The sequence below is a fragment of the Mesorhizobium sp. M0276 genome (assembly GCF_040321755.1).
Classification (GTDB): domain Bacteria; phylum Pseudomonadota; class Alphaproteobacteria; order Rhizobiales; family Rhizobiaceae; genus Mesorhizobium.
Genome location: NZ_JAMYSC010000047.1, coordinates 1 through 46,171 on the forward strand (window position 1 = coordinate 1; position 46,171 = coordinate 46,171).

The window sequence follows — 46,171 nt, forward strand, 5'->3', positions numbered from 1 at the left end:
CCCACCCCCGGGGGCGCCGCCCAACCCCCCCGCCCACCCAAACCCGGCTGGGCCAAAAAAAAAAAATATTCCAACCCCCCCCCCCCCCCCCCCCCCGGCCCCCGCGCCTTTCTTTGTCAAATGCCGGGCACGCCATTCGCGCTCGTTTGGTGCCGCCCCTCATTGCCCTGCCAGGCATTTCTCCCCGTATGGTGACAGGAGAAAGTAGCTGCACGCAACGCCGGCGCCATCCTGGCAACGCAGGTGATTGGCGAAATCGCCGGAAGGCGGCGCCCTTCTCCCCGTCACTATACGAGAGAAGATGCCGGCAGGCAGATGAGGGGCAGCGCCGGCCTGGCCCGCTCTCAACAAAGCCTCCAAACTAAGACGCCGCGGACCATGCCGCGGCGTCTCTAAATCATCTCTTGTCGAACTCAGCTTGACGGCTGCGGTTCCATTCCGCCTTCGGGCTCGGGGCCTTTCTTGCGCCGGCCGCCGGACTTCGGCACGGCCGAGCCACGGCTCGGCGGCGTGTCGTCGCCGAGGTCGCGTGAAGGCTTCTGTCCGGCGATCAATTGCTTGATCTCGTCGCCGGACAGCGTCTCGTACTCGAGCAGCCCTTGCGCCAGCGCGATCCATTCCTTCTTCTTCTTGGTCAGGATGGATTTCGCCGTGGAATAGGCCTCGTCGATCAGGCGGCGCACTTCGGCGTCGATGATCTGCGCGGTCTCTTCCGAGACGTTCTGCGTGCGCGCCACCGAATGGCCAAGGAACACTTCCTCCTGGTTGTCGCCATAGGCGACATGGCCGAGCTTGTCGGAAAAGCCCCAGCGCGTGACCATGGCTCGCGCCAGCTTGGTCGCCTGCTCGATGTCGGAGGAGGCGCCCGAGGTGATGTTTTCCTTGCCGAACTTGAACTCCTCGGCGACACGGCCGCCCATCATGATGGCAAGGCGCGAGATCATGTATTTGTAGCTCATCGAATAGCGGTCACCCTCCGGCAACTGCATGACCATGCCGAGCGCGCGGCCGCGTGGGATGATGGTGGCCTTGTGCAGCGGATCGGCCGACGGCACGTTGAGCGCCAGGATGGCGTGGCCGGCCTCGTGATAGGCCGTCAGTTCCTTCTCGGCCTGGGTCATCGCCGACGAGCGGCGCTCGGCGCCCATCATGATCTTGTCCTTGGCGTCCTCGAACTCGGCCATGGTGACAAGGCGCTTGTTGCGCCGCGCCGCCATCAGGGCCGATTCGTTGACGAGGTTCATCAGATCGGCGCCGGAGAAGCCCGGCGTGCCGCGCGCGACGACTTTGAGATCGACATTGGGCGCCAGCGGCACGTTGCGCACATGCACCTTCAGGATCTTTTCGCGGCCGACGATGTCGGGATTCGGCACCACGACCTGGCGGTCGAAGCGGCCCGGCCTGAGCAGCGCCGGATCGAGCACGTCGGGCCGGTTGGTGGCGGCGATCAGGATGATGCTTTCGTTGGATTCGAAACCATCCATCTCGACCAGCAGCTGGTTCAGCGTCTGCTCGCGTTCGTCATTGCCGCCACCGAGACCGGCACCGCGATGGCGGCCGACGGCATCGATTTCGTCGATGAAGATGATGCAGGGCGCGTTCTTCTTGGCCTGGTCGAACATGTCGCGCACGCGGCTCGCGCCGACGCCGACGAACATCTCGACGAAGTCCGAACCGGAAATGGTGAAGAATGGCACATTGGCTTCGCCGGCAACCGAACGGGCGAGCAGCGTCTTGCCGGTTCCTGGAGGGCCGACGAGCAGCACGCCGCGCGGGATCTTGCCGCCGAGCCGCTGGAACTTCTGCGGATCGCGCAGGAATTCGACGATCTCTTCCAGATCTTCCTTGGCTTCATCGACGCCGGCGACATCCTGGAAGGTGACCCGGCCATGCGCCTCGGTGAGCAGCTTGGCCTTCGACTTGCCGAAGCCCATGGCGCGCCCGGACCCGGACTGCATCTGGCGCATGAAGAATATCCAGACGCCGAGGATGAGGATCATCGGCAGCCATGAGATCAGGTAGCCGAACAGCGAATTGGAACCGTCACTCTCAGGCCGCGCGTTGATGGTGACGTTCTTGTCCTGCAGTCGCGAGACCAGCGATGGATCGCCGGGCGAATAGGTCTGGAAGCCGCTGGAATTGTCGGTGTAAGTGCCGCTGATACGAGCACCGGCGATGGTCACCGTCTTGACCCGGCCCGACGCGACATCCTGCAGGAACTGCGAATAAGGTACATCGCTGGAAGCCCCTCGCGTCTGCGGCGTCTGGAACAGATTGAACAGCGCTATGAGCAGGACCGCTATGATCGCCCAAAGCGCGAGGTTGCGATAGTTCGGATTCATCAATTGTCCCGTTGGCATCCGCAGGGCGGACACACGTCGTGAGAGGAAACTTGCGCCTAACATAGGGAGAGCGCCTCCCCTTGCCAAGCATAACAGCATGTCTGGGTTAAGCTTTCGCCTTATCATCAACCGGCACTGTGGCCGCTGAAAGGCAGGGCGGGCAGCTTCGGCGCGCCAATCAGCCCGGCAACGGCACGCGCCGGCGCCAGATCGAAGGACGGCAGGAAGCGGGCAAAGGGTGCAACGACGGGCCGCACTTCAACCATCGCGGATACCGTTCTATGTTCAGACAAATCAAGGCATTCACCGGCCTGCCACAACGCCGGCTCGGCGGCGAGCGCGGCGCGCATCAGGCTCGGCGGGGCCTTTCCTTCCCCAATGGCCAGCCGCTTCGCCGCTGCTGCGCCGAACGGGGCAATCAACAATGTGCCGCTGCCGTCGTTTAATGTGATATGCCGCCGGCCATCCCAGAGGGTTTCGTTGCTGGCGGCGGTGGCAGCGGGCAAGCCGCGCGCCTCGCGGCGCAGGAAGATGCCTGCGCGCCGGAAATCGACAACCGTCCGCGACAATGTGGCGCAAAAAAATCCCGCTTTCAGCCGACCCAACAGTGCCTCGCTACGCGTCTGATCCGGCAGGAAGTCCATCCCGCCGATGGTGGCCAAGAGAATGCGGAGCGCATAAACGGCTGCCCGATCGTCGGCTGCGCTCAACAAGTGAGGATCAAGACGGATGAGGCCAGTGACCGGGTGGGTCGCGAAATCGTGGATCAGTATTGCGGCGGCGAGGCCGAGTTGACTGCGCGCACGGCCCTCATGCGCGGCCAATGCCAGTGCGTCGTCCACGCGCCACGCGCCGTTGCCGTCGGCAAGGGCTGCACGCATCCGTGGCCGCTCGAAGGCCTTGTCGGCATTGGTCGGGTCGTCGGCCCAGCCGATATTTTGACGCCGCAGGACGTCGCGCAATGCCGCGCGCCGCAACCCGAGGAGCGGCCGCACGATCCAACTGCGCCAGTCATACAAGGTGGCCGGCGCCATGCCGGCAAGCCCGCGGCCCGCGTCTTGGGCCAACCCTTCCTGGCGCGCTTGCCGCATAAGCACCGTCTCCGCCTGATCGTCGGCGGTATGGCCGGTGAGGATTAGGCCGAGGCCTTCCGCTTGTGCCGCCTCGGCCAGCAGCCGGTAGCGCGCCTCACGCGCCGCCGCAGGCAGACCGGTCGAGGGCTTGGGACCCGACCAGGTCAGGATGCGGTGTGAAATTCCGTATGTCGCGCACAGCTTCGCCACCGCTTGCGCTTCCGCCGCTGAACCGGCCCGCAAATCGTGGTCGATCGTCACCGCCAGCAGCTTCGTCGCCGGCGCCGTGCGGTCGAGATGATGTTTGAGAAGGAGGAGCAGGGCGGTCGAGTCGCTGCCGCCGGACACGGCCGCAATAGCGCCGCTGGTAAAATCGATATGCGAAAAGATTCTGGTCGAAAGATCAGGCTCGGTGTCGAGCATCAATGCATGTCACCTTAGGGTTGGTCCCGGTTCCGGGGCAACGACATGCGTGAAAGGGATCAGCACGCAGCCAGAGCTTTCTCCTGCTTGATGCGTTCTTTGAGCGCACCGGAAACGTCGGGGTAGCGCTTGCCTATTTCGCTGAAGGTGGCACAGGCCACGTCATGCTGCTTGAGGCCGACCAGCGACACACCGAGCTTCAGCAGCATGTCGGGAGCCTTCTTGGCCTTGGGGTAGTCCTTGCTGGCGGCAAGGAAAGTCTCCGCAGCGTCACGGTATTTCTGCTGGCCGAGCAGCGACTCGCCCAGCCAGTAATGCGCGTCCGCCGCCTTCGCATCCCTGGGGAAACGGGCGATGTGGTCGCGAAAACCCTGTTCGGCGGTGCCATAATCGCCCGAGAGGATGAACTGGTAGGAGTTGCGGTAGAGCTCCTCAGGGTCGTTGGTGGCGGGCAATGCCGCGATCACCGTATTGGATTTGCCGGTCTTGGCCGGCGCGCCGGTGGCCGGCGCGGTATCCTGCACGGGCGCGGTCGACTGAGTGTTGCCGTCGGCATCGACGACATTGCCGTTCTTGTCGACGGTGATGGTTCCGAAGGTCTTTTCAGGCGCTCCCGTACCGGGAATAACCTTGCCGGGGTCGCCATCGGGAGACTCGACGATGACGTCCTCGACCGTTTTGCCACCTGCTGACTGGTTGTTGCCGGGCGCGGCAGGCGGCTGCGTTGCCGGGGCCGCTGCCACGTTGGTGTCGCTGCCGGTGGTGGCATCGGATTTCTTCTGTGCCGGCGGCTGGCCGCCTTGCGTGCCGCCACCTTCAAGCTGCTGGAAGCGGAATTCGTTGTCTTCCTGCTGCTTGCGGATCTGCTCCTGCATTTGCAGGACCTGGAAATTGAGTTCCTCGATCTTGCCGTTCATCTGCCGCAGCTGCTCTTCCACGCTGGTGACGGCGGCAGGATCGGACTGCACCATCTGAACCTGGTCCGGCTTTTTCTTTTGACCGAAAATGCCGGGCAGTTCGATGCTGGGCAGGTGGAAGGAAAAGCCGCTTTCGCTGGATTGCCCTGAGCCGTTCGCCCCGGGGCCGCTACCCGAGGCGGTGACGCCTGATAGAAGCAGCAGCGCAAGCGTGCCGCTCAAAACCGATCTCAAATGCATGTGCCTCTCGCCGTGATTTCGTTAGCTTGTTCGCGCCTTCCAATCAGAATGGGACCAGCCAAGCGCCTTCGGCTCATAGCAGGAGCCGAGACTTCGGCCAAATTTTGTTTCCGACATCCGGATATGAAAAAGGCGGCCCGGAGGCCGCCTTTCGCATAGGTATGTTGCATTTTTACCGCTGTACGCCGCGCATTCTTTTGACGCGCGACCGGCTGCACGCCGCCTCAGGAACCGGTGCCGCTGAGCGTGGTGACCGCACGGCGGTTCTGCGACCAGCAGGAGATGTCGTCGCACACCGCGACCGGGCGTTCCTTGCCGTAGGAAATGGTCTTCAGACGGCTGGCCGAGACGCCCTTGGCGACGAGGAAGTCGCGGGTGGCGGCAGCGCGGCGGGCGCCGAGCGCCAGATTGTATTCACGCGTGCCGCGTTCGTCGGCATGGCCTTCGATGACGATAGCATACTGCTTGTACTGGTTAAGCCACTGTGCCTGGCGAGCCAGCGTCGTTTGCGCATCGGCACGGATCGAGGTCGAATCCGTATCGAAGAAGATGCGGTCGCCGATATTGACGGTGAAGTCCTGCGCCGATCCGGGGGTTGCCGCGCCGGCGCCGTTGAGGCCAAGATCAGCCGCGTTGTTCGGCGTCTTCTTCGAGGCGCAACCGGCGATGGCGAGCATCGCCACCAGCGCGATCATGACAGGGTTTCTGGTAAGTGCTGCGATACGGCCCATGCCGCCTCTCCTTCGTATTTCGAGTGATTTCGTTGATCACCCAGTAACCACGTTTGGGTTAACCGGCATTCAAGAAACACGGTTAAAATTTGGTTTAGGCTGCCGTCCGCAACCTCTTTGTCCGTGGTCACAGTTGGCGCGGACCCTAGGCGGAAATGCGGCCAAAACGCGACGAGGTGATGGAAAAAAGGGGAATTGAAGAGCTGAGGAATTGATGAAATGACGAACCCCGTCGGGACAATTCACTTCAGCTTTTCTCTCAGATTGATCAGCATGCCGTGGACATGCGCATACGCTTGCAGCCACTCGTCTCATTGCGCTCGGCTGATGTATTCCAGATCGAACGCGTAAGATATCCACGTCTCCGCTTCGCTGCGAATTCCGGTCTGGAGTGTGTCTGCTTGGCAAATCCCTCAGCCAGGTTGGCGCAGATTCCCTTGCCGGAACGACGCAACTGATCGGCCAAAGCGTATTGCTCAATCTTCGGGAAAGCGAGCGTAGCTTTATGTACGTCAAGAGAAACCGCATAAGCGCGCTTATAAACTTCTAGATCCTTCGCACGCTTAATATAATTCGCCGGTTTCTCCATCTTCGATTCTTCAATTCGTCATTTCTCCAATTCGCCTCTTACTCGAGCAGCGGCGACCAGGCTGGGTCCGAAGCGAAGTTCGTGGTCGGGATCGACTGCTCGTTGCGGCCGGTAAGATCGACCGACACAAGCTTGGGCCCGCCGGCGGAGTCGCGGAAGAACATCAGCACGCGGCCGTTCGGCGCCCAGGTCGGTCCCTCCTGCTGGAAGCCGGAGGACAGGATGCGCTCGCCGGAGCCATCGGTCTTCATGACGCCGATCTGGAATTCGCCACCGGTCTGCTTGGTAAAGGCGATGAGATCGCCGCGCGGCGACCATACAGGCGTCGAATAGACGCCGTCGCCAAACGAGATGCGGTTCTGGCCCGAGCCATCGGCGCCCATCACGTAGATCTGTGCACGGCCGCCGCGATCGGAGGTGAACACCACCTGGCTGCCGTCCGGCGAATAGGAGGGGGAGGTGTCGATGGCGGTCGAATTGGTCAACCGAGTCGTCGAGCGGCTGCGCAGATCCATGGCGAAGATGTTGGAATTGCCGTCGTCGCGCAGCAGGCTCATGATCACCTTCTGGCCGTCGGGCGAAAAGCGCGGCGCAAAAGTCATGCCGGGGAAATTTCCGACCAGTTCGCGCTGGCCGGTCTCGATCTGCAGCAGGTAGACCCGCGGCTGGCCGCTCTCATAGGACATGTAGGTGATTTCCTGCCGGTTCGGCGAGAAACGCGGCGTCAGCACGATCGACTTGCCATCCGAGAGATAGCGGATGTTGGCGCCGTCCTGGTCCATGATGGCGAGGCGCTTCTTGCGCGCGTTCTTGGCGCCGGATTCGTCGATGAAGACAACGCGTGTGTCGAAATAGCCTTTTTCGCCGGTCAGCCGCTCATAGATAGCGTCGGCGATGATGTGGGCCACACGCCGCTGATTGGCATCATTGGCGAAGAACTGCTCGCCGGACATCTGCTGGCCGGCAAAGGTGTCCCAAAGCCGGTATTGGGCACGGATACGGCCGTCGGCTTCCTTGCTGACGCTGCCGGTGACCAGCGCCTGCGCGTTGATGACCTTCCAGTCATCGAAGCGCGGCGCTGCATCCGGGTTGGTAATCTTCTCGATAAAGGCGCTCTTGTCGATCGGCGCAAACAGCCCCGAGCGCTTCAGGTCGGCGGTGACGATCTGCGAGATCTGCGCGCCAAGCGCATCGCCGCCCTGGAAGTCAGTGATGGCGATCGGCAGCGGCTCGACATTGCCCTTGTTGACGTTGAGCTCGACGAGCGCCAGCGCCGGCAACGTGCCCGCCGCGGTCATGCCCATCGCCATTGCTGCGACCATCAGGAGCGGCTTGAGGATTGATTTCATGTCTTCTCGCTTCTCGTACTGATTTTCGGATACTCGGGCCCTAGAGACCCAGCATCTCCCTAGGATCGAAGGTGACGCGGACGTCCGCCCAGATGTCCTGCTTGCCCGCGGGAACCTGCAGGCCGGTGACATCGCATTTTTGCACCGCGCGGACGGCGCTTTCGTCGAACTGACGACTTCCGCTCGACTTTTCGACGGCCGGTCGTCCGTCCAGCTTGCCGGAGGCATCCAGGTTGAACCGCACCACGACGACGAAATTCTCGGAACCTTCAAGGCCCGCGGGAAGGGTCCAGCAGCCGCCGAGCTGGCTTTCCAGGGCGCCCATTTCCGACCTGGAAAGCTTCTGGCCCTGATCCTTGTCGCCGCCGAGCGACGCCTGCTGCGTCGAGCGCTTGGCGCCGCCGCCGGATGGCTTCTGCTTGTCGAGGAGAGCGGAAATCTCGTCGGCGTTGAATTGCTTGTCGTCGGACTTCGGCTTCGACGAGGCTTCCTTGACCGGCTTGTCGGCATCCTTGCGGTCCGGCGCCTTGGCGCTTTCGGCCTGTGCCGGTTGCGGCTTCGGCCGGGCCTCCGGCGCGGGCGCCGAGTCGGGCAGTTGCGTCGCCTCGGCGGGCGGCTCCTGCGCTATGGCTTCAGCGACGGCATCCGGCTTGACCTCGGGCTTCGGATCTATGGCCGCGGTCTTGTCCTGCGGCGGCGGGGTCGGCGCCGGCTTGGCCGGCGTTGGCTTGGGATCGACTTGCTTGACCGGCTCGGGCTTGACCTCTTCCTTGGGCGTCGGCGCCGGCGCCACTTCCGTTGCCGGCGTAGGCTTGGGCTTTTCCTGCGGCTTCGGCACGTCCTCGGGCTTCGGCTTCTCGATCGGGGTCGGCGCCGGCGGCGGAGCCGAGGTCATGTCGACGGGCTTGGGCTTGGCTTCCGGCGTTATCGGCTTGTCGGTATCGACACTGTTCTCGCCCACCTTCTGCGCATCGGGAACGACGTCCGGGCGCTGTGTCGGCACCGGTGCCGGCTTTTCATGCATCACGGCCTTCTTGTCGCCCTGCAGCGTCTGCGCGATGGCTTCCATCGGCACGATATCGACCGCGACCGACTCGACATCGGAGGACGGGAGTGCGGCCGGCGCTGTCAGCGTGAACAGGCCGAAGGTCAGCGCCACCGCATGCAAGATCACCGATGTGGTGAGGCCGGTCTTCATCTTCTTGTCTACTGATCCTGTTCCTGCAGCGAAACGAGGCCGATATTCTTGTAACCGGCAGCCGAAATGCGGGCCATCACCTTCATCGCCGTGCCGTAGTCGGTGGACTTGTCGCCACGGATGAAGATGCGCTCTTCATAGCCGGTCTTCGAGATCGCCTGCAGCTTGGCCACCAGTTCCTTGATCGGAATTTCGGTTTCCTGGAGGAATATCTGGCCGGCGGCGTTGATCGAGACGGTGATCGGCTGCGTGTCGGCATTCATCGCCTTGGCTTGCGTGTCCGGCAGGTCGATCGGCACGCCGACCGTCAGCATCGGTGCGGCGACCATGAAGATGATCAGCAGCACCAGCATCACGTCGACCATCGGCGTGACGTTGATCTCGGACATCAGTGCATGGTGACGGCCGCGCCGCCTGTGGCCGCGCCCGCCGCGCCCTCCCATGCCCATGGACATACCCATCTGCTACTCCTCAGGCCTTGGGGGCCACTTTTTCATCGATTTGGCGCGAGAGTATGGCGGAGAACTCGTCGGAGAACCCTTCCATGCGCACCGCTATCTTGCTCGCGTCCGACGACAGCTTGTTGTAGGCAATGACGGCGGGGATGGCGGCGAGCAGGCCAATGGCTGTCGCTAGCAGCGCTTCGGCAATGCCGGGCGCAACCACCGCGAGACTGGTGTTCTTGGAGCCGGCAATTGCCTGGAACGATGTCATGATGCCGATGACGGTCCCGAACAGGCCGATAAAGGGTGCCGCCGAGCCGGTGGTGGCGAGGAAGCCGAGGCGGCCCTCCAGCTTTTCCATTTCGCGCGTCAGCGCCAGATCCATCGCCTTGTCGATGCGGGTCTGCAGCCCGAGTGGCGTCTTCGCGCCCTTCTCGAAGCTCTTCTTCCACTCGCGCATCGCTGCCACGAAAATGGCGCCCATGCCGGTGGTCTTGCGGTCGGCAAGCGTCCGGTAAAGCTCTTCCAGCGATTGCCCCGACCAGAACACCTGCTCGAACCGGTTGAGCGCCAGCCGCATGCGGGCGTAGGAAACCAGCTTGTCGACGATGATCGCCCAGGTCCAGACCGAAGCGCAGAGCAAGCCGATCATGACCAGCTTAACCACCCAGCTGGCCTGGCTGAACAGCGCCCAAATCGACAATTGCGCGCCCGGGTCGGCGAGTGCGATATTTTCCATCGTTACGTCCTTAAGATTTCCGGGCGAAGCTGGTGGCTGGCCCCTGGCATCCCTTGTGGTCGGTTCGCACGAAGCTACCGGAACAACCCCAATCTGTGCCGTTAGCGGCCTTTTCGGGGCAAATATTGGTGAAAGGAAGGCGCACGATCACGCCAATCTTCACCAATCTCTTCATGAACCGTTATGGTTAAGGATGGGTTAGTACATAAGGCGCGGCGCATTGCCACGCCCAGGGGGCAACCCGCAAGCCGTGCCAAATTTGATCGCAATTAGGCTAGTCGGCAGCGGCCTTGGGCATGAACGCCGCCACCCATTCCCTGGGAAAGCGTCTTGGCCGGCCATTCTCGCCAATGATCGCCGCCTCGACCTTGGCCTCCACCAGCACCTCGTCGCCGCGCTTGAGCTGCTGCGCCATGAAGATGCGCGCGCCGGAAATGTCCTCGGTGCTTGTGTCGACCGTCAGGATGTCGTCGATGCGGGCGGGGCCGCGAAAATCGATCTCCATGCGCCGCACCACCCAGACAATTCTTTCGCCATGCTTGCCGTCGGCAAGCTCGGTGTGATGCACGCCGGTGAGTCTCAGATAGTCGGAGCGGCCGCGTTCGAAGAATTCGAGATAGCGCGCATGATAGACGACACCCGAGAAATCGGTGTCGGCATAATAAACCCGCGCCATCAGCCGGTGGCCGAACGTCGTCAGCGCACCAGAAAGTCCTGCCAGCAGCGGAGCCGAATCACCATGATCGCCCATTGCGCTTCCTTTTTCAGTCCCGACGAGGCACCGGTTCCTCGCGGGACATAGCATCGGATGGCACTGTTGACGGCGATGATCAAGACCTTGTCGGCGGCGTTGCTAGTGCTGGTGGCTTCGGTGCCGTCGGGCTAGGGCGACCGTCTCGGGAAAACTACTCTTCCTGGAACAGGTTGATCTGCTGCTGCGCCAGGTCCTTCGGCGCATCCAGGCCGAGATGACGCCAGGCATTGGCCGTCAGCATTCGGCCGCGCGGCGTGCGCTGGATGAAACCCTGCTGGATCAGATAGGGCTCGATGATGTCCTCGATGGCGTCGCGCGGCTCGGACAGGCCGGCGGCGATCGTCTCGATGCCGACCGGCCCGCCACCGAAATTGCGGGCGATCATCGATAGATAGCGGCGGTCGAGCGCATCTAGGCCGAGCGCGTCGACTTCCAGCCGGGTCAACGCCTCGTCGGCGATCTGCCGGTTGACATGACCATCGCCGGCGACCGAGGCGAAATCGCGCACGCGGCGCAGCAGCCTCCCGGCGATGCGTGGCGTGCCGCGCGCGCGCCGCGCGATCTCCAGCGCGCCATCGTCGCCGAGCGCCATCTGCAGGATGCGGGCGCCGCGACGCACGATCTGCTCCAGCTCCTCGACGGTGTAGAAATTGAGCCGCACCGGAATGCCGAAACGATCGCGCAGCGGATTGGTGAGCAGGCCGAGCCGCGTGGTGGCGGCGACCAGGGTGAAGCGGGCGAGGTCGATCTTGACCGAGCGCGCCGCCGGTCCTTCGCCGATGATCAGGTCGAGCTGGAAATCCTCCATCGCCGGGTAGAGGATCTCCTCCACCGCCGGGCTTAGCCGATGGATTTCGTCGATGAACAGCACATCGCCTTCTTCGAGATTGGTCAGCAATGCCGCGAGATCGCCGGCCTTGGCGATGACCGGGCCGGAGGTCGAGCGGAAATTGACGCCGAGTTCGCGTGCCATGATCTGCGCCAGCGTCGTCTTGCCAAGGCCCGGCGGCCCGACGAACAGCACATGGTCGAGCGCTTCGTTGCGGCCCTTGGCGGCCTCGACGAACACCTTCAGATTGGCCCGCACCGCTGCCTGGCCGACGAAATCGTCGAGCGTCTGCGGCCGCAAGGTCTGCTCGGCATCCTCGCCGCGTTTTTCGGGCGCAATCAGTCGGGGCGACAGGCTCATGCGAGCAGTTCCATACTGGCAATGGATTTGGCGGCCCGCTGATCGAACGTGACTGTATGCGAGCAACCCAGATTTCGATTGTGCTCGGCGATCAATGCATCGGCAAAGTCCACCTGCGGCGAATTCGATCTTTCGAGCGCAACCACGATGGCATCGAAATCTTCGAACAACAGTGTCTTGATCTTCAACAGTCTCTGGATTGCCGCCTGCATCTGCTCTTTCGGTAGCCTATAGCGCGAAATCAACGACCAGCTGAATTCCACCAGCACGATCAAACTGACGAAGCCGGGAGCATCGGCGCTGAGGCCTTCGCCGAATGCGAGGGCCTTCACCCGCTGCTCTGCATCATCGTTCAGCACCATTCGAAGCAGAACGTTCGTATCAATGCCGATCGACGTCACTCGTCGCCCTCTCGTCCGCCTTGCGACCCGCCGCCGACAACATGCCTGCCAACGGCATCCCGCACCGCGAGGTCGATTTCTTCTAGTGACGCCGGACCGCCGGGCGGATCGCCCAGAAATCCGGCGAGGTCTGCAAAGTCGAGATTGCGCGGCGTTCCAATCAGATAGCCATCCATGACCGTCCAGGCGATCATGTCACCCGTTTTGAGTGACAACGCGTCCCGGACATCTTTTGGAATTGTAAGCTGACCCTTCGAGGTCAGACTGGCGTAAGCGCCCATTTTCTTACTTTCTAAGAAATTTCTTACCAATCATATGATAGCCGGATTTTTCTTTTCCACAACCATGTCACCGCGCCAGTTCCTTCAGCCCGAAACGGATTAGCTTCGGCGCATCGGCATGCTCGCCCGCCGTCTTCAGCGCCGCCGCGACCGCATTGGCTGCGATGTCGCGCGAATAGCCGAGATTGACCAGTGCCGAGACGGCGTCGGCAATCGGCGCGGATGCCACGCCGTCGCCGAGCTCCTGCTTCAGGCCGATGGTCCCCGAAGCGGTCCCGGCATAGGCCGGCGCCTTGTTCTTCAACTCGGTGACGATGCGCTCGGCCACCTTCTTGCCGACGCCCGGCGCGCGAGAAACCATGGCGATGTCGCGCAGAGCAATCGCATTGGCGAGATCCGCCGGCGCCAGCGTCGACAAGATGGCCAGTGCCACCTTGGCGCCGACGCCCGGTACATTGTTCATCAAGAGCCGGAACCATTCCCGCTCCAGCACCGACTGGAAGCCGTAGAGCCGCAGCATATCCTCGCGCACATAGGTTTCGATGAACAGCACCACAGCTTCGCCGGGCGAAGGCAGCGCGGCCAGCGTGCGCGCCGAGCAATAGGCGACGTAGCCGACGCCATGGATGTCGACGAGGCAATGATCCTCATCGATCTCGTCCAGCGTGCCCTTGAGCTTGCCGATCATGCCAGATCTTTCATGGTAGATGGGCCCCTCTTGGGTGCGTTTCCGGAGAGATGATGTCGAGGTCGGGAAAGTAACTGCGATAACGAGCCGCGTCGCGTGTCAAAAGACGGTGTCCGGCAACGGTCGCATGGGCGCCAATGAAGAAATCAGGCGAGGTTCTTTCCCGAACGCCGCCGGCCCGGCGATAGCGGGAATGCGTGACGCCCGCAAGGAAAGCCGCATCCCAAGGCAGGAACTCGCGATCCATCTCGAGCATGTCGACTGCTTTTCGAAGTGCCGTCTCCGTCGCGATCAGCGGCGCGAGCTCGGACCAGACGATCGTGTTGACCACCAAGGCTCCGTCGCGGCGGCAGGAAGCAATCGCCCACGCCGACCATCTTTTCAGCGGTCCGGCCGGTCCCCAGACGTCGATCAAGACATTGGTGTCAATCAACGTCGAGATCTTCACGCGGCCCCCTTAACAAATCCATGTATTGATCGGTGGTCATGCCTCCCAGGTCCAACGTCCCCTCCATCCGGTCAAGGACATCGCTGAACCTGCGCAATTTCTCCTCTTCGGAGATATTCTCGTTGACGGCAACCAGCCGAACGTCCCCATCGGTGGCCACGAATTCCACCTCGGAGCCCGGGCCGATGCCCAGATAGTCCCTTATCGGCTTGGGGATCGTAACTTGCCCCTTGGTGGTCACACGCATGGTAATACCTCGTGGTATTACTTATCCGCACAGCGTGAACAAGTCAAGAACACACCTGGCCGGCAAGCGCCATCCGGTACGCGATACTTTGTCGGTGATGCGCATGGCAGATGGCAATGGCCAGCGCATCCGCGGCATGTTCGGTATCGAAGGTGGCTTTCGGCAACAGCACCTTCACCATCATGTGGATCTGCTTCTTGTCGCCATGGCCAACGCCGATCACCGCCTTCTTGACGGCGTTGGGCGCATATTCGGCAACGACGAGTCCCGCACGCGCCGGCACCAGCATGGCGATGCCGCGCGCCTGGCCGAGCTTCAGCGTCGCCACGGCGTCCTTGTTGACGAAGGTCTGTTCCACGGCCGCCTCATGCGGCATCGCGCTGTGCAGGATTTCGGCGAGGCCGTCATGCAATTGGCAGAGCCGCGTCGCCAGAGCCGCCTTGTCGTCGGACTTCACGGTGCCGGAAGCAATGAAGCGCAGCGAATTGCCAAGGCTTTCGACCATGCCCCAGCCGGTGCGCCGAAGCCCCGGATCGATACCGATAATGCGAATCGCTTCCCCCATGCGCCCACTCTACCTCCGATGGACAGCGATGCCAGCGAAATGTGAACAAACCGGAAACAGAGGAGTGCCCGAGGTCTAAAGCGCGTCGCGTTTGAACGGATTCAGGCGACGCGCTTTAGGTTTTTGATTCGATGCATGTCGTTCTCCCAAAACCGGGGCCCACTTTTGGGCGACATGCATTAGCCTCTGGCGAAAGCTGTGTTGAGCAGGCTGATCTGGTCGGAAACCGGATTGGGGCGGCGAGCCGCTGGCTGCATGTCGGCCACTGCGCCGGAGCCATAGATCTCCTCGTCCATGCGACGGACCAGTGCCTGCAGGCGCAGCGAGCGGGTGACGAGGTCGAGGAAATCCTCGGGCAGTTCGGCCCAGCCGGCGGCTTCGTCACGGGCGGAAGCGGTGTCGAGGCGCACCTTGGATTTTTCTGACGCGACCTGGTCGCGGGTCATCTCGCCGGAGTTGGCGGCGCGCTGCAAAAGCAGCCACGACGCAACCTGCATAAGCCTGGTGGTCAGCCGCATCGATTCGGCCGCGTAGAGGGTGGCCGCCAGCCTGGATAGTTTCTTCGCCTCGGCCCGGCCCTTGCCGTCGAGGTATTCGGCCGCCTGTTCGACGAGGCCCATACCTTCCTGGTAAAGCGGCTTGAAGGATTGCGAGAAAACCCGGCGTTCCGCCAGCTTGACGGTTTTCGCACTGCCCTTCGAAAGCTCGTTCATTGATACGCCCCTGCACTTGCAACCGGCTGATTCGGCTCCCTGCCGATACACCCGGAAACCCGTCTGACTGAAGCTTGAAAATGCGCTTCGTCACCGGTGAAGGCAAGCACATGTTTAACAGAAGGTTAACGTCGGTCCACTGGCCCCTGCCCCGAAAATGCGGACAAAAAAAGAGCCGCGGATAAGGCGGCTCTCAGGAGTTTAACAGGGAGGCGTCAAACAAAGTGGCTCCAACCACTCGGTAAGAATCCAGATCACTGGATGCACATAGTAAACGCCTGTAAAGCTTAATGAAGCCTTAACGGCGCGGATGTTTTTTGACCGAACGCCGCAATCCTGTGCCGTAACAGTACAGCCTCACTGCCTCTGGTTCAGCTCAGGCCGTCTTCCAGACCGCCGGCAAAGCGATGAAGGCAAACAGCAATATGCCCGCATAGAACGCGATCGAGGAAATCCCGAGCAGCGGTTCTATCCCCGGATTGCCGGCGAGCAGGATGTAAAGGCCGATCATGAGCCCGATACCGCTGATGGCAGTCAGCCAGAAATGAACCTTGGCCAGGACCTTTTGCCCGACGGCCGGAAACAGATGGTAGAAAAAGGCGAAGACCGACGACATCAGCCATCCGGCGACCATCGTGTGGGCATGGGTTGGCATCTGGCCATGGTCTTCGCTGATCGCCATGTGGATGCCGAGCGCCATGCCGAACAACGCATAGATGATGGCCAGCGTGAAGAAATTCCGTGCTACCCCTTGCATGATGTCCCCTCGAAATGTCTTTCCCGTTTGCGGGAGTGGATTGATCGTCAAGCGACTGTTGTCGCCGCGGACTCCCGATGCTAGCGCACTATCAAGCATCGGCAATATTTCCGGACGATATCGCGCCGACTCCCTCCCGACAATGCGTATATTAGCAGGAAATCAGATAGCGCGTTCACTATCTCAGCCGCTTCTTCATTGCGCTGAAACAAAGCCGGGCTTTACGCGACATCGTTCCGAAACAGGCGCCGCGCTAAAGGCCCGCTCCTCTGACGGCCGGCGCAAATCACGCCGCCGCAAATCCGACCAGAACACTGCAGGAGCACATCATGGACTGGTATTCGATCGTCAAATTCCTTCACGTCATCTCGGCCGTTCTGTGGGTTGGTGGTGGCTTCGTGCTGTTCCTTCTCGGAGCGCTTGCCGAGCGGGCGGGCAACATCGAGGACAAGCTGCAGGCGATGCGCGCCAGCGGTCAGTTGGGCGGCAGGTTCTTTGCGCCGATGTCGATGCTGACGCTGATCTTCGGGCTCATCATGTGCAGCTTCTGGGTCGGCTTCTCCGACCTGTGGATACTGATCGGCCTTGCCGGCTACGCCACGACCTTTTCGATCGGCATGCTCATCTTCAAGCCGACCGGCGAGCGCATCGGCGAGATGATCGCCAAGGAGGGCGTAACACCGGCTGTCCTTGCCATAGGTGACCGCATGATGCGCGCGGCACGCTTCGACTATGCGGTGATGCTGGTGATCATTGCCGACATGGTACTCAAGCCGACTGCGCGTGACATCGGCATCCTCGCCGGCATGGTGCTGGTCATCCTGGTTGGCGCGGCACTGGCCTTCGGCGGCAACCGTCGCCTCGTACCCAGCGCCGCCTGATCCCAGATAGCGAGGACGGCAGCCGCCTCACCTATTTACATCAGGCCAACAATGCCGTCCCACAGCAGCTTCAGCGCCACGACCGCGACGGTTGCGTAGGTGAAGGGATAGAAGATCTCTGGGCGCATCCGCCGCACCAGCCATGCCCCGGCGATGGTCGACAGCGGCGCCAGCGGCATCAGTACCGCCGACGCCGTCAAATTGGCGGTGTCGAACTGGCCGAGCGCGAAATAGGGCACCAGCTTCAGCGCATTGGTGGCGGCAAAGAAGATCGCCGCCGTGCCCGACAGGACCTTGGGATCGAGGCGGATCGGCAAGGCATAGACCTGGAAGGGCGGGCCGCCGACATGGGCAACGAAGCTGGTGAAGCCGGCGACCGTACCCCAGACGGCCGCAGCCACGCGGTTGGGGGCGGCCGCGTGACCGGCGCCATGGCGAAACTGCAGATAGAGCCAGCGCAGGACGAAGATGATGGCGACGGCACCGACGATCAGCCGCACTGCCCCTTCGGTGACCAATGCCGCCGTCAGCCAGCCGAGGCCGATGCCGATGACGGCTCCCGGCATCATGTCGACCAGCATCTTCCGGTCAAAGACACCCCACCATGTCCACACCGACACTATGTCCATCAGACACAGGATCGGCAGCAGGATAGCGGCCGCCTGCACCGGCGGCATGGTCAGCGCCATCAGCGGCACGCCAACGAAACCGACGGCGCCGCCAAACCCGCCCTTGGACAGGCCGACCAGAATGACCGCCGGAATGGCAGCCGCATAGAACCACGGATCGAAAAGCAGGCCTGACATGGGAGGGAACTGGTCTGGAGGGAAAGCGTGTCGGTGCTTGAATAACCCAGAATCCCGAGCTGAGCGACAGCAAATATCGGCATGGCTCGTGCACGCTGCCAATGGCAGGCGCTGCCTATCGACGGGCCGAAACCAGCAGGAACATTGGCCGCTTGAGGCGACGACACTCCGAACTGGGCGGCCAACTCCTTCAGCGAGGTCCGCGCATCCTTGACCAGGATTTCGGCGTCCGGCGGGCCCACATCGCTATCCCGGCTGCCCGCCTGTTCAAAGCGGGCACTTTGCTCTATGCCGCAATCCAACCATCTTCGCCCGGCATAGGCGAAACGCGGGATCCGAAGAACCATGAATGACGCAACGCCCCCCAACCGCTGTCGCATCGTGCTGATCGCGCCGCCCGGCGTGCCGGCCGCCCGTATCGCCGCGGCATTCGAAGGCGGCGACGTCGCGTCGCTGATCCTGCCCGAGAACGGCATGGACGAGGCCTCCTTCCAGGCTTTCGCCGAACAGGTCGTGCCCGCGGCGCAAGCCGCCGGTGCGGCGGTGATCATTGCCGGCGACACCCGTATAGCCGGCCGCGTCCAGGCCGACGGTATCCATGTCGAGGTCTCCAAGGCCGAACTCGCCGAGACGATCGAGCATTTCCAGGCAAAGATGATGGTCGGCACCGGCGGCGCCAAGACGCGTGACGACGCGCTTGAGCTTGGCGAAACACGGCCCGATTACATCTTCTTCGGCCGCTTCGGTTACGACAACAAGCCAGAGCCGCACCCGCGCAACCTGTCACTTGGCAAATGGTGGGCGGATATGATCCAGATCCCGTGCATCGTCATGGCCGGATCCGACATTGCCTCGGTCGAAGCGGTGGGCGCCACAGGTGCCGAGTTCGTGGCGCTGTCGAGCGCCGTATTCGCGGACGGCACCGATCCCAAGACAGCCGTCGCCAGTGCCAACGCGCTGCTCGACGAAACCGCGCCGCGCTTCGAGGACTGACGTGCCCTGGGCGAGGCTCCCCCTCCAGGCTCTGCTTGCGGCGCTGATGGTTCAGGCAGCGGCCGCCGAGACCATCCTGCTGCCGCAGCCCAAACCCGATGTCGGCGCACACGCGAACAAGCCGATCGAACAGCCGCTGCCGCAGCCGGCCACCACGGCCGAACCGACGCCGCTGCCCTCCGCCGACGCTGTCAACCCCGACCGCTTCGGCGCAAAACCCGCCGATGCGGCCTATGGCGCCTTCCAGCGCGGGCTCTACAAGACGGCCTACAATCTGGCACTGGTCCGGGCGCAAAACGGCGATCCGGCGGCGCAGACCCTGGTCGCCGAGATCCTGTCGCGCGGGCTTGGTGTGCCGCTCAATTCGGGGGAGGCGGCGAAATGGTACGCGTTGGCCGCCGAGCAGGGTGTACCCGAAGCGCAGTTCCAGTACGCCCTGATGCTGCTCGACGGCCGCTACGTCAAGAAGGACGAAAAGGAGGCCTATGCGTTGATGCAGGCCGCCGCGGAAGCCGGCAACCGGCTGGCGCAGTTCAATTTCGCGCAGATGCTGGTCCAGCAGGACCCCGGCGACGCCGGCATGGCGAAGGCGGTCTCCTACTATGAGCGCGCCGCCGCTACGGGCCTTGCCGACGCGCAGTATGCGATGTCGCAGATCTACGCCAATGGCGTCGGCGGCAGGCCGCGTGACGATGTGCAGGCAAGGCGCCTGCTGGCGCAGGCGGCACAACAGAACTACGACACCGCGCAGATCGACCTCGCCGCCTGGATGATCGAAGGCCGCGGCGGTGCGCGCGACCTGAAATCCGCCTTCGGCTGGACGAAGCAGGCGGCGGAAGGCGGCAATGTCGCCGCTCAGAATCGCCTGGCCAAGCTCTATATGCAAGGCATCGGCACCGATCCGGATCTCGTCCTTGCCGGCGCCTGGTACATCGTCGCCCGCCGCGCCGGCCTCATCGATCCGCAGATGGACGATTTCCTGCAGGGGCTGAGCGACGGCGAGACCAAGCAGGCCCTGCAGAAGGCGAACCGCCTGCCGTAGCGGCCTCTCCAACCCGACCCCGACTTGGCGCTCCCTTGCCTCTTCTGGCATTTTGTGGTCTTGGGAGCCCGAAATCGCTTTCGCAGCGACCATCCCATACCACGGCCTGGCCGTTGGTAGCATCCCGGATCACCTCATTATGGCCAAGATCAATGGCAACGAAATCCGTCCCGGCTATGTCATCGAGCATGATGGCGGCCTTTGGGTGGCGGTCAGGACCAACACGGTCAAGCCCGGCAAGGGCGGCGCCTACAACCAGGTCGAACTGAAGAACCTCATCAACGGCACCAAGCTCAATGAGCGCTTCCGCTCGGCCGAGACGGTCGAGCAGATCCGGCTCGACCTGAAGGACTTTTCCTTCCTCTACGCGCAGGAAGACGCGCTGGTGTTCATGGACACCCAAAGTTACGAGCAGCTCGAACTGAACAAGGACTTCGTCGGCGATCGCGCCGCCTTCCTGCAGGACGGCATGATGGTGACGGTCCAGCTCTACGAAGAGCGGCCGATCGGCATTTCGCTGCCCGACTATGTGACGCTGACCATCACCGAGGCGGACCCGGTGGTGAAGGGTCAGACGGCGGCCTCATCCTACAAGCCCGCGATCCTGGATAACGGTATCCGCGTGCTGGTGCCGCCATTCATCGGCGCCGGCGAGCGCATCATCGTCGACACCAACGAAATCACTTACGTGCGCCGCGCCGACTGATGCATGTCGCGCAGGTGGCCCCGGTTTTGGGTCACCGACATGCATCAAGACAGTGTCTAAAGCGAAGCACCAGGAAGAACCACTATGGCACGCTCAGCCCTCCTCAACGTCATGGTCCAGGCCGCAATGAAGGCCGGCCGCTCGCTATCGCGCGACTTCGGCGAGGTGCAGAACCTGCAGGTCTCGATGAAAGGCCCCGGCGACTATGTCAGTCAGGCCGACCGTAAGGCCGAGGACATCGTCTTTGCCGAACTGTCCAAGGCAAGGCCGGGCTATGCCTTCCTGATGGAAGAGCGTGGCGCGGTCGAGGGTGACGACAGCCAGCATCGCTGGATCGTCGACCCGCTCGACGGCACCACCAATTTCCTGCACGGCATCCCGCTCTTTGCCGTTTCGATCGCGTTGGAACGCCAGGGACAGATCGTTGCCGGCGTCATCTACAATCCGGCGATGGACGAGCTCTACACCTGCGAACGCGGCGGCGGCGCTTTCATGAACGACCGCCGCTTGCGCGTCGCCGGACGCATCAAACTGGTCGACACGGTGATCGGCTGCGGCATGCCGCATCTCGGCCGTGGCCATCACGGCAATTTCCTCGTCGAGCTGCGCAATGTCATGGCCGAAGTCTCCGGCGTCCGCCGCATGGGATCCGCCTCGCTCGACCTTGCCTATGTCGCCGCCGGCCGCATGGACGGGTTCTGGGAGACAGGCCTGTCCGCCTGGGACATCGCCGCCGGGCTGCTTTTGATCCGCGAGGCGGGCGGCTTCGTCTCCGACATGGATGGCGGCCAGGACATGCTCGACAACGGCTCGGTTGTCGCCGGCAACGAGGTCATCCAGCGAGCCCTGCTGAAGGCCGTGAAGAAGCCGCTCTCCCCTCGTTGATACTAGGCCAAGGCATGCCGTGCTGAAGCGCCGCAGTCGTAAAATCGCAAACAAGACTTGAAATACTGCCCTGCGAGCGTCCAAATTGGAGTGCTCGGCGCAGGAAACCGGCAGTGAACGACATCGATCCCACCCCCGACATCCCATTCGTTGGACGCTGGCACTATTCGCGCGCCGAGATGATCGCTGACGGCATCGTCCACGCGGTCGGCATCGTGCTGGCGATATCAGTCGGTTCGGCTTTGCTGGCGCTGTCGGCCTTTCGTGTCGGGCCGGGCGAATACATTGCCGCCGCCTTCTATGTGGTCTCGCTGCTCACCGTGCTGTCGGTGTCGATGACCTACAATCTGTGGCCAGTGTCGTCGCCGGCGAAATGGGTCTTGCGGCGTTTCGATCACGCCGCGATCTATCTGCTGATCGCGGCGACCTACACGCCTTTCCTGGCCCAACTCGAAGGCTCGCCATTGGCGAGCTGGATGATTGTCCTGGTCTGGACCGCGGCGGTGCTGGGCATTGCCATCAAGGTGTTTTTTCCCGGCCGTTTCGACCGGCTGGCCGTCGGCTTCTATCTCGCCATCGGCTGGAGCGGCATCATCCTGGTCAAGCCGCTTGTCCAGACGCTGCCGACGATGTCGATCGCCCTCATCGTCGCCGGCGGCATCGTCTACTCCTGCGGTGTCGTCTTCTTTGCCTGGAAGGGGCTGCGCTTCCACAATGCGCTGTGGCATGGTTTCGTCGTCACCGGCGCCGGCCTGCATCTGGCCGCCATGGTCGACTGTCTGGTCATCAATCGGCTCTGACACAGACGTCGACGCGGCAATCTTGCCAAGCGCCATTCAATTTGGTCACAATTCCGTTTAGAGTCGCGCTTTACGTGATCGCGGCGGCATCGGAAACGGGGCACGGATGGCTTTTCTCAAATCCTTCGGCATGGGCAGGCGCTCTGATGTCCTAATCTACGACCCGCACAAACTCTCAAGCCCGCAGGTCTTTTTGCTGACCATGGTGATCTTCCTGGCCATCGTCGCCTTCATCGCCGCCATCCTGACCCGGCAGATCTCGACCGCCTTCAGCAGCAATCCCGGCCTCAACGGGCTGATCGTGGGCGTGCTGGTGGTCGGCATCCTCTTGGCCTTCGCCCAAGTCGGACGGCTGTTTCGCGAAGTTCGTTGGGTCAACTCCTTCCGAGCCGGCTCGGAGACCACCGAACCGGTGCTGCTGGCGCCGATGAAGGCGATGATCGGCCGCTCCTCGGCCACGGCTTTCTCGACCAGCTCGATGCGCACCATGCTCGACTCCATCGCCACGCGCCTCGACGAAAGCCGCGACACCTCGCGCTACCTCGTCGGCCTGCTGGTATTCCTCGGCCTGCTCGGCACCTTCTGGGGCCTGTTGAACACCATCGGCTCGATCCGCGAGACGATTGAATCGCTCGATCCGGGCACCGGTGACGCCGCGGCTGTGCTCGATTCGCTCAAGCAAGGGCTTTCCGCGCCGCTGGCCGGTATGGGCACGGCCTTCTCGTCCTCGCTCTTCGGCCTGTCCGGCTCGCTGGTGCTCGGTTTCCTCGACCTGCAGGCCGGCCGCGCCCAAACGCGCTTCTACACCGAGCTGGAAAACTGGCTGTCCTCGGTTACCGACCTGTCGTCCGACATCGTCGTCTCCGACCCGGCCAAGGCCGAATCCTCGGACGAGATCCGGGTCCTGTCGGAAAGATTGCGCAGCATGCAGGAGAATGGCGGCGGCTCCAATCCGCGCGTCGCCACCGCCATGGCCAATCTCGCCGACGGCATTTCCGGCCTGGTCAAGAACATGCGTTCGGAACAGCAGATCATGCGCGACTGGGTCGAGGCCCAGTCCGACGAACAGAAGGCGATGCGCAACACGCTGGAAAAGATCGCCGATGCCCTGAAGAAGCCTGGGGTGCATTGACGTGGCACTCGCCAGGGGCCGGCGCACCGATCGCCGCATCGACTATTGGCCGGGCTTCGTCGACGCGCTGTCGACGCTGTTGCTGGCCATCATGTTCCTGCTCACCGTCTTCGTTCTGGCGCAGTTCCTGCTCGGTCGCGAAATTTCCGGCAAGGATACGGCACTCACGCGCCTCAACTCGCAAATCAACGAATTGACCCAGCTTCTGGCGTTGGAGCGCTCATCAACGCAGGACAAGGATGACTCGCTGGCCAATCTGCAGGCATCGCTGTCGGCGGCCGAAGCGGAAAAGAGCCGGCTCGAACAATTGCTGGCGCAAGGCGCGGGCGCCGGTGACGCCGCCAACCAACGCGCCGCGGCACTGGGCGGCGAACTCGATAACCAGCGCCAGATCAGTCAGCAGGCGCTGAGCCAGGTCGAGATCCTCAACCAGCAGATCGCGGCCTTGCGCAAGCAGATCGGCGCGCTCGAGGATGCGCTCAACGTCTCCGAAACCCGCGACCGCGATTCCAACACCAAGATCGCCGATCTCGGCCGCCGCCTGAACGTCGCGTTGGCGCAGCGCGTGCAGGAACTGAACCGCTACCGCTCCGACTTCTTCGGCCGCTTGCGCGAAATCCTCGCCGACCGCGAGAATATCCGCATCGTCGGCGACCGCTTCGTCTTCCAGTCGGAAGTGCTGTTCCCGACCGGCTCCGAGGTGATCAACGATGCCGGCAAGGTCGAGATGAAGAAACTCGCCGACGCCATCATCGAGTTGCAGAAGGAAATCCCGCCCGAAATCAACTGGGTGCTGCGCGTCGACGGCCATACCGATAACAAGCCGCTCTCCGGCACCGGCCGCTATCGCGACAATTGGGAGTTGTCGACGGCGCGTTCGACCTCGGTGGTGAAATTTCTGATCGAGAACGGCGTGCCGGCCAACCGGCTCGTCGCCGCCGGCTTCGGTGAGTTTCAGCCGCTCGATGCCGCCGACACAGAAGAGGCGCGGAACAAGAACCGCCGTATTGAACTGAAGCTCACCGAACGTTGATCTCTCATCACGCGAGCTCACGCGAATTTGTTCGTCGGCTCAACTCTAGGGCGTGGACTGACGCCGGCAAGACCTGAAAAGATTATCTTTTTTTAATTACACATTGTCGCAGGGCGGTCCTAGCTTCCCGCCCGGGCTGAGAACCGCCGGCGATGAGTCTCCCGCATCGCGACACGACGGAACCGGACGGCCCAAAGGCCAGAAGGCAGGCGGAACAACCGCCGCCTTCCTCTACAAGAGGAGACGCGTGATGCGCTCTTTCACTCCCAGGACACCGCTTAGAACTGCAACACTCGCGGCGTTTCTCATCGCCGTTCCGCTTGCCGGCGCCTATGCCGCCGGCCATCACAAGGGTGCTCTCGACGCAACCGACCCGACCGATTTCACGGGGCCCCGGATCGACAGTGTCATCCAACAGGTCCAGGGCGTTCGCCAAGGCATAGTCGACGCCAAGCGGGCCAACAACATCACCCTGGCCGTGGCGCAGCGGCTGGAAATGCGCACCGCGCACATTACCCAGGCAGCTGAGAAAATCGCGGCGTCGGATCATGGCAGGATACCGGCCGCGCAATACCATGACCTGCTACGCCGCCTCGACAATGTCGACCAACGGCTGAGGCTCAATACCGGCAGTGGCTTCCTGATGGGCGACGGCGCCGACGGCGGCAACTACCCGAACGGCTGAAGCCGTAGCCCCTGACGGTCCAAGAGGAAGGGCCGCCCGACGCCCTCGGGACTCAATTCCGCGGGCGTCCTTTTACCAGCCCAGCCAGACCGCGATCAGGGAGGCAATCGCCGGCACGGTCTGGATGAACAGGATTTTGCGGCCGACCGTCGCCGCACCATAGAGGCCGGCAATGGCGACGCACAACAGGAAGAAAACCTTGACCTGGAAACCGGCAGCACCGAGGTAAAGCCCCCAGATGAGGCCGGCGGCGAGGAAACCGTTGTAGAGCCCCTGGTTGGCGGCGAGTACTTTCGAGGCACCGGCGAATTCGGGTGTCAAACCGAAAGCCTGGTGCCCGCGCGGCGTGTCCCAAAGCACCATCTCGAGATAGACGATGTAGGCATGGATCAAGGCCACCAGCCCAACCAGGATGTCGCCGATCATGCTGTTCCCCTCAACTGTGGCTGCAGCATTTCACGCATGACCGCATCAGCGCAAGATGCATTCCCGGCACAGTGCCTGAGGGTTGCCAAGGCTTTTGCGTTGGTGTCTTTTCGCGCCGTCCTCAATCACGGAAGCCGCCATGTCCTTTCAGAAACTCGATGATCTCGGCCATAAGCTCGAAGCGCTCGAGCATGCGCTGGCCATCCTCGGCGCCGACGAAGCCACTCACATGGCCGTCGGCGGCGGCGAGAAGCGTGCCGAGGCGATGTCGGCACTGGCCGGCATGTATCACACCAGGGCAACGGCGCCGGAGATAGCGGACTGGATCGCTGTCGCAGAAGGCGAGGCGCTTGGTGAAGAGCAACGGGCCGCCGTCGCGGAACTGCGGCGGCAGTACACCAACCTGACCTGCCTGCCGGTCGAATTCGTCGAACGCCAGACGACGGCTCGCATGCGCTGTGAGCAGCTGTGGCGCGACCTGCGCGCCAAGAACGACTGGGCGGCCTTCCAGCCGGCGCTGGAGGGCGTGGTGGCGCTGGTGCGCGAGGAGGCGGCGCTGCGTGCCGACGTGCTCGGCCTTGCCCCCTATGACGCGCTGATGGAACAGTACGATCCTGGCAACCGCACCGCCGATATCACGCCGGTGTTCACCGACCTGAAGGCTTTCCTGAAGAGCTTTGTACCGGAGGCGCTGGCGATCCAGGACGCGCGGCTGCGCAAGCGCCCGTTGAAGCCGCTTTCGGGCACCTACGCGATCGACCGGCAGCGCGAGCTTGGCCTTGCCATGATGGCGGCGGTCGGCTTCGACCTGACACACGGGTCGCTATCGGTGTCGCACCATCCTTTCTGCGGCGGCGTACCGAGCGATGTCCGCATAACCACCCGCTACAAGACCTCCGATTTCCTGTCGGCGCTGATGGGTGTGCTGCACGAAACCGGCCATGCGCTCTACGAACAGAACCTGCCGAAGACATGGTCGCACTGGCCGCTCGGCAAGGCGCGCGGCATGGCCGTGCATGAAAGCCAGAGCCTGTTCGTCGAAAAGCAGCTCGGCCGCAACCCGGCCTTCTGGCGCTGGGCGCTGCCGGTGGTCGAAAAGCATCTCGGCGAAGCCTGGTCGCTCGACGATATCCTGCCGCATGTGCATCGCGTCGAGCGCGGCCTGATCCGTGTCGATGCCGACGAGGTGACCTATCCCTTGCATGTCATCCTGCGCTACGAATTGGAACAGGAGCTCGTCTCGGGCCGACTGGAGGTGGCCGACCTGCCCGAAGCCTGGGACGCCAAGATGCGCGACTATCTCGGCCTTTCCACCATTGACAACCCCGCCGACGGGCCGATGCAGGACGTGCATTGGCCGGGTGCGGCCTTCGGCTACTTCCCCTCCTACACGCTGGGCGCGATGATGGCTGCGCAGCAATGGGCGGCGCTGACGCGGGAACATCCTTCAGCCGACGAGGATCTTGCCAAAGGCAATTTCGAGGCGATCAACGACTGGCGCCGCCAAAAAATCTGGTCGCAGGGATCACGCTGGTCGACGCCGGATCTGCTCGAGCGCGCAACCGGCGAAAAGCTCAACGCCACCTATCTCGTGAACCATCTGAAGCAGCGCTATGGAACGGCGTAGGGCGGCCGGCACTTCAGGAGTGCAGACAGCTTGAACTACTCCGCCGCCCCCTTGAAGGCGCTGGCGCCTGTTTCGAATTGCAGCTTGGCCAGCCGCGCATAGATGCCGCCCTTGGCGACCAGGCTCTGATGCGTGCCTTCCTCGACGATCGAGCCGCCATCCATGACCAGGATCCTGTCGGCCTTCAGCACCGTTGCCAGCCGGTGGGCGATGACGATCGTGGTGCGGCCCTGCATCAGGCGTTCCAGCGCGATCTGCACCAGCGTCTCACTTTCGGCATCGAGCGCGGAGGTGGCTTCGTCGAGCAGCAGGATCGGCGCGTCGCGCAGAATGGCGCGGGCGATCGCCACCCGCTGGCGCTGGCCGCCGGAAAGCGTCACGCCGCGTTCGCCGACCTGGCTGTCATAGCCTTTTTCCAGCCTGAGGATGAATTCGTCGGCGAGTGCGTCCTTCGCCGCCGTCTCGATCTCGGCCTTGCTGGCGCCCGGCCGGCCGAAGCCGATATTGTCGCTCGCGGTGGCCGCGAAGATGGTGACGTCCTGCGGCACGATGGCGATGCGCTGGCGGACCGAAACGGGATCGGCCTCACGCACGTCGACGCCATCGATCAGGATCTTGCCTGTTTCGGGATCGTAGAAGCGCAGGATCAGCGAAAACACCGTGCTCTTGCCAGCCCCTGACGGCCCAACAATCGCTACCGTTTCGCCGGGCATGACCTGAAAGCTCAAGCCGTGCACGGCGGCGCGGTCGGGCCGCGCCGGGTAGGAGAAGGAGACGTTGTCGAAGACTATCTCGCCCTTAGCGACCGCGGGCAGTGGCTTCGGATCTGCCGGAGCATGGATCGCCGGTTTCTCGGCCAGGATCTCGGTCAGCCGTTCGGCAGCACCCGCAGCTTGCGCAAGCTCGCCCCACACCTCCGACAGCGCACCCAGCGCGCCGGCGGCAAACACCGAATAGAGCAGGAACTGGCCGAGCGTGCCCGGCGATATCGAGCCTTCGAGCACGTCGCGCGAGCCGAACCACAGCACCGCCACGACGGACGAGAAGATGGTGAAAATGGCAAAGAAAGTGAGGAAGGAGCGCGCGAAGATCGAGGCGCGCGCCGCCTCGAAAGCGGCTTCCACCGCAGCCGAGAAATGGCCGGTGACCAGCTTCTCGTTGGTGAAGGCCTGCAGCGTGCGCACCGCGCCGATCTGTTCGCTGGCATAGGCTGTCGCATCGGCCAGCGTGTCCTGCGCCTGCCGTGACTTGCGCCGCACCGAGCGGCCGAAAGCGACCAGCGGCAGCACGATGACGGGAATAGCGGCAATCACGAGGCCGGACAGTTTCGGGCTGGTGATCACCATCATCCCCACAGCACCGAGGCCAAGGATGACGTTGCGCAGCGCAACGGAGGCCGTCGCACCAACCGCGGACTTGACCTGCGTCGTGTCGGCGGCGAGCCGCGACACGATCTCGCCCGACTGGGCGGTGTCGAAAAAGGAAGGCGACAGCGCCGTCACATGAGCAAAGACATCGCGGCGGATGTCGGCGACGACGCGTTCGCCGAGCGTGATGACGAAGTAGTAGCGGCCGGCCGAGGCCGCCGCCAGCAGCGCGGCCATCGCCACCAGCGCAGCGAAATATTCGGCGATGAAGATGGTGTTGGCCGACGAGAACCCATGATCGATCATGCGCCGTACCGCGAGCGGCAGCGCCAGTGTCGTCGTCGCGGCGATGACCAGCGAGATGAGGGCGCCGATGACCAGCGTGCGATAGTGCGCGATATACGGAAACAGGCGCCCGAGCGGCTTGAGCGAGCGCCGGCGCTCGTCTGCGCTGCTGATGTGCGCCATCCCAGTGTTTCCTCTAGCCGCCCTTTGAGGCATGCGCTTCAATATGCGCTTGCCGCGGCCTTGTGATTCAATTCCGGCTGATGTATAGGCTCGCCGACCGTTTTAGAAGCCGTGGCTCCTCAATAGCTGCGGCTTCGAGTTTTAAAAAGGGGCGCATCGACGCAGGCTTATGCCCGTCAGCAGCGCCGGCAAGCCAGGAACCGAACCATGAAGACCGACATTCATCCCGATTACCACACCATCAAGGTCGTCATGACCGACGGCACCGAATACATGACCCGTTCGACCTGGGGCAAGGAAGGCGATACGATGAACCTCGATATCGACCCGACCACCCACCCGGCCTGGACCGGCGGCCAGCAGACCCTGCTCGACCGCGGCGGCCGCCTGTCGAAGTTCAAGAAGCGTTTCGAAGGTTTCGGCCTCTAAGGGCGATAATCTTTTCTCGGATCGGAAAACCCGCCCTTGTGGCGGGTTTTTTGTTGCAGCATTCATCCTTGTGCTTTTCCGCCTGCTATTCAGCCAGCAACTCCCTGAGTGCCATCCGCTTGTAGGCGGCGACCAGCCTGTCGCCCTCCTGCCGCTCGACCGAGATCGCCAGCCGCATGGCGGCTTCACCCATCTGCCAGACCAGCAACGCCGTCGTTTCCAGCGCCACCGGATCGGCCGCCGGTCGCAGCCGTTTCAGCACCGTGGTCAGAAACTCCGCATTGGCCCGGCTGTCGGCGAGCTCGAGCTGGCGCAGCGCCTTGTCGGCCTGCGTGCCCGACCAGATGTCGCGCATCACCGGCTCCGCCAGGAACAGCCGGTAGTAGATATCGACGAGTTCCGAAAACGCTTGGCTCAGCCCTTTGGCGTCACTGACTCCGGCTAGTGCGGCCGAGATGCAGGCTTGGCTTTCGGCGGTGTAGCGCTCGGCCAATGCCCAGATGATCGCCCGCTTGTCGGGAAAGAACTGGTAGAGCGAGCCGATCGATACCCCTGCCCGCTCCGCCACCTCACCCATGCGCATGGCGTCGCTGCCTTGCTCGGCTATCAGCGCCGAGGCGGCGGCCAGCATCCGCTCGACCCGTTCGCGGCTGCGCTGCTGGCTTGGCGCCCGGCGCGGCGAAGCGATCTGCTCCTGAGGGGAATCCGGCGAGGCCGCATCTTCCATGACTAACTCTCATACCGCCAAAATCGCTTGACTCGTAAAATACGAGGGTTTATCACGTTTTGCAAATGTGAGGAGTACTCATATTTTTAAGCAGAAGAAAACCGCAACCGGCATCTGGAGCAACTGACATGATCGCGAAAGTTCTGCCCATCCTCATCCTTATCGCCGCAATCGGCTCAGGAATCGTCGGCGGCGTCTTCTTCGCCTTTTCCAGCTTCATCATGCCGGGCCTCGCCCGCATGCCGGCCGCTGGCGGCATCGCGGCGATGAATTCGATCAATGTGACCGCTGTGACCCCGCTGTTCATGACCGCCCTGTTCGGCACGGCGCTTTTCTGCGTCCTTGTCGCCATCGGCGCGGTAATGGACTGGAGCCAGTCGGGTTCGCTCTGGCTGATTGCCGGTAGTCTGGTCTATCTCATCGGCACCGTGGTGGTGACGATGGTCTTCAACGTCCCGCTCAACGATGCGCTCGCCACCGTCGATCCGGCAAGCGCCAGCGGCGCAAGTCTGTGGTCGCGCTACCTCAATGAATGGGTGATGTGGAACCATGTCCGCACCGTCAGCGGCATAGCCGCGCTGGCATCCTTCTGGTTCGCCGCGCGTTGACCGCAATGGGCGGAGCCATCGATGGCCGACAGTGAGGCTCCGCGCCTGAAAAGTTCGGCACGTTTTTTGGAGACGGATCTTGAAGGATCAGTACTCAAACATGGCCTTCGGCACGGCCATCGGAGTTGGTGTCGGCTCGGCGATCGGCGCCGCTCTGGATGATCTGCCAATCGGCATCGCTATGGGCATCGCCATAGGCGCGGCTTTCGGAGCGTTGCGACGTAAGTGACGGTGCTGCCGGCGCTCTTCAGGCCTTTGTTTTTCGATCCGAATGGCCGAGATCGCGATCCGGATCGATGACGTCGCGCACAAGCTGCTTGAGTTTGGCCGCGTCCGGAAAGCCGCCATCGCGCTTGCGGTCCCAGACCAGAGTGTCATTGCAGGAAATGGTGAAGATGCCGCCGGTGCCAGGCACCAGCGTCACCTCGCCGAGATCGGTGCCGAAGGTCGACAGTAGCTCCTGCGCCATCCAGCCGGCACGCAGCAGCCATTGGCACTGCGTGCAATAGGTGATGCGGATAGTGGGAGGCGCTTTTTCGCTCATGCCGCGCTGAGCTTGGCCATCGTCTCGTCGTCGACCTCGAAGTTGGCATAGACGCTTTGCACGTCATCGTCGTCCTCGAGCGTGGCGACCAGCTTCATCAGCGACTGGGCCCGCTCCTCGTCGACCGGAACATTGTTTTGCGGCCGCCAGATCGGCTTCACCGATTCGGCCTCGCCGAGCGCACCTTCCAGAGCCTTCGATACCTCGCCAAGATTTTCGAAGGCGCAGTAGATGGTGTGGCCTTCCTCATCGGACTCGACATCGTCGGCGCCGGCTTCGATCGCCGCATCCATGATCTTGTCGGCGCTGCCGGCCGATGCCGGATAGTAGATCTCGCCGGCGCGGTCCCACATGAACGACACCGAGCCGGTTTCACCCATCGCCCCGCCGGCCTTGGTGAAGGCAGCGCGCACGTTCGAGGCCGAACGGTTGCGGTTGTCGGTCAGGGCCTCGACGATGACGGCGACGCCACCTGGACCATAGCCTTCATAACGCACGGCTTCGTAATTCTCGGCGTCGCCCATCGAGGCCTTGTTGACGGCGCGCTGGATGTTGTCCTTCGGCATCGACACCGCCTTGGCGTTCTGGATCGCCAGGCGCAAGCGCGGGTTCATCGATGGGTCGGGCGTACCGCTCTTGGCGGCGACGGTGATTTCGCGCGCCAGCTTGGAAAACATTTTCGACCGCACTGCATCCTGGCGGCCCTTGCGGTGCATGATGTTCTTGAACTGTGAATGGCCAGCCATGGCACCCCTGTCGTGTTCTCGGCTAGAGCATCCGAAGCAGGTGATCTCACCTCGACTTGCGCAATGCTCGAATTCAAAATTTCAGAGCGTCCCAGGTGCAACTCGTGGAAGCACGGCGTTCTCTGTCGGAATGGCCGGCTTATAGATAAATCGGCTCAATTCGTCCAGCCACACGGCGCATGGGACGCACGACATGGATCGCCGCCATCGCTCACGCCTCCAGATCCGACTTCAACCGGTCGATGATGCTGAGCGCATGGCCGGCATACTGGCTGATCCAGCGGTCATGGATCTGCTTGATCGGCAGCGCGTTGAGATGGTTCCAGCGCTCGCGTCCGTCGCGCCGCGCGACGATGAGGTCGGCCTCCTCCAGCACCTTGAGGTGTAGCATCACGGTGCAGCGATCGATATCGGGAAACGCATCGCACAGCATGCCGGTGGTCCTTGGCGCATCCTTCAGCTGATCCAGGATTTCGCGCCGGCGCGGATGCGCCAGCGCCTTGAAAACATGGTCGTCTTGCGATCGGCTTGACATGTTATATTTCTATAACATATCCTTCGGCCAATCAAGGGAAGGAGTTGTGGATATGTCACTTGGATTCAGTGTTTCAGGACGCATCGGCAGACCGGTCGCCGACGTCTTCGACGCAGTCGTCAATCCAACGAAGCTCAGCGGCTATTTCACCACGATCGGCGGCGCCAGCGCGCCGCTGCAAGCGGGTGCCAGTGTCGTCTGGTGGGGCAAGGTGCCAGTCGAGGTCGACGAGGTGGTCAAGGACAGCCGCATCGTGCTGCGCTGGGATGCCACCGATCCCGACGGCAAGCCGGCCTACAAGACCCGCGTCGAGATGAATTTCGAGCCGCTCGACGATGGCGGCACCTTCGTCACCATCGCCGAGAGCGGCTGGCGGGAAGGCGCGGTCGGCCTGAAGAAATCCTACCTCAACTGCGAGGGCTGGTCGCAGATGCTGGCCTGCATGAAGGCCTATGTCGAATACGGCATCAATTTGCGCGACGGCTACTACCGCAGCGAGATGAAGGGCGAACCCGCCAACGAGACCAACATTTGAACGTGACGACGGAGCCCGCAATGACCGCGAAGATCACCGGCGGCATCAACATCGCCATGAAGGTGCCGCCGCACCAATATGAGGCGACGGTCGCCTTCTACCGCGACGTCGTCGGCCTGAAGCCGTTCACCGATAAGGCGCCGGCAATCGGCTTCGAGCTCGGTCCCAACCGCTTGTGGATCGATGAAGCGCCGATGTTGAGCCAGGCCGAGGTGTGGCTGGAGCTGTTCACCGATGATTTTCCCGCCGCTGCGGATCATTTCGCCAAGGCCGGAATTGTGCGTTGCGATGCTATCGAGCCTCTGGGCGAGGGCTTCCGCGGCGGCTGGATCAGCAATCCAGCCAGCATCGTTCACATGCTGCGCGAACCAGACGCCTGGTGAGCGCCAAGCCCGGAAAGGACAATCCCATGGAAATCCGCGAGACACCGACCGCCGAAGCCGGCATGCTGATCCGGCGGCCTGTCGCCCAAGTGTTCGAGGCCATCGTCGATCCGGCCATCACCACGAAATTCTGGTTCACCCACGGCAGCGGCCGTCTCGACAGCGGAAAGCAGGTTCGTTGGGAGTGGCGCATGTACGGCGTCTCGACGACAGTCGATGTCAGCGAGATCGTCGCGAACGACAAGATCGTCATGCAGTGGAGCGATCCGCCGACCACGGTGGTCTGGACCTTCACCGAAATGCCCGGCGATGCGACCTTTGTGGAGGTTCGCAATTTCGGTTTCGCCGGCAACGGCGACGAGCAGGTGAAGGAGGCCATCGGTTCAACCGGCGGCTTCACCCTCGTGCTGGCCGGCGCCAAGGCGTGGCTGGAGCACGGCCTGACGCTCGGCCTGATCGGCGACCGTCACCCGAAGGGTGTGCCGACGAACTGAACCGGCTCAAGATCGCCGTTTTTCCTGTTCAATCACATGGTGACGGAGCACGCGATTGATCTCGGTTTGGTATCCGCCGCCCCTCAGTGCCCACCACCCGCCTTCGCCTTCTTGCGCCGTCGCGCCAGCATGTTGAGCCCCTCGACGAGCGCCGAAAAGCCCATCGCCGCGTAAATATAGCCCTTCGGCACATGATAACCCATGCCGTCGGCGATCAGCGTCATGCCGATCATCAAAAGGAAGCCCAGCGCCAGCATGACGATGCTCGGGTTCCTGGCGATGAAGTCCGCCAGCGGTCCGGCCGCCAGCATCATCACGCTGACCGCGACGATCACCGCGATGTACATGATGGCGATCTCGTCGGTCATGCCGACGGCGGTGATGATCGAATCGATGGAGAAGACGAGGTCGAGCAGCAGGATCTGGAAGATCGCACCGGCAAGGCTGATCTGCAGCGTCTCGCCCAGCATCGTGTCCTTGTGGTCGTCGGGATCGACCGTGTGATGGATTTCCTTGGTCGCCTTCCAGACCAGGAACAGGCCACCGGCGATGAGGATCAGGTCGCGCCAGGAAAAGCCGTGGCCGAGGGCGGTGAAGACCGGCGTCGTCAACTGAACGATGATCGAAATGGTGGCCAGCAGCACCAGCCGCATGACCAGCGCCGCCGAGATGCCGAGGCGGCGTGCGCGGGCCCTTTGGGCTACCGGCAGCTTGTTGGTCAGGATCGAGATGAAGATCAGATTGTCGATGCCGAGAACGATCTCCAGCACGACCAGCGTCAGCAGCGCGACCCAGGCCGTTGGATCGGACACGAATTGAAAATGCGGTGCCAGGAATTCGATGAGCTGCATGGAGGTCGTCCCCTCTATTAACGATCTAGAGCAGTGTCGCCGGCAGTTAGGTACTATGCGCGGCTATATCAATGTCACGACCAGAAGGACGGGGCGGTTTCCTCCAGCCGCGGGCCGCGACGAAACGGCGCGATCTTCTCCGTCAGCCCGGTGCGGTCGGAAATGTCGACCCCGACGCCGCACAATGTCGCCGGTCCCGTCGCAGCCTCGAAGCGCCCTTTCGGCACTTTCGACAGGAACCGGTTGAGTGGTTCCTCCTTGTCCATGCCGAGCGAGGAATCATAGTCGCCGCACATGCCGGCGTCGGACATGTAGCCGGTGCCGCCATTGAGGATCTGGTGATCGCCGGTCGGCTGGTGTGTGTGGGTGCCTATGACGAGGCTGGCGCGGCCATCGACGAAATGCGCGAAACACATCTTTTCCGAGGTCGCCTCGGCGTGGAAGTCGATGACCACCGCATCCGCCTGCTCGCCGAGCGGACAGGCGGCAAGCTCGCGTTCGCCGGCCTGGAACGGGTCGTCGAGCTCGGGATGCATGAACACCCGGCCCATGATGTTGGCGACCAGCACGCGCGCGCCGCTCCTGGCGATGTAGACGCCGGAGCCGCGTCCGGGCGTGCCCTTGGGAAAGTTGGAGGGGCGCAGGAAGCGCTCTTCGCGCGGCGCGAAGGCCAGCGCGTCGCGCTGGTCCCAGACATGGTTGCCCGTGGTGACGACATCGGCGCCGGCTGCGATCGTCTCGCGAAAGATGTCTTCGGTGATGCCGAAGCCGCCGGCGGCATTCTCGCCGTTGACGATTACGAAATCGAGTTTGAAGTCGGAGATCAGCCCGGGCAGTTGTTCCCACACCGCGGTGCGTCCCGTTTTTCCAACCATGTCACCGAGGAAGAGAAGTCTCATATGATCCCGCACCGAAGGTCAGCGAAGCAAAAGCTGCATGACGCCAGTGAAAGATCATGCGTCCATTTATCTACAATTTTGGCACGAAGCGGCGCAACCCGCTCTCGGTGAGTATTTCCGCGATGATGACGTCATGGTCCTCATCCGGCACCTGCGCCACCTCCTGGCAATCGAAGGCGATGCCGATCAGTCGCGGCGGCTGTCCCTTGTCGATCAGCCTGGCGATGGCGCGGTCGTAATAGCCGGCGCCGTAGCCGATGCGATGGCCGCGCGCATCGAAGGCGGCGAGCGGCACCAGCATCACCGAGGGATCGAGCACCTCGGCCTCCTCATGCGGACCGACCGTGCCGAAACCCATCTCGACCATCGGCGCGCCGCGCACCAGCTCGCGAAAGACGATCGTGGTCTTGTCGAGAATGGCCGGCAGACAGAGCCGTGCGCCCTTCTCGCGCAACGCAAACATCAGCGGCCTGACGTCGACCTCCGAGCGCATCGGCCAGAAGCCGGAAACGATCTGGCCCGCTTCGATGTGGAGGTGATCGCGCGCCGTCTCGGCCATTTCCAGCGCGATCTCCACCCGCCAGAATTCATCGAGCGCGTCGCGGCGCCCGAGTGCCTCGCGGCGAAGCTGCTTTTTCAGGTCTCTAGACAATGTCATGCGCCAACGCTGGAGAAGGCCAGATTTGAATGGAGAAGAGCGGCGTTTCCACCGTATCATTCACCGAATGCGTGGAGACGCCTTGGAGAAGCGACGGTCCACACAACCGGTGGAGAGAGCGATCCCGGGAACCTACAAAGTAGGTGGGCGCCGTGTGAGAAAACCCACGGGTCTTCCCAGGGACAGCTCCCTAAGGATCGTTAAGGCCCCGGGGAAAATGTTCTCCTGCCGGGAAGCACAGACCGTCACCCGCAATATAGGCGGCTCATCGGGCAAGCGCCAGAGAGACAGCGTGGCCGGCGACTTTATTCTCTGCAAATCCGTTGCTCCTGTTCAGCTCCATGCCGCCATCCCTTGCACTGGCAAGTCCGTCTCCCTACGGTTGTCGTGGTAACCAAGGAGCTAGAATGCGTTTCGAAGGCACGGCGGCCTATGTCGCCGACAAGGATCTGATGGTGGCCGTCAACGCGGCGATCGCGCTGGAGCGGCCCTTGCTGGTCAAGGGCGAGCCTGGCACCGGCAAGACGGAGTTGGCGCGCCAGGTGGCGGCGGCACTCGGCCTCGACCTGATCGAATGGCACGTCAAGTCGACCACCAGAGCGCAGCAGGGCCTTTACGAGTACGACGCCGTCTCGCGGCTGCGCGATAGCCAGCTCGGCGATATCAGGTTCAACGACATCAAGAATTACATCAAACGCGGCAAACTTTGGGAGGCGTTCGCGGCCGGCAAAAAGGTCGTGCTTTTGATCGACGAGATCGACAAGGCCGACATCGAATTCCCCAACGACCTGCTGCAGGAACTCGATCGGATGGAGTTCTTCGTCTACGAGACCGGCGAAACGATCCGTGCCGCGGTCAGGCCGATCGTCATCATCACCTCCAACAATGAGAAGGAGCTACCGGACGCCTTCCTGCGTCGCTGCTTCTTTCACTATATCCGCTTTCCCGACGTCGACACGCTGCACAGAATTGTCGATGTCCACTATCCCGGCATCAAGCAGAACCTGGTGCGGGCGGCGCTGACCCAGTTCTACGAGATCCGCGAGGTGCCGGGACTGAAGAAGAAGCCGTCGACCTCCGAAGCGCTCGACTGGATAAGGCTGCTGGTCGCCGACGACATTGCGCCGGAAGATTTGCGCGCCGACCCGAAGAATGCCCTGCCCAAACTGCATGGCGCCCTCTTGAAGAACGAGCAGGACGTGCACCTGTTCGAGCGGCTGGCCTTCATGGCCAGAAGGCAGCAGTAGCGCTTTCCCTTCTGTGGACCGTTGCTGCCGGCCGAACTGGAAGGCAGTTTCGGCCAGAACCTTCGGAGGAAATGCAATGTCTGAGATCATCGTCCGCCCGCTCGCGCAGTCCGACCACGCCGACTGGCGGCGGCTGTGGACCGACTACCTGACCTTCTACGAGACGAAGCTTCCCGAAGAGGTCTATGCCGTCACTTGGCAACGACTGTTCACGCCGGGTGAGTTCGAACCCAAGGGTTTCATTGCGACCCTCGACAGCAAGGTCGTCGGCCTCACCCACTATCTCTACCATCGCTCCGGCTGGTCGGAAAAAAACAATTGCTATCTGCAGGACCTGTTCGCCGACCCGGATGTGCGCGGCAAGGGCATTGGCGCGGCGCTGATCGAGGCGGTGAAACAGGAAGCTGCGAAAATCGGCGTCAAGAACGTCTACTGGATGACACACGAAACCAACACCACCGCGCGCAAGCTCTACGACCATGTGGCGCGCCGGACCGGCTTTATCGAGTACGATCTATTGTGAAGAAGTGGGAGCTTGAAATGGCCGCCATTGCGCAATATATTGCGCATGATCTGGGTGTGTAATGCCCGTTGATCGAGACCAATACGCGCAAAATTATCATCAGGCTTTTGCGCGATGGCTGGGTAAGTGTCGGCGGCGGCAAGCACGACAAATATGAGCATCCGGAACGGCCAGAGGTGATGATCATCGTGCCTAGGCATCGTGAACAATCTCCTGGTGTCGCCCGGTCGATCGCCCGGCTGGCTGCATGGATTTGAGGACAGACCGCATGACGCATTATGTTGGAATTCTCGATGGGGCAGGGAACATCTGGGGGGTGCGCGTCCCTGATCTTCCCGGCTGCCATGGCGGCGGCGCAAGCCCCGAAGAAGCCATTGCCGATGCGACTTCCGCCGTGCGCGAATGGGTCGAAGCACGTGCGACGAAACATCTGCAGTTACCGGTCTCGCGTACGGTGGCGCAATTGCTCCTGCAAGACGAACTCGATACTGCCGCCGGCGAATCCGCCGTGATGATCCCGGTGCTGATCGACTCGGGCCGGCCCGTCCGAGCCAATCTGTCGCTCGACGCCGGTCTTCTGGCGGCGATCGACGAAGAAGCAGGCCGGCGTGGCCTGACGCGTTCCGCATTCATTGCAAGCGCCGCACGAGAGAAGATCGAAGGCCACAGATAACCGACCATGTTCATCCCGTTCTTCCTCGAACTGAAGGCAGCCCGCGTTCCCGTTTCGCTGCGGGAATATCTGTCGCTGCTGGAGGGGCTGGAAGCCGGGCTGGTCGACTATGATGTCGAAGGTTTTTATTACCTCGCCCGCACCGCATTGGTGAAGGACGAGCGCCATATCGACCGCTTCGACCAGGTGTTTTCGCATGTCTTCAAGGGGATCGAGGCGCTCGGCGGACCGGATGCGGTCGATGTTGCGAACATTCCCGAGGACTGGTTGCACCGCCTCGCCGAAAAGCACCTGACCGAGGAAGAGAAAAAGCTTGTCGAGGCGCTCGGCGGCTTCGAAAAGCTGATGGAGACCTTGAAGCAGCGGCTGGAGGAGCAGAACGGCCGCCACCAGGGTGGCTCGAAATGGATCGGCACCGGCGGCACCTCGCCCTTCGGCGCCTATGGCTACAACCCCGAAGGCGTGCGTATCGGTCAGCGTGAAAGCCGCAACCGCCGCGCGGTGAAGGTGTGGGACAAGCGCGAGTTCAGGAATTTCGACGATGCCGTCGAGCTCGGCACCCGCAACATCAAGATCGCGCTGAAGCGTCTGCGCCGCTGGGTGCGCGAGGGTGCCGAGGAGGAGTTCGACCTGCCCGGAACTATCCACGCCACCGCCGAGCATGGCTACCTCGACGTGCGGACGCGGCCGGAACGCCGCAACGCCGTGAGGCTCCTGATGTTCTTCGATGTCGGCGGCTCGATGGACGATCACATCAAAAGCGTCGAGGAGCTGTTCTCGGCCGCCCGCGCCGAATTCCGCCAGCTCGAATATTTCTATTTCCACAACTGCCTCTATGAGGGCGTGTGGAGGGACAATCGCCGCAGGCATGCCGAGGTGATTCCGACCTTCGATCTCCTCCACAAATACGGGCCGGACTACAAGGTGATCGTCGTCGGCGACGCATCGATGAGCCCCTACGAGATCGCTCATCCTGGCGGTTCGGTCGAACACTGGAATCCGGAGGCAGGCAGCGTCTGGCTAGGCCGCCTGCTGCAGCAATGGCCGAACGCGGTGTGGGTCAACCCTGAGGCCGAAAAGAACTGGGGTTACACCCATTCGATCGCGATGATCCGCGACATTTTCGGCGGCCGCATGTTTCCGATGACACTGGCCGGGCTCGAAGGCGCGACGAAGCAGCTTTCAAGAAAGCACTGAACCTTGCCCGCCTTCTCGGAACTGGGCAGACGGGTAACAAATGCCTATCTTGGTGCGAATACGAGGCTGCAACCAATAACGAGCCGGCAAGGCTGAGGAGATCGAATGGACACCCATACCTACCCCGTAACCCGTACCGATGCTGAATGGCGCGCCCGGCTGACGCCGGAGCAATATGCCGTCATGCGCGGCCACGGCACCGAGCGGCCAGGAAGCTGCGCCTTGCTTTACGAGAAGCGCGCCGGCACCTTTTCCTGCGTCGGCTGCGATCAGCCTTTGTTTGAATCCAAACTGAAGTTCGAGAGCGGCACCGGCTGGCCGAGCTTCAACGACCCGGTACCGGGCTCGGTCGAGAACACTGTCGACCGCAGCTACGGCATGGTCCGCACCGAATGCCACTGCGCCCGCTGCGGCAGCCATCTCGGCCATGTCTTCGAGGACGGCCCGCCGCCGACCGGCCTGCGCTATTGCATCAACGGCGTGGCGCTGAAATTCGAGCCGGCGGCTTGAGCCAAACGATCGATCGCAGGATAGATGGGAAGGGCGGCTGCGGCCGCCCTTTTCGTCTGCGATCCGTGAAATTGGCTGGTGCGGTCGATGCTCGCTCAGACCACGACCGTCAGGATCAGCCACAGTGTAGCCCCGAGCGTCATCAACGACACCTTGATGCCACTGGCCCTTTCCGTGGTTCGCCAGACGGCAAAGGTCAGGAAGATGTTGTAGGGCACCAGCGCAAAATGCACCGCCAGGACCAGCACAAGCGGCAGCTTCAGCGCGAGCAGCATAATCGCTGCTACCGCGGAAGCGACGTTGAGCGCCGTACCGACAAGGGCAAGGTCGCGCCAGAACAGCCGGTCGAGCGGCACCCGGCCTTGCCAGCGTGAGCGGAAGAAGGATCCGACGCCGTCTGGCAACACCTGATGTCTACCCCTGCCCCAGGACTTCTGTGACCGCACGTTCGATACGCGAACATTCGGTCACCAGCCAGTCGGTCATCGCCGGCCAATTGTCCTCGGCATAACAGTTCACCCGCCACATCGAATTGATGCCGAGGCCTTCGCAACTCTGTTCCGGCCTGAGTTTCAGCCTGCCTTCGATCGCCGCCTGGAACGGCTTGAGCCGCGACCAGGCTTGCGTGGCGCCGAACTTCTCGTTGCGGCCGAAGAAGACGCCGACATGGTTCTGTGCCGGCGCGACATACATGGAAAGGACCAATGCGAAGTCGGGCAGCCCGCGCTGCCAGAACCACGGTCCGCGCCTCGCCATCAGGGCTTTTTCTTCCGGGTGCCGTTCGGCAAACAGCGTCCAGAAGCCGCGCTGGCGAAATTCAGAGGCGCGTCGGGCACCGAAGTCGAATTCGCTCATGGCTCAAAACCGTATCTCCGGCGTCGGCGCCGGGGCTGGCTGGCCCTAGACCATTCCCAGTGCGGCCTTGTACAGGTCGAGGATGGTTTCCTCCTCCTGGCGTTCGGCCTGGTCCTTCTTGCGCAGCCGGATGATCGTGCGCATCGCCTTGGTGTCGAACCCGGTGCCCTTGGCCTCGGCAAACACTTCCTTGATGTCGTCGGAAATGGTCTTCTTCTCTTCTTCGAGCCGCTCTATGCGCTCGATGAAGGCACGCAGCTGGCCGGCGGCAACTGTCTGGCTGGTATCGGTGATATCGTCGGCCATTTTTTCTCCACATCGTTTTTCGCGCCGCGACTCGGTGACGACGGCGCCAAATTTGAGCCGGTTCGATGCCCGACCGGCGGCGGCGGGTCAAGCGGTTATCGATGCTGCATGAAAGGCTGCCGCCATGATGCGGACAGCCATCCCCAGGAAGGTAGCATTAGCCGAAGGCGATCAGCAGATCCTTGGCATCGATCTGGTCGCCGGCCTTGACCAGCACCTCGGCGACGGTGCCGTCGCGCTCGGCATGCAGCGCCGTTTCCATCTTCATCGCCTCGATGGAAAGCAGCACATCGCCCGCCTTCACAGCCTGGCCGGCGGCAACCGAAAGTGCGGAGACGACACCCGGCATCGGCGCACCGACATGGGCTTCGTTGCCGGGCTCGGCCTTGCGGCGGGCCTTGGCGGCGGACGCGCCATGCGCCCTGTCGGGCACCTTCACACGACGCGGCTGGCCATTGAGCTCGAAGAACACGGTGACCATGCCCTTTTCGTCGACATCGCCGATGGCAAGGCAGCGCACCACCAGCGTCTTGCCCTTCTCGATATCGACGAAGATCTCGTCTTCGGATTTCATGCCGTAGAAATAGGTCGGCGTCGGCAGCACGCTGACGGGACCGTAGGTCTCCTGCGCGCCGGCGAAATCCGTAAACACCTTCGGGTACATCAGCCACGAGGCGAATTCGAATTCTGAGAGTTTGCGCTCGAGCTTCGCTTCGATCTCCTTGCGGTTGGCCTTGAGGTCCGCCGGCTTGAGCAGCGAGCCGGGCCGCACCTTGATCGGCTTGTCGCCCTTCAGCACCTTCTTCTGCAGCTTCTCAGGCCAGCCGCCGGGCGACTGGCCGAGATCGCCGCGCAGCATCGACACCACGGAGTCCGGGAAGGCGATGTCCCTGCTGGGGTTCTCGACATCGGCGACGGTCAGATCCTGGCTGACCATCATCAGCGCCATGTCGCCGACGACCTTGGACGACGGCGTCACCTTGACGATGTCGCCGAACATCAGATTGACGTCGTGATAGGTCTGCGCCACTTCGTGCCAGCGTGTCTCCAGCCCGAGCGAACGCGCCTGCTCCTTGAGATTGGTGAACTGTCCGCCCGGCATTTCGTGCAGGTAGACTTCCGAGGCCGGCCCCTTGAGGTCGCTTTCGAAGGCCGCATACTGGTTGCGTACCGCTTCCCAGTAGAACGAGATCTTCCTGATCCATTGCGGATCGAGGCCCGGGTCGCGTTCGGTGCCCTTCAGCGCCTCGACGATGGAGCCGAGACATGGCTGCGACGTGTTGCCCGAGAGCGAATCCATCGCCGCGTCGATAGCATCGACGCCGCTGTCGACGGCCGCCAGCACAGTGGCTGCCGATAGGCCTGACGTGTCGTGGGTGTGGAAATGGATCGGCAGGTCGGTCGCTTCGCGCAGCGCCTTGAACAGCACCCGCGCGGCGGATGGCTTCAGCAGTCCGGCCATGTCCTTGACGGCGATGATGTGGGCGCCGGCCGCCTGCAATTCCCCGGTCAGGCCGACATAATATTTGAGGTCGTATTTTGCCCGCGCCGGATCGAGGATGTCGCCGGTATAGCAGATCGCCGCTTCGATCAGCTTGCCCTCTGTGCCGACCGCATCCATGGCGACGCGCATGTTCTCGACCCAGTTCAGGCAGTCGAAGACGCGGAACAGGTCGATGCCGCCGGCGGCCGCCTGTTTGACGAAATGCTGCACGACATTGTCGGGATAGTTGGTGTAGCCGACGCCGTTGGCGCCGCGCAGCAGCATCTGCAGCAACAGATTGGGCGCTGCCTCGCGCACCAGCGTCAGCCGCTCCCACGGATCCTCGGTGAGGAAGCGCATGGCGACGTCGAATGTGGCGCCGCCCCAGCATTCGAGCGACAGAAGCTGCGGCAAGGCACGCGCATAGGTGCCGGCGATGCCGGCGATGTCATGCGTGCGCATGCGCGTCGCGAGCAGCGACTGGTGGCCGTCACGCATCGTCGTGTCGGTGACCAGCACCTCCTTCTGGTTGCGCATCCAGGCAGCGAATTTCTGCGGTCCGAGCACGTCGAGCTTCTGCTTGCTGCCATCAGGCACATTGCCGTTGAGATAGGGCACCAATGGTGCGGCCGCATCGGCCTTCGGCTGCGGCCGGCCGCGTGTCTCGGGGTGACCGTTGACCGAAACGTCGGCAAGATAGTTGAGCAGCTTGGTGGCACGGTCCTGGCGCTTGACCTGCTGGAACAGCTCCGGCGTCGTATCGATGAATTTGGTGGTGTAGGAATTATCGGCGAAGCTCGGGTGGTTGATGATCGCTTCGAGGAAGGTCAAATTGGTGGCAACGCCGCGGATGCGGAACTCGCGCAGCGCCCGGTTCATGCGGGCGATGGTCTCGGCCGGCGTCGGCGCCCACGCCGTCACCTTCTCCAGCAGCGGATCATAGAAGCGGGTGATGACCGCGCCGGAATAGGCAGTGCCGCCATCGAGGCGGATGCCGAAACCTGTCGCGCCGCGATAGGCAGTGATGCGGCCGTAGTCCGGGATGAAATTCTGCTCGGGATCTTCCGTGGTGATGCGGCACTGCAACGCATGGCCGTTTAGCCTTATGTCCCTCTGCACCGGCACGCCCGATTCCGGCGTGCCGATGGCAAACCCATCGAGGATATGGATCTGCGCCTTGACGATGTCGATGCCGGTCACTTGTTCGGTGACGGTGTGCTCGACCTGGATGCGCGGGTTGACCTCGATGAAGTAGAACTTGCCGGTGTCGGCGTCCTGCAGGAACTCGACCGTGCCGGCTCCGATATAGCTGGTCTCGCGCGCGATCTTCAGCGCATGGCCGCAAAGCTGCTCGCGCTGCGACATTTCGAGATAGGGCGCCGGCGCCCGCTCCACGACCTTCTGGTTGCGGCGCTGGATCGAGCAGTCGCGCTCGAACAGATGCACGGCGTTGCCATGCGTGTCGCCCAGCACCTGCACCTCGACATGGCGGGCACGCTCGATCAGCTTTTCGAGATAGACCTCATCCTTGCCGAAGGCGGCTTTCGCCTCGCGCTTGCCTTCCGTGACTTCGCGGGCAAGGTCGGCTTCGGCGCGGATGGCACGCATGCCGCGGCCGCCGCCGCCCCATGACGCCTTCAGCATCACCGGATAGCCGATTTCCTTAGCCAGTTTCTTGACCGCATCCATGTCGTCCGGCAACGGATCGGTGGCGGGGATCACCGGCACGCCGACCTCGATGGCGAGATTGCGCGCCGCGACCTTGTTGCCGAGCCGGCGCATCGTGTCCGGCTTCGGCCCGATGAAAATGATGCCTGCCTCGGCACAGGCGTCGGCGAATTCGGGGCTTTCCGACAACAGGCCGTAGCCGGGATGAATGGCATCGGCGCCCGAAAGCCTGGCGACGCGGATCACCTCCTCGATCGACAGATAGCTTTCGATCGGTCCCATGTCCCTGGCCAGATGCGGCCCGCGTCCGACCTGGTAGCTCTCGTCGGCTTTGAAGCGATGCAGGGAGTATTTGTCCTCCTCGGCCCAGATCGCCACGGTTTTGAGACCGAGTTCGTTGGCCGCGCGAAAGACACGAATGGCGATTTCGGACCGGTTGGCGACGAGAATCTTCGTGATGGCCAAGGACTGAGGCTCCAGCAACGGAAGGGAACAGAAATCGGCGCAATGATTAGCGTGAAAATGCTGCAGTGCAAACGAAATTGACGCGCATTTAAACCGATTTAAATGGATTCTTTGCGCGGAGGGCCGCCGCATTCATCCGAACATGCAGCGAAGCGCTGGGCATCGCCGGTCAAAGCGCGATCGTTTCCGGGCTAACCCGGATATCTCACACAGTTGAAGTGCATCGGGGCTCCGAATCAAGGAAAATGCTTCTGCGACAAAGACTTACCTTGAGCAGAGGTATTCCCCGATGCAAACAGAGTGTATACCGGAACGGTTTGATTTTGCACCTGTTGAAAGGCGTGCCGTCGTGGCCGGTTTTGACGGTGGAACGATCACCTCCGACGCCGGCGCGCTTCTGCTGGGGCTGACGGACCGGGCGATCGGGCTGGTCGGCCGCTTTGCCCGCTGCTTCGTGGATGCCCGCCGTCCGGCACTGATCGAGCATGAGGTGAAGACGCTGGTCGGCCAGCGCGTCTTGGCGCTGGCGCTTGGCTATGAAGATCTGAACGACCATGACGAATTGCGCCATGATCCGGTGCTGGCGGTGCTGGCCGGCAAGCTCAAGGCGCGCCGTCACAAGAAATGCGCGGTCGTGGCCGGCAAGTCGACGCTCAACCGGCTGGAGCTGAGCCGGCCGCAGCCTTCGCGCTATCACAAGATCAGCCACGATCCGGCGGCGATCGAGGCGCTGTTCGTTGAGCTGTTCATGGGCGCGCACGCCGCTGCGCCCGAAGAGATCGTGCTGGATCTGGATGCCACGGACGATCCCCTGCACGGCAACCAGGAGGGGCGGTTCTTCCACGCTACTACGGCAACTACTGCTACCTGCCGCTCTACATCTTCTGCGGCGATCAC

Annotated in this window: 55 protein-coding genes, 1 other RNA gene and 1 pseudogene; 23 read left to right on the forward strand and 34 right to left on the reverse strand. The window is 62.6% G+C overall.

Annotated features, from left to right (window positions below; translation table 11 throughout):
* Nucleotides 1–413 precede the first annotated feature (413 nt).
* The 19 genes from ftsH to NKJ01_RS28110 all read right to left on the reverse strand — a co-directional run bounded on the left by ftsH (nt 414) and on the right by NKJ01_RS28110 (nt 16,087).
* On the reverse strand, nt 414–2,342 hold the full coding sequence (gene ftsH / locus NKJ01_RS28020) for an ATP-dependent zinc metalloprotease FtsH (protein ID WP_352605606.1): 1,929 nt from the start codon (nt 2,340–2,342) through the stop codon (nt 414–416).
* Nucleotides 2,343–2,467: 125 nt separating this feature from the next.
* The gene (tilS, locus tag NKJ01_RS28025; protein WP_352733064.1) at nt 2,468–3,838 is read right to left on the reverse strand and encodes a tRNA lysidine(34) synthetase TilS; all 1,371 of its coding nucleotides are present in this window, start codon (nt 3,836–3,838) and stop codon (nt 2,468–2,470) included.
* A 59-nt stretch (nt 3,839–3,897) separates the two neighbouring features.
* Complete coding sequence (gene ybgF, locus NKJ01_RS28030) at nt 3,898–4,995, reverse strand: tol-pal system protein YbgF (protein WP_352732980.1); 1,098 nt, start codon at nt 4,993–4,995, stop codon at nt 3,898–3,900.
* Nucleotides 4,996–5,219: 224 nt separating this feature from the next.
* Nucleotides 5,220–5,726, reverse strand: coding sequence for a peptidoglycan-associated lipoprotein Pal (gene pal / locus NKJ01_RS28035; RefSeq protein ID WP_023758656.1), 507 nt, complete (start codon nt 5,724–5,726; stop codon nt 5,220–5,222).
* 268 nt (nt 5,727–5,994) lie between these two features.
* Nucleotides 5,995–6,315, reverse strand: a complete 321-nt coding sequence (locus NKJ01_RS28040) for a four helix bundle protein (RefSeq protein WP_352732983.1) — start codon at nt 6,313–6,315, stop codon at nt 5,995–5,997.
* Between the two features lie 38 nt (nt 6,316–6,353).
* Nucleotides 6,354–7,637, reverse strand: coding sequence for a Tol-Pal system beta propeller repeat protein TolB (gene tolB, locus NKJ01_RS28045; RefSeq protein ID WP_502898032.1), 1,284 nt, complete (start codon nt 7,635–7,637; stop codon nt 6,354–6,356).
* Between the two features lie 67 nt (nt 7,638–7,704).
* A complete protein-coding gene (gene tolA / locus NKJ01_RS28050) occupies nt 7,705–8,862 on the reverse strand; it encodes a cell envelope integrity protein TolA (protein WP_352732986.1) in 1,158 nt (385 codons plus the stop codon).
* Nucleotides 8,863–8,870: 8 nt separating this feature from the next.
* Complete coding sequence (gene tolR, locus NKJ01_RS28055) at nt 8,871–9,323, reverse strand: protein TolR (protein ID WP_352732988.1); 453 nt, start codon at nt 9,321–9,323, stop codon at nt 8,871–8,873.
* Between the two features lie 10 nt (nt 9,324–9,333).
* Nucleotides 9,334–10,044 (reverse strand): protein TolQ, encoded by a 711-nt coding sequence (gene tolQ, locus NKJ01_RS28060; protein ID WP_023758651.1) that lies wholly within the window; start codon nt 10,042–10,044, stop codon nt 9,334–9,336.
* 274 nt (nt 10,045–10,318) lie between these two features.
* The gene (ybgC, locus tag NKJ01_RS28065; protein WP_352732991.1) at nt 10,319–10,795 is read right to left on the reverse strand and encodes a tol-pal system-associated acyl-CoA thioesterase; all 477 of its coding nucleotides are present in this window, start codon (nt 10,793–10,795) and stop codon (nt 10,319–10,321) included.
* 154 nt (nt 10,796–10,949) lie between these two features.
* On the reverse strand, nt 10,950–11,987 hold the full coding sequence (gene ruvB, locus NKJ01_RS28070) for a Holliday junction branch migration DNA helicase RuvB (protein WP_023758649.1): 1,038 nt from the start codon (nt 11,985–11,987) through the stop codon (nt 10,950–10,952).
* On the reverse strand, nt 11,984–12,388 hold the full coding sequence (locus tag NKJ01_RS28075; RefSeq protein WP_352605591.1) for a type II toxin-antitoxin system VapC family toxin: 405 nt from the start codon (nt 12,386–12,388) through the stop codon (nt 11,984–11,986). Before NKJ01_RS28075 ends, ruvB begins: the two co-directional genes overlap by 4 nt.
* A complete protein-coding gene (locus NKJ01_RS28080) occupies nt 12,385–12,669 on the reverse strand; it encodes an AbrB/MazE/SpoVT family DNA-binding domain-containing protein (protein ID WP_023758647.1) in 285 nt (94 codons plus the stop codon). Before NKJ01_RS28080 ends, NKJ01_RS28075 begins: the two co-directional genes overlap by 4 nt.
* Nucleotides 12,670–12,736: 67 nt before the next feature.
* Nucleotides 12,737–13,357 (reverse strand): Holliday junction branch migration protein RuvA, encoded by a 621-nt coding sequence (gene ruvA, locus NKJ01_RS28085; RefSeq protein WP_352732994.1) that lies wholly within the window; start codon nt 13,355–13,357, stop codon nt 12,737–12,739.
* A 10-nt stretch (nt 13,358–13,367) separates the two neighbouring features.
* Nucleotides 13,368–13,805 (reverse strand): type II toxin-antitoxin system VapC family toxin, encoded by a 438-nt coding sequence (locus NKJ01_RS28090; RefSeq protein WP_352732997.1) that lies wholly within the window; start codon nt 13,803–13,805, stop codon nt 13,368–13,370.
* Nucleotides 13,783–14,052: an AbrB/MazE/SpoVT family DNA-binding domain-containing protein gene (locus NKJ01_RS28095; RefSeq protein ID WP_352605587.1), complete on the reverse strand. Its 270-nt coding sequence runs from the start codon at nt 14,050–14,052 to the stop codon at nt 13,783–13,785. The genes NKJ01_RS28090 and NKJ01_RS28095 overlap by 23 nt, the downstream gene beginning before the upstream one ends.
* A 43-nt stretch (nt 14,053–14,095) precedes the next feature.
* Nucleotides 14,096–14,617 carry a crossover junction endodeoxyribonuclease RuvC gene (gene ruvC / locus NKJ01_RS28100; RefSeq protein ID WP_352605585.1) on the reverse strand — a complete coding sequence of 174 codons (522 nt, stop codon included), beginning with the start codon at nt 14,615–14,617 and terminating at the stop codon, nt 14,096–14,098.
* A gap of 179 nt (nt 14,618–14,796) precedes the next feature.
* On the reverse strand, nt 14,797–15,330 hold the full coding sequence (gene rcdA, locus NKJ01_RS28105) for a protease adaptor protein RcdA (protein WP_023758642.1): 534 nt from the start codon (nt 15,328–15,330) through the stop codon (nt 14,797–14,799).
* Between the two features lie 376 nt (nt 15,331–15,706).
* The gene (locus tag NKJ01_RS28110) at nt 15,707–16,087 is read right to left on the reverse strand and encodes a hypothetical protein (RefSeq protein WP_352733001.1); all 381 of its coding nucleotides are present in this window, start codon (nt 16,085–16,087) and stop codon (nt 15,707–15,709) included.
* Nucleotides 16,088–16,416: 329 nt separating this feature from the next.
* Here NKJ01_RS28110 and NKJ01_RS28115 point away from each other — a divergent pair, with 329 nt between their 5' ends.
* Nucleotides 16,417–16,968, forward strand: a complete 552-nt coding sequence (locus tag NKJ01_RS28115; RefSeq protein ID WP_352733003.1) for a DUF2269 family protein — start codon at nt 16,417–16,419, stop codon at nt 16,966–16,968.
* Between the two features lie 35 nt (nt 16,969–17,003).
* Here the strand turns inward: NKJ01_RS28115 and NKJ01_RS28120 are convergent, their stop codons facing one another.
* The gene (locus tag NKJ01_RS28120; protein ID WP_352733006.1) at nt 17,004–17,774 is read right to left on the reverse strand and encodes a sulfite exporter TauE/SafE family protein; all 771 of its coding nucleotides are present in this window, start codon (nt 17,772–17,774) and stop codon (nt 17,004–17,006) included.
* A gap of 345 nt (nt 17,775–18,119) precedes the next feature.
* Between NKJ01_RS28120 and NKJ01_RS28125 the strand changes: the two genes are divergently transcribed.
* From NKJ01_RS28125 to NKJ01_RS28160, 8 genes are all read left to right on the forward strand, one after another.
* The gene (locus tag NKJ01_RS28125) at nt 18,120–18,767 is read left to right on the forward strand and encodes a thiamine phosphate synthase (RefSeq protein ID WP_352733009.1); all 648 of its coding nucleotides are present in this window, start codon (nt 18,120–18,122) and stop codon (nt 18,765–18,767) included.
* A gap of 46 nt (nt 18,768–18,813) precedes the next feature.
* Nucleotides 18,814–19,809, forward strand: a complete 996-nt coding sequence (locus NKJ01_RS28130) for a tetratricopeptide repeat protein (protein ID WP_502905923.1) — start codon at nt 18,814–18,816, stop codon at nt 19,807–19,809.
* A gap of 139 nt (nt 19,810–19,948) precedes the next feature.
* Complete coding sequence (gene efp / locus NKJ01_RS28135) at nt 19,949–20,515, forward strand: elongation factor P (protein WP_023758633.1); 567 nt, start codon at nt 19,949–19,951, stop codon at nt 20,513–20,515.
* A gap of 84 nt (nt 20,516–20,599) precedes the next feature.
* Nucleotides 20,600–21,400 carry an inositol monophosphatase family protein gene (locus tag NKJ01_RS28140; RefSeq protein ID WP_352733016.1) on the forward strand — a complete coding sequence of 267 codons (801 nt, stop codon included), beginning with the start codon at nt 20,600–20,602 and terminating at the stop codon, nt 21,398–21,400.
* A 113-nt stretch (nt 21,401–21,513) separates the two neighbouring features.
* Entirely contained in the window at nt 21,514–22,200 is a 687-nt protein-coding gene (trhA, locus tag NKJ01_RS28145; RefSeq protein ID WP_352733019.1) for a PAQR family membrane homeostasis protein TrhA, read from the forward strand.
* Nucleotides 22,201–22,306: 106 nt separating this feature from the next.
* Nucleotides 22,307–23,332 (forward strand): MotA/TolQ/ExbB proton channel family protein, encoded by a 1,026-nt coding sequence (locus NKJ01_RS28150; RefSeq protein ID WP_023758630.1) that lies wholly within the window; start codon nt 22,307–22,309, stop codon nt 23,330–23,332.
* Nucleotide 23,333: 1 nt separating this feature from the next.
* Entirely contained in the window at nt 23,334–24,365 is a 1,032-nt protein-coding gene (locus NKJ01_RS28155; RefSeq protein WP_352733021.1) for a peptidoglycan -binding protein, read from the forward strand.
* Between the two features lie 250 nt (nt 24,366–24,615).
* On the forward strand, nt 24,616–25,050 hold the full coding sequence (locus NKJ01_RS28160; protein WP_023758628.1) for a hypothetical protein: 435 nt from the start codon (nt 24,616–24,618) through the stop codon (nt 25,048–25,050).
* Between the two features lie 72 nt (nt 25,051–25,122).
* On the opposite strand, the gene NKJ01_RS28165 is transcribed toward NKJ01_RS28160, so the two are convergent.
* Nucleotides 25,123–25,476 (reverse strand): DUF1304 domain-containing protein, encoded by a 354-nt coding sequence (locus NKJ01_RS28165; RefSeq protein ID WP_023758627.1) that lies wholly within the window; start codon nt 25,474–25,476, stop codon nt 25,123–25,125.
* 139 nt (nt 25,477–25,615) lie between these two features.
* On the opposite strand from NKJ01_RS28165, the gene NKJ01_RS28170 reads away from it, so the two are divergent.
* The gene (locus tag NKJ01_RS28170) at nt 25,616–27,103 is read left to right on the forward strand and encodes a carboxypeptidase M32 (RefSeq protein WP_352733026.1); all 1,488 of its coding nucleotides are present in this window, start codon (nt 25,616–25,618) and stop codon (nt 27,101–27,103) included.
* A gap of 35 nt (nt 27,104–27,138) precedes the next feature.
* Here NKJ01_RS28170 and NKJ01_RS28175 read toward each other — a convergent pair whose 3' ends face one another.
* Nucleotides 27,139–28,938, reverse strand: coding sequence for an ABC transporter transmembrane domain-containing protein (locus NKJ01_RS28175; RefSeq protein ID WP_352733028.1), 1,800 nt, complete (start codon nt 28,936–28,938; stop codon nt 27,139–27,141).
* 207 nt (nt 28,939–29,145) lie between these two features.
* On the opposite strand from NKJ01_RS28175, the gene rpmE reads away from it, so the two are divergent.
* Nucleotides 29,146–29,367, forward strand: a complete 222-nt coding sequence (gene rpmE, locus NKJ01_RS28180; protein WP_006327661.1) for a 50S ribosomal protein L31 — start codon at nt 29,146–29,148, stop codon at nt 29,365–29,367.
* Between the two features lie 85 nt (nt 29,368–29,452).
* Here the strand turns inward: rpmE and NKJ01_RS28185 are convergent, their stop codons facing one another.
* The gene (locus NKJ01_RS28185) at nt 29,453–30,094 is read right to left on the reverse strand and encodes a TetR/AcrR family transcriptional regulator (RefSeq protein WP_352733031.1); all 642 of its coding nucleotides are present in this window, start codon (nt 30,092–30,094) and stop codon (nt 29,453–29,455) included.
* 128 nt (nt 30,095–30,222) lie between these two features.
* Here NKJ01_RS28185 and NKJ01_RS28190 point away from each other — a divergent pair, with 128 nt between their 5' ends.
* Nucleotides 30,223–30,702 carry an anthrone oxygenase family protein gene (locus NKJ01_RS28190; protein ID WP_352733034.1) on the forward strand — a complete coding sequence of 160 codons (480 nt, stop codon included), beginning with the start codon at nt 30,223–30,225 and terminating at the stop codon, nt 30,700–30,702.
* A 79-nt stretch (nt 30,703–30,781) separates the two neighbouring features.
* On the forward strand, nt 30,782–30,931 hold the full coding sequence (locus NKJ01_RS28195) for a glycine zipper domain-containing protein (protein ID WP_352733067.1): 150 nt from the start codon (nt 30,782–30,784) through the stop codon (nt 30,929–30,931).
* A gap of 18 nt (nt 30,932–30,949) precedes the next feature.
* On the opposite strand, the gene NKJ01_RS28200 is transcribed toward NKJ01_RS28195, so the two are convergent.
* The 3 genes from NKJ01_RS28200 to NKJ01_RS28210 form a co-directional block, all read right to left on the reverse strand.
* Entirely contained in the window at nt 30,950–31,246 is a 297-nt protein-coding gene (locus tag NKJ01_RS28200) for an Rdx family protein (protein WP_352605558.1), read from the reverse strand.
* On the reverse strand, nt 31,243–31,992 hold the full coding sequence (locus NKJ01_RS28205; RefSeq protein WP_023758620.1) for a YebC/PmpR family DNA-binding transcriptional regulator: 750 nt from the start codon (nt 31,990–31,992) through the stop codon (nt 31,243–31,245). Before NKJ01_RS28205 ends, NKJ01_RS28200 begins: the two co-directional genes overlap by 4 nt.
* Nucleotides 31,993–32,203: 211 nt before the next feature.
* Nucleotides 32,204–32,527, reverse strand: a complete 324-nt coding sequence (locus tag NKJ01_RS28210; RefSeq protein WP_352733039.1) for an ArsR/SmtB family transcription factor — start codon at nt 32,525–32,527, stop codon at nt 32,204–32,206.
* Between the two features lie 52 nt (nt 32,528–32,579).
* Between NKJ01_RS28210 and NKJ01_RS28215 the strand changes: the two genes are divergently transcribed.
* From NKJ01_RS28215 to NKJ01_RS28225, 3 genes are read left to right on the forward strand one after another with little or no spacing between them, the layout of a single operon-like run.
* Nucleotides 32,580–33,062 (forward strand): SRPBCC domain-containing protein, encoded by a 483-nt coding sequence (locus tag NKJ01_RS28215; RefSeq protein WP_352733042.1) that lies wholly within the window; start codon nt 32,580–32,582, stop codon nt 33,060–33,062.
* Nucleotides 33,063–33,082: 20 nt separating this feature from the next.
* Nucleotides 33,083–33,445 carry a VOC family protein gene (locus NKJ01_RS28220; RefSeq protein ID WP_352733045.1) on the forward strand — a complete coding sequence of 121 codons (363 nt, stop codon included), beginning with the start codon at nt 33,083–33,085 and terminating at the stop codon, nt 33,443–33,445.
* A gap of 26 nt (nt 33,446–33,471) precedes the next feature.
* Nucleotides 33,472–33,939 carry an SRPBCC family protein gene (locus tag NKJ01_RS28225; protein WP_352733048.1) on the forward strand — a complete coding sequence of 156 codons (468 nt, stop codon included), beginning with the start codon at nt 33,472–33,474 and terminating at the stop codon, nt 33,937–33,939.
* 83 nt (nt 33,940–34,022) lie between these two features.
* Here NKJ01_RS28225 and NKJ01_RS28230 read toward each other — a convergent pair whose 3' ends face one another.
* The 4 genes from NKJ01_RS28230 to ssrS all read right to left on the reverse strand — a co-directional run bounded on the left by NKJ01_RS28230 (nt 34,023) and on the right by ssrS (nt 36,594).
* Nucleotides 34,023–34,790 (reverse strand): TerC family protein, encoded by a 768-nt coding sequence (locus tag NKJ01_RS28230; RefSeq protein WP_352605550.1) that lies wholly within the window; start codon nt 34,788–34,790, stop codon nt 34,023–34,025.
* A gap of 74 nt (nt 34,791–34,864) precedes the next feature.
* On the reverse strand, nt 34,865–35,689 hold the full coding sequence (locus tag NKJ01_RS28235; RefSeq protein WP_023758614.1) for a TIGR00282 family metallophosphoesterase: 825 nt from the start codon (nt 35,687–35,689) through the stop codon (nt 34,865–34,867).
* A gap of 70 nt (nt 35,690–35,759) precedes the next feature.
* Complete coding sequence (locus NKJ01_RS28240) at nt 35,760–36,347, reverse strand: 5-formyltetrahydrofolate cyclo-ligase (protein WP_023758613.1); 588 nt, start codon at nt 36,345–36,347, stop codon at nt 35,760–35,762.
* A 91-nt stretch (nt 36,348–36,438) separates the two neighbouring features.
* Nucleotides 36,439–36,594: non-coding RNA, 6S RNA (gene ssrS, locus NKJ01_RS28245), on the reverse strand.
* Between the two features lie 160 nt (nt 36,595–36,754).
* On the opposite strand from ssrS, the gene NKJ01_RS28250 reads away from it, so the two are divergent.
* The 6 genes from NKJ01_RS28250 to msrB all read left to right on the forward strand — a co-directional run bounded on the left by NKJ01_RS28250 (nt 36,755) and on the right by msrB (nt 40,497).
* A complete protein-coding gene (locus NKJ01_RS28250) occupies nt 36,755–37,594 on the forward strand; it encodes an AAA family ATPase (protein WP_352605546.1) in 840 nt (279 codons plus the stop codon).
* 76 nt (nt 37,595–37,670) lie between these two features.
* On the forward strand, nt 37,671–38,117 hold the full coding sequence (locus NKJ01_RS28255; RefSeq protein WP_352605544.1) for a GNAT family N-acetyltransferase: 447 nt from the start codon (nt 37,671–37,673) through the stop codon (nt 38,115–38,117).
* Between the two features lie 68 nt (nt 38,118–38,185).
* The gene (locus NKJ01_RS28260) at nt 38,186–38,374 is read left to right on the forward strand and encodes a type II toxin-antitoxin system HicA family toxin (protein ID WP_352733053.1); all 189 of its coding nucleotides are present in this window, start codon (nt 38,186–38,188) and stop codon (nt 38,372–38,374) included.
* Nucleotides 38,375–38,385: 11 nt separating this feature from the next.
* Nucleotides 38,386–38,790, forward strand: coding sequence for a type II toxin-antitoxin system HicB family antitoxin (locus tag NKJ01_RS28265; protein WP_352605540.1), 405 nt, complete (start codon nt 38,386–38,388; stop codon nt 38,788–38,790).
* A gap of 6 nt (nt 38,791–38,796) precedes the next feature.
* Nucleotides 38,797–39,987 (forward strand): vWA domain-containing protein, encoded by a 1,191-nt coding sequence (locus NKJ01_RS28270; RefSeq protein ID WP_352733055.1) that lies wholly within the window; start codon nt 38,797–38,799, stop codon nt 39,985–39,987.
* 105 nt (nt 39,988–40,092) lie between these two features.
* Entirely contained in the window at nt 40,093–40,497 is a 405-nt protein-coding gene (gene msrB, locus NKJ01_RS28275) for a peptide-methionine (R)-S-oxide reductase MsrB (RefSeq protein ID WP_013529102.1), read from the forward strand.
* A 95-nt stretch (nt 40,498–40,592) separates the two neighbouring features.
* On the opposite strand, the gene NKJ01_RS28280 is transcribed toward msrB, so the two are convergent.
* From NKJ01_RS28280 to pyc, 4 genes are all read right to left on the reverse strand, one after another.
* A complete protein-coding gene (locus NKJ01_RS28280) occupies nt 40,593–40,904 on the reverse strand; it encodes a hypothetical protein (RefSeq protein ID WP_352733058.1) in 312 nt (103 codons plus the stop codon).
* 7 nt (nt 40,905–40,911) lie between these two features.
* Entirely contained in the window at nt 40,912–41,352 is a 441-nt protein-coding gene (locus tag NKJ01_RS28285; RefSeq protein WP_352605534.1) for a hypothetical protein, read from the reverse strand.
* 45 nt (nt 41,353–41,397) lie between these two features.
* On the reverse strand, nt 41,398–41,658 hold the full coding sequence (locus NKJ01_RS28290) for a DUF2312 domain-containing protein (protein WP_013529099.1): 261 nt from the start codon (nt 41,656–41,658) through the stop codon (nt 41,398–41,400).
* A gap of 157 nt (nt 41,659–41,815) precedes the next feature.
* Nucleotides 41,816–45,274 carry a pyruvate carboxylase gene (gene pyc, locus NKJ01_RS28295; protein ID WP_352733061.1) on the reverse strand — a complete coding sequence of 1,153 codons (3,459 nt, stop codon included), beginning with the start codon at nt 45,272–45,274 and terminating at the stop codon, nt 41,816–41,818.
* Between the two features lie 289 nt (nt 45,275–45,563).
* Between pyc and NKJ01_RS28300 the strand changes: the two are divergent.
* Nucleotides 45,564–46,171: pseudogene (locus tag NKJ01_RS28300) on the forward strand (transposase); the annotation flags it as partial.

Excerpts from the sequence above, each read along its gene's own strand:
- NKJ01_RS28220 (WP_352733045.1), top strand. The coding sequence starts at position 33,083 with ATGACCGCGAAGATCACCGGCGGCATCAACATCGCCATGAAGGTGCCG.
- NKJ01_RS28255 (WP_352605544.1), top strand. The coding sequence starts at position 37,671 with ATGTCTGAGATCATCGTCCGCCCGCTCGCGCAGTCCGACCACGCCGAC.
- NKJ01_RS28115 (WP_352733003.1), top strand. The coding sequence starts at position 16,417 with ATGGACTGGTATTCGATCGTCAAATTCCTTCACGTCATCTCGGCCGTT.
- ruvA (WP_352732994.1), bottom strand. The coding sequence starts at position 13,357 with ATGATCGGCAAGCTCAAGGGCACGCTGGACGAGATCGATGAGGATCAT.
- NKJ01_RS28170 (WP_352733026.1), top strand. The coding sequence starts at position 25,616 with ATGTCCTTTCAGAAACTCGATGATCTCGGCCATAAGCTCGAAGCGCTC.
- NKJ01_RS28095 (WP_352605587.1), bottom strand. The coding sequence starts at position 14,052 with ATGCGTGTGACCACCAAGGGGCAAGTTACGATCCCCAAGCCGATAAGG.
- ftsH (WP_352605606.1), bottom strand. The coding sequence starts at position 2,342 with ATGAATCCGAACTATCGCAACCTCGCGCTTTGGGCGATCATAGCGGTC.
- tolQ (WP_023758651.1), bottom strand. The coding sequence starts at position 10,044 with ATGGAAAATATCGCACTCGCCGACCCGGGCGCGCAATTGTCGATTTGG.
- NKJ01_RS28120 (WP_352733006.1), bottom strand. The coding sequence starts at position 17,774 with ATGTCAGGCCTGCTTTTCGATCCGTGGTTCTATGCGGCTGCCATTCCG.
- ybgF (WP_352732980.1), bottom strand. The coding sequence starts at position 4,995 with ATGCATTTGAGATCGGTTTTGAGCGGCACGCTTGCGCTGCTGCTTCTA.
- NKJ01_RS28150 (WP_023758630.1), top strand. The coding sequence starts at position 22,307 with ATGGCTTTTCTCAAATCCTTCGGCATGGGCAGGCGCTCTGATGTCCTA.
- NKJ01_RS28130 (WP_502905923.1), top strand. The coding sequence starts at position 18,814 with ATGGTTCAGGCAGCGGCCGCCGAGACCATCCTGCTGCCGCAGCCCAAA.
- NKJ01_RS28190 (WP_352733034.1), top strand. The coding sequence starts at position 30,223 with ATGATCGCGAAAGTTCTGCCCATCCTCATCCTTATCGCCGCAATCGGC.
- tolR (WP_352732988.1), bottom strand. The coding sequence starts at position 9,323 with ATGGGTATGTCCATGGGCATGGGAGGGCGCGGCGGGCGCGGCCACAGG.
- NKJ01_RS28230 (WP_352605550.1), bottom strand. The coding sequence starts at position 34,790 with ATGCAGCTCATCGAATTCCTGGCACCGCATTTTCAATTCGTGTCCGAT.
- NKJ01_RS28285 (WP_352605534.1), bottom strand. The coding sequence starts at position 41,352 with ATGAGCGAATTCGACTTCGGTGCCCGACGCGCCTCTGAATTTCGCCAG.
- NKJ01_RS28290 (WP_013529099.1), bottom strand. The coding sequence starts at position 41,658 with ATGGCCGACGATATCACCGATACCAGCCAGACAGTTGCCGCCGGCCAG.
- efp (WP_023758633.1), top strand. The coding sequence starts at position 19,949 with ATGGCCAAGATCAATGGCAACGAAATCCGTCCCGGCTATGTCATCGAG.
- NKJ01_RS28175 (WP_352733028.1), bottom strand. The coding sequence starts at position 28,938 with ATGGCGCACATCAGCAGCGCAGACGAGCGCCGGCGCTCGCTCAAGCCG.
- NKJ01_RS28140 (WP_352733016.1), top strand. The coding sequence starts at position 20,600 with ATGGCACGCTCAGCCCTCCTCAACGTCATGGTCCAGGCCGCAATGAAG.
- NKJ01_RS28210 (WP_352733039.1), bottom strand. The coding sequence starts at position 32,527 with ATGTCAAGCCGATCGCAAGACGACCATGTTTTCAAGGCGCTGGCGCAT.
- rcdA (WP_023758642.1), bottom strand. The coding sequence starts at position 15,330 with ATGAACGAGCTTTCGAAGGGCAGTGCGAAAACCGTCAAGCTGGCGGAA.
- NKJ01_RS28080 (WP_023758647.1), bottom strand. The coding sequence starts at position 12,669 with ATGGGCGCTTACGCCAGTCTGACCTCGAAGGGTCAGCTTACAATTCCA.
- ruvB (WP_023758649.1), bottom strand. The coding sequence starts at position 11,987 with ATGAGCCTGTCGCCCCGACTGATTGCGCCCGAAAAACGCGGCGAGGAT.
- ybgC (WP_352732991.1), bottom strand. The coding sequence starts at position 10,795 with ATGGGCGATCATGGTGATTCGGCTCCGCTGCTGGCAGGACTTTCTGGT.
- rpmE (WP_006327661.1), top strand. The coding sequence starts at position 29,146 with ATGAAGACCGACATTCATCCCGATTACCACACCATCAAGGTCGTCATG.
- NKJ01_RS28225 (WP_352733048.1), top strand. The coding sequence starts at position 33,472 with ATGGAAATCCGCGAGACACCGACCGCCGAAGCCGGCATGCTGATCCGG.
- tolB (WP_502898032.1), bottom strand. The coding sequence starts at position 7,637 with ATGGTCGCAGCAATGGCGATGGGCATGACCGCGGCGGGCACGTTGCCG.
- tilS (WP_352733064.1), bottom strand. The coding sequence starts at position 3,838 with ATGCTCGACACCGAGCCTGATCTTTCGACCAGAATCTTTTCGCATATC.
- NKJ01_RS28185 (WP_352733031.1), bottom strand. The coding sequence starts at position 30,094 with ATGGAAGATGCGGCCTCGCCGGATTCCCCTCAGGAGCAGATCGCTTCG.
- ruvC (WP_352605585.1), bottom strand. The coding sequence starts at position 14,617 with ATGGGGGAAGCGATTCGCATTATCGGTATCGATCCGGGGCTTCGGCGC.
- NKJ01_RS28160 (WP_023758628.1), top strand. The coding sequence starts at position 24,616 with ATGCGCTCTTTCACTCCCAGGACACCGCTTAGAACTGCAACACTCGCG.
- NKJ01_RS28040 (WP_352732983.1), bottom strand. The coding sequence starts at position 6,315 with ATGGAGAAACCGGCGAATTATATTAAGCGTGCGAAGGATCTAGAAGTT.
- NKJ01_RS28270 (WP_352733055.1), top strand. The coding sequence starts at position 38,797 with ATGTTCATCCCGTTCTTCCTCGAACTGAAGGCAGCCCGCGTTCCCGTT.
- NKJ01_RS28215 (WP_352733042.1), top strand. The coding sequence starts at position 32,580 with ATGTCACTTGGATTCAGTGTTTCAGGACGCATCGGCAGACCGGTCGCC.
- NKJ01_RS28265 (WP_352605540.1), top strand. The coding sequence starts at position 38,386 with ATGACGCATTATGTTGGAATTCTCGATGGGGCAGGGAACATCTGGGGG.
- NKJ01_RS28200 (WP_352605558.1), bottom strand. The coding sequence starts at position 31,246 with ATGAGCGAAAAAGCGCCTCCCACTATCCGCATCACCTATTGCACGCAG.
- NKJ01_RS28240 (WP_023758613.1), bottom strand. The coding sequence starts at position 36,347 with ATGACATTGTCTAGAGACCTGAAAAAGCAGCTTCGCCGCGAGGCACTC.
- NKJ01_RS28250 (WP_352605546.1), top strand. The coding sequence starts at position 36,755 with ATGCGTTTCGAAGGCACGGCGGCCTATGTCGCCGACAAGGATCTGATG.
- NKJ01_RS28205 (WP_023758620.1), bottom strand. The coding sequence starts at position 31,992 with ATGGCTGGCCATTCACAGTTCAAGAACATCATGCACCGCAAGGGCCGC.
- NKJ01_RS28125 (WP_352733009.1), top strand. The coding sequence starts at position 18,120 with ATGAATGACGCAACGCCCCCCAACCGCTGTCGCATCGTGCTGATCGCG.
- pal (WP_023758656.1), bottom strand. The coding sequence starts at position 5,726 with ATGGGCCGTATCGCAGCACTTACCAGAAACCCTGTCATGATCGCGCTG.
- NKJ01_RS28165 (WP_023758627.1), bottom strand. The coding sequence starts at position 25,476 with ATGATCGGCGACATCCTGGTTGGGCTGGTGGCCTTGATCCATGCCTAC.
- msrB (WP_013529102.1), top strand. The coding sequence starts at position 40,093 with ATGGACACCCATACCTACCCCGTAACCCGTACCGATGCTGAATGGCGC.
- NKJ01_RS28110 (WP_352733001.1), bottom strand. The coding sequence starts at position 16,087 with ATGCAAGGGGTAGCACGGAATTTCTTCACGCTGGCCATCATCTATGCG.
- NKJ01_RS28235 (WP_023758614.1), bottom strand. The coding sequence starts at position 35,689 with ATGAGACTTCTCTTCCTCGGTGACATGGTTGGAAAAACGGGACGCACC.
- tolA (WP_352732986.1), bottom strand. The coding sequence starts at position 8,862 with ATGAAGACCGGCCTCACCACATCGGTGATCTTGCATGCGGTGGCGCTG.